Here is a 54,678-nt window from a genome sequence, read left to right on the forward strand (position 1 = left end):
GCAGCAGCGTGATGGCGGACATGCCGGACGTCCAGTCCAGGTTGTTCACCATGGTCGCGGCGTTGGGGCCCTCGAAGGAGAGGAAGGGCTCGATCTGGGCGCGGATCCGCTCGACCCAGGACGCGACGACCGCGCTGTCGTTGAGGGTGCGCTCGGCGGTCGGCTTGGGGTCGCCGATCAGACCGGTGGCGCCGCCGACAAGGGCGAGCGGCCGGTTGCCGGCCTGCTGGATACGGCGGACGGTGAGGATCTGCACCAGGTTGCCGAGGTGGAGACTGGGCGCCGTCGGGTCGAAGCCGCAATAGACCGTGACGGGGCCGTCCGCGAACGCCTTGCGCAGTGCGTCCTCGTCGGTGGAAACGGCGATCAGGCCTCGCCACCGCAGCTCGTCGACGATGTCCGTCACGGGTCTCGTGTCTCCTCGGGTCGCTCATGTTCGGGTGGGTTTGCAGCGTGTCCGAGAGTACGCGGTCGGGTGGCTACTTCGTGCGGCGCCGGGGGGCGTGCGGGCGGTACGGGCTGACCGTCGGGTCGCCGTCGGTCCAGAAGCGCCACGGGTGGGCCGCGCCCTCGCCGCCGACGCCGGTGCGCGGGCCGCTGCGGACGGTGCCCGGGGCGGCGGGGGTACCGGTGAGGATGCGGAGGTGCGCGTCGGCGGGGTCGTCGGGGCAGACGTCGGTGCCGTTGAGGGCGCGGTCGATGGCGAGGGCGGTGGCGAGACGGGCCGGCCCCTGGGCCAGGTCGTGCGGGCGGCGTGAGGTGGGGCGGTTCTTGCGGGCCAGGACGGCGCCGCCGGTGATCTCGCCGGCGCGGAGCAGCACTCCGCTGGGATCGCCCTCGGGGCCGCAGACCAGGTTGAGGCAGTGCCACATGCCGTAGGTGAAGTAGACGTAGGCGTGGCCGGGCGGCCCGAACATCACGGCGTTGCGGTCGGAGCGGCCGCGATAGGCGTGGGATCCGGGGTCGGCGGGGCCGGCGTAGGCCTCGACCTCGGTGAGGCGCAGCGTGATGAGGCCGTCGGCGGTGCTCCGTACCAGGGTGCGCCCCAGGAGATCGGGGGCGACCTCCAGGACCGGGCGGTCGAAGAAGACCCGGGTGAGCGGGGTGCTTTCAGGAGCGGGGATCATGCAGTACGAGAGTAGTGGAACCGTTCGGGACGGGGTCGCGTTCGTTAAGGACCGGGGCAACCGTTCGTAAAGGGAGAGGGACAACGTGGGCTTCAAGAAGCTGCTTGCGAGCTTGGGCGCCGGGGGCGCGTCGGTGGAGACGGTGCTCAACGAGCCGAATGTGGTGCCGGGCGGGATCGTCCAGGGCGAGGTGCGCATCCAGGGCGGTTCGGTGGCGCAGCAGATCGAGGGCCTGTCGGTCGGCCTGCAGGCGCGGGTCGAGGTGGAGAGCGGGGACGAGGAGTACAAGCAGAACATCGAGTTCCACCGGCAGCAGCTGGGCGGGGCGTTCGAGGTGCAGCCGGGCGCGGTGCACACCGTGCCGTTCGGTCTGGAGATCCCGTGGGAGACGCCGATCACGCACTTCATGGGGCGGCATCTGACCGGGATGAACGTCGGGGTGACCACGGAGCTGGCGATCGCCCGCGCGGTGGACTCCGGTGACCTGGACCCGGTCAACGTGCATCCGATCCCGGCGCAGCAGGCGATCCTGGACGCCTTCGGGCAGCTGGGCTTCTCGTTCCGGAACGCGGATCTGGAGCGCGGGCACATCCGGCGGACCCGGCAGCGGCTGCCGTTCTACCAGGAGATCGAGTTCCACGCCCCGCAGCAGTACCGGGGGCTGAACCAGGTGGAGCTGACCTTCGTCGCGGACGGTCACGAGATGGACGTCATCCTGGAGATGGACAAGAAGCCGGGGCTGTTCACCGAGGGGAGTGACACCTTCCGGTCGTTCACGGTGGGTCTGAACAACTTCCAGGCGACCGACTGGGCGGCATATCTCAACCAGTGGCTGGCCGAGGTCGGTGGGAAGCGCAACTGGTTCTAGGCTCGTGGGTCGAGTCAGAGTCAGGACTTCGCGCTCGTAACGATCAGGAGGTGCCGAGTGTCCGAGCTGAAGCGGCGGCCGCTCCCCCACGACTTCCATCCGCCGGTGCCGTCGTTCACGGTGGTGAGCGACGACATCGTCCCGGGCGGGACTCTCGGGGAGGATCAGGTGTACGCGGCGGGGAACACCTCGCCGCACCTGCGGTGGGAGGGTTTCCCGGCGGGGACGAAGAGTTTCGCGGTGACCTGCTACGACCCGGACGCGCCCACGGGCAGCGGGTTCTGGCACTGGGTGCTCTTCGACATCCCGGTGACGGTGACCGAGCTGCCGGCCGGGGCCGGGTCGCGGGCCGGTGGCTTCAAGGGGCTGCCGGAGGGTTCCGTCCAGGTGCGGAACGACTACGGGAGCCGGGAGTTCGGGGGCGCGGCGCCGCCGCCGGGTGACGGGCCGCACCGGTATGTGTTCACCGTCTACGCGGTGGACCAGGAGAAGCTGGGCCCGGACGCGGAGGTCTCGCCGGCGGTGGTGGGTTTCAATCTGCGCTTCCACGCCCTGGGCCGGGGCCAGTTGATCGGCGAGTACGAGACCGCCGACGCCGACACCGACGCCGGCCGGTAGGCGGCGGGCGTTAATTGCGTTGCGCCCCGGCGCTCCGGATCGCACAGTGGTGCCGGTCGGCACCGCGGTAGCGGGGGCGGCGGGGCGTTGCGTTGCGCGGTCTCTCGCCGTGCGGATGTCCCCTGCCCGCCGGAGCCCTGTGGCGTCCGCGTCGACCGCCGCGCTCCGGGCGCCCCAGAGAGTCACGGGGGAGGGCGCCCGGAGTGACCGGCATTATCCTCCGTTTTCTCCTCTGTTCACCCTGACGTGCGGAAATTCCGTTGTCCGCTCGGGTATCGCCCGGTCACAGTGTGGGTAACTCCGCTGTGGGGTGGAGTCGGACCCGAGGGGTGGGCGTGATGCGGGAGACGTTGGTGCTGAACGCGAGCTTCGAGCCGTTGTCGACGGTGTCGTTGCGGCGTGCGGTGGTGCTGGTCATGCGGGACAAGGCCGTGGTCGAGCAGGCCCATCCCGGACTGCGGGTCCGTGCGGCGAGCGTGGACATCCCGGTGCCGCAGGTGATCAGGCTGTGCCGGTACGTACGGGTTCCGTTCCGACAACGGGCCGCGTGGTCGCGGCGCGGTGTGCTGGTTCGTGACCAGCACCGGTGCGCGTACTGCGGCCGCAGGGCGACGACAGTGGACCATGTCGTACCGCGTTCGCACGGTGGCGGGGACACCTGGCTGAACACGGTCGCGTCGTGCGCGGAGGACAACCACCGCAAGGCGGCCCGGACACCGGAGCAGGCGGGGATGCGGTTGCTGACGCAGCCGTTCGAGCCGACGCCGGCGGACACGCTGCTGCTGGCGCTGGGTATGAGGGACGGCGCCGCGGCGTTGCCGGAGTGGCTGGCTCGGCCCGCGTAGGGCCGTTCTTCCGGCGGGAGTTCGGCTGCCGGTCAGTCGATGATGAGCTTGGCGATGGCCAGGACGCCCACGATGACGATCACGGCTCGCAGGGCCGTCGGCGGGAGCCGGCGGCCCACCCGCGCGCCCAGCAGGCCGCCGAGGGTGGAGCCGACGGCGATGAGGGCGACGGCCGTCCAGTCGAAGTCGGCGACGAAGAGGAAGAAGACGGCGGCGATGCCGTTGACCAGGGCCGCCAGGACGTTCTTGATCGCGTTGACGCGTTGCAGGGTCTCCTGGAGCAGCAGGCCCATCAGGGAGAGGTAGAGCACCCCCTGGGCGGCGCCGAAGTAGCCGCCGTAGGCGCTGGCGAGGAACATGCCGACGATCAGGAGCGGGCCGCCGTGGGCGCTGTCCGTGCGGTGGTTCTGCAGGGCCTTGGACAGCCGGGGCTGCAGGACGACGAGGACGAGCGCGAGTCCGATGAGGACGGGGACGATCGTGTCGAAGGCCTCGGAGGGCAGGGCGAGAAGCAGGATCGCGCCGGTCAGGCCGCCGGCGAGGGCGGTGATGCCGAGGCGCTGGATGCGGGAGCGCTGGCCCCGCAGTTCGTGGCGGTAGCCGAAGGCTCCGGTGAGGGAGCCCGGCACCAGGCCCAGGGTGTTGGAGACGTTGGCGGTGACCGGCGGCAGGCCGACCGCCAGCAGGACGGGGAAGGTGATGAGCGTTCCCGATCCGACGATGGTGTTGATGGTGCCGGCGCCGATTCCTGCCGCGAACACCGCCAGTGCTTCCCAGGGGGACATGCGCTTCTCCATGATCTGTGCGGCACCTCCCCGCCGTTGAGGTCGAGGGATGCGCAGCGATCATGTCACAGGGCTGTCGCCGGTCGGCGGGGTGTCTCAGCCCTTGTCGAGACGCGGGGTCTCGCGGCGGGTGCCGCCGTCGCCGTTGCCACCGCCGCCGCCGCCTCCGCCGGTGCCGGGGGCTCCGGGGATGTTGACGAGGCCGCCGAGTCCCTTGAGGGCGTCGTTGAGTTCGCTGGGGATGATCCAGAGCTTGTTGGAGTCGCCCTCTGCGATCTTGGGGAGCATCTGGAGGTACTGGTAGGCCAGGAGCTTCTGGTCCGGGTCGCCGGCGTGGATCGACTCGAAGACCGTGCGGATGGCCTGGGCCTCGCCCTCGGCGCGCAGGGCGGCGGCCTTGGACTCGCCCTCGGCGCGCAGGATGGCGGACTGCTTCTCGCCCTCGGCGGTGAGGATCTGGGACTGGCGGATGCCCTCGGCGGTGAGGATCGCGGCGCGCTTGTCACGGTCGGCGCGCATCTGCTTCTCCATCGAGTCCTGGATGGAGGTGGGCGGCTCGATGGCCTTGAGCTCGACGCGGTTGACGCGGATGCCCCACTTGCCGGTGGCCTCGTCGAGGACGCCGCGCAGGGCCGCGTTGATCTCCTCACGGGAGGTGAGGGTGCGTTCCAGGTCCATGCCGCCGATGATGTTGCGCAGCGTGGTGACGGTCAGCTGCTCGATCGCCTGGATGTAGCTGGCGACTTCGTACGTCGCGGCGCGGGCGTCGGTCACCTGGTAGTAGATGACGGTGTCGATGTTGACGACCAGGTTGTCCTGGGTGATCACGGGCTGGGGCGGGAAGGGCACGACCTGCTCGCGGAGGTCGATGCGGTTGCGGATGGTGTCGATGAACGGCACCACGATGTTGAGGCCCGCGCTCAGCGTCCGGGTGTAACGGCCGAAGCGCTCGACGATGGCGGCGCTGGCCTGGGGGATGACCTGGACCGTCTTGATGAGTGCGATGAAGACGAGCACCACCAGGATGATCAGAACGATGATGATCGGCTGCACGTCCACTCCCAGGCCGCTCGGCTGCTGCTCTGCTGTTATCGGTTCACTTACCCGTACTACGACATGATCAAGTCTGGCAGACCGTCCCCCGGTGGCGCCGGGGTTCGGTGAATCCCCGGGCGGTCAGATGACGACGGCCGTGGCGCCCTCGATCTCCGCCACGTCCACCTTGTCGCCGGGTTCGAAGACCCGGCCCGTGTCGAGGGCACGGGCGGACCAGGTCTCGCCGTTGAGTTTGATCCGGCCACCGTTCTCGTCGACTCTTTCGAGTACGAGGGCCTGGCGGCCCTTGAGGGCGTCGATGCCGCTGCGCAGCTCGGGGCGCTGCCTGGCGTTGCGGTTGACGAGGGGGCGTACGACGGCGATGAGGGCGGTCGAGACGACGGCGAAGACGATGACCTGGGCCGTGAGGCCGCCACCCAGGCCGTTGACGACGGCTGCGGCGACGGCGCCGACCGCGAACATGCCGAACTCGGGCATCGCGGTCACCACGAGCGGAATCCCGAGGGCCACTGCTACGACGATCCACCACAGCCATGAGTCCACGTCCCCATCGTAGGGGCGTGGTGTGATCTGTGACAGGGCGCAAAAGCCCCTGATCGTACGAGGCTGTTGGGCCGGGAGCGGTCCGGGGAGCGGCCGGGGAGCGGGGGTGCGGCCGGAGGTGCCTAGCCGAGCGGCAGGCCGGTCGCGGTCCAGCGGTCGCCGCGGCGCTCGACGACGAGGGGGAGGCCGAAGCAGTGGGAGAGGTTGCGGGAGCTGAGTTCGGTCTCCAGCGGGCCGGCGGCGACGACCTTGCCCTGGCGGATCATCAGGACGTGGGTGAAGCCGGGGGCGATCTCCTCGACATGGTGGGTGACCATGATCATGGAGGGGGCGATCGGGTCGCGGGCGAGCCGGCCGAGGCGGCGTACCAGGTCCTCGCGGCCGCCGAGGTCGAGGCCGGCGGCGGGCTCGTCGAGGAGCAGCAGTTCGGGGTCGGTCATCATGGCGCGGGCGATGAGGGTCCGCTTGCGCTCGCCCTCGGAGAGGGTGCCGAACCTCCGGTCGAGGTAGTCGGTCATGCCGAGACGGTCGAGGAAGGCCTTGGCGCGGTCCTCGTCGATCTTCTCGTAGCTCTCCTGCCAGTGCGCGGTCATGCCGTACGCGGCGGTGAGGACGGTCTCCAGCACGGTCTGGCGGCGGGGCAGCTTCTCGGCCATGGCGATGCCGGCCATGCCGATACGGGGGCGGAGCTCGAAGACGTCGACGCCGCCGAGCTTCTCGCCGAGGATCTGGACGGTGCCGGAGGTCGGGAAGACGTAGCTGGAGGCGACGTTGAGCAGGGTGGTCTTGCCCGCGCCGTTGGGGCCGAGGATCACCCAGCGCTCGCCCTCGGCGACCGACCAGGAGACCTGGTCCACCAGAGCCCGGCCGTCGCGGACCACGGATACGTCCACCAGCTCCAGAACATCGCTCATGAGCGCGTTGTCTCCCATTGCAATCGCAGTCTTGTCGTCGAAGCCCGAAGCGAAGCTCGAAGCCCCGAGGGAAAACCTACGCCACACTGTGTCGCTGCCAGTCCCTAGGCTGGGGGGATGCTCGATGAACCTCGCTCAGGACGGCTGGCGGCGTGGGGAAATGCCCTTATTGCCGGACTTGCCGCACCAGATGACGTCGCCGATGAGGTCACGGCCGACGATACGGTCCACCGCGTCCACGGACTGCCCGGTGAGGCGGCCCCGGTCGGCCTCACCCTGGCTCTGGGCCGGCTGCGCGCCCTGGGGGTGACCGGTCTGCGGATCGCCCTGCCGGTGCCGGGGCATCCGCTCGGCCTCAGCGGGCCGCCGGAGTTCAACGCGCGGGCGCTCGCGGCGGGCGAGGCGGTCGTCGCGGTGGGCGGCCCGCCGCTCGGACTCGTACCGGAGGTGAGGCGGGCCGGGCCGCCCGGGGATGTACATGTGCAGGTGGAGTGGCACTGTCTGGAGGTGCGGACCGGGCCGCCGGCCGACGTGCCCTCGCTGGGTGAGGCGGAGCGCGAGCTGGCGGAGGCGCTGCGGGAGGCCACGACGGCCCTGACGCAGCTGGACGTGGCGGGGTCGGGGCCCGCCGCCCAGGCGGCGCTGGACGCCTACCGGGCGCGGGCGGAGCGCGGACGCGAGGTGCTGGCGCCGGGCTATCCGCCCCGGGCGGCGCGGGTGCTCGCGCTGGCACAGCGGGTGGCCGCGCTGGTGGGGATCGCCACCGGGGAGCACGGGGCGGCGGTCAGCGCCTCGGAGATCGCGGCGCGGGCGGAGCTGCTGCGGCCGGTGGAGCGTACGGCGCGGCGGGCGCAGGTCGCCGCGTACAACGCGTATGTGGAGGAGGCGGAGCAACGGCGGGGCTGAGGGGCCCTCTGCGGCGCAACCGCCCCGCGGGCGTCGTTGCCCACGGGGCGGTTGCGCGGGGCGGCCTGTTGACGCGGACGCAGTGCGGCTTACGGGCGCAGGGCGCCCGGGCGCAGGCCGGGAGAACGGCCCGGCCCCGGAGGTCAGGCCTCCGGGGCCGGTGGTCATGGCTGGACCCTGGGCTCGCGCCGGGTCAGTGGTTGACGCAGGTGTTCCCGAGCGCCGGGTTGAGGACACCGATGACGCTCACGGTGTTGCCGCAGACGTTGACCGGCACGTGCACGGGCACCTGGATCAGGTTGCCGGACAGGACGCCGGGCGAGTGGCTCGCCACACCGCTGGCGTGTGCACCGCCGCCGGTGTGGGCGGAGGCAGCTCCGGCGCCGACAACGGCGAGGCCCCCGGCGATCATGGTGACGGCAGCGGCCTTGTGCAGGTTCTTCACTTCGTTGACCCTTCCTTGCTGTCGTGCCGCGGCGAGGCGCCGCAGCACGCCATGGAGAACGGCCGAGCCGGGTTCAGGTTGCGCCATTCGGGCGACATACACCCGACGGTATGAATCTCAGCCCGCAGGGCCCTACGCGCCGATGCCGTGGCGTACGGCCCACAGGGCGGCCTGGGTGCGGTCGGCGAGGTCGAGTTTCATCAGGATGTTCGAGACATGCGTTTTGACGGTCTTCTCGGACAGCACCAGGGCGCGGGCGATCTCGCGGTTGGACCGGCCGTCGGTGATCAGCGTCAGCACCTCGCGCTCGCGGTCGGTGAGTGTGCCGCCCCGGCCCCCCTGGCCCGCGGACACCTCCTGGGACAGCAGCGCGTCGGCGACCTCGGGCTGGAGCAGCACATGGCCGGCGTGCACCGAGCGGATCGCCCCGGCCAGGGCGTCGGGGTCCACGTCCTTGTAGACGTAGCCGGCCGCGCCGGCCCGCAGGGCGGGGACGACGGTGCGCTGCTCGGTGAAGCTGGTGACCACCAGGACGCGCGATTTGACGCCCTCCTCGCGCAGCCTGCGCAGCGCCGTGATGCCGTCGGTACCCGGCATCTTGACGTCCATCAGGATCACGTCGGGTGCCAGTTCCCGGGCGCGTGCGACGCCCTCGTCGCCGTCGCCGGCCTCGCCGACGACCTCGATGTCGGGCTGTACTTCCAGGAACGTACGCAGGCCGCGCCGGACCACCTGGTGGTCGTCGACCAGCAGGACACGGATGAGGCTGTCAGCCACCGGGCACCTCCATCTCGATCACGGTGCCCTTGCCGGGCTCCGACTCCACGGTCAGCCGGCCGCCGACCCCGCCGGCCCGGTCGCGCATGGAGACCAGGCCGAGGTGGCGTCCGGCACGGCGCACCACCGACGGGTCGAAACCCCGCCCGTCGTCGGTCACGGTGAGCACCGCACCCTTGGCGCGGCCTTCCAGGCGTACGGTGACGGCTGTCGCGGCGGCGTGGCGCAGGGCGTTGTGCAGGGCTTCCTGCGCGACGCGCAGTACCGCCTCCTCCTGGGCCGCGGGCAGGGCCCGCGGCCGGCAGGAGACGAACTCGACGCGCGCCGGGTGGGCGCGGCCGAGCACCTGGACCTCGCTGCGCAGCGCGGCGACGAGGCCGTCCTCCTCCAGTGCGGCCGGGCGCATCTCGATGACCACGGCGCGCAGTTCGTCGGCGGCCTCGGCGGCGAGGGCGGCCACCTGCTTCAACTCGTCCTTGGCGCGCGCCGGATCGCGGTCGACCAGTGCCGCGGCGGCCTGCGCGGTGAGGCGCAGCGAGAACAGCTTCTGCGAGACGGCGTCGTGCAGCTCGTGGGCGATCCGGGCCCGCTCCCCCACCAGCGTCAGTTCGCGGCTGCGTTCGTAGAGGCGGGCGTTGACCAGGGCGATGGCGGCGTGCGCGGCGAGGGTGCGCAGCAGTTCCTCGTCCTCGTCGGTGAAGCCGCAGCCGCCCGCCGGCCTGGGGCAGCGCTTGTTGGCGAGGAAGAGGGCGCCGAGGATCTCGTCCCCGTCGAAGACCGGCATGCCGATGAAGTCGGACATCTCGGGGTGGGCCCTGGGCCAGCCCTCGAAGCGCGGGTCCTGCCGTACGTCGCCGAAGCGCTGCGCGGTGGCGTCGTGCAGCATCGCCGCCAGGATGCCGTGCTGGCGGGGCAGCGGGCCGATCGCCTTCCACTGCTCGTCGCTGACCCCGTCGACCACGAACTGGGCGAAGCCGCCGTGGTCGTCCGGCACGCCGAGGGCGGCGTACTCGGCGTCGAGCAGCTCGCGCGCGGAGCCGACGATGGTCTGCAGGACCTCGCGCACCTCCAGGTGCCTGCTCATGGCGAGGACGGCGGCGCTGACCGCCTCGATGCCGCGTCGGGATGCGGGACTGGACATGCGTTCACCGTACCGGGGGGCGGGGGCGCGGGGATCGGGCCCGGGGCGGGTGGGCGGGGGCCGCTGGACCTAGGCCGAAGGGCCCCCGTGTGCTGCGGCGGGCGGCCGAGGCGCGGGGGCGGTGACCGTTCCTACGGTGAGGGCAGTCGACCGGCGCAGGGCCGGACGAGCGGTACGGAGGGCGGGATCATGCCGGTAGCGATCATCACGGGGGCATCACGGGGTCTGGGCCGGGCACTGGCGGCGGCGCTGGCGGCGCGCGGCTGGGACCTGGTGATCGACGGGCGGTCGGCGGACGCGCTGGGGGCCGCCGAGGTGGAGCTGGCCGAACCGGGGGCGGGCGGCCGGCTGGCGGCGCTCCCCGGCGATGTCACACAGGCCGCGCACCGGGCCGATCTGGTCGCCGCCGCCTGGGAGTTCGGCGGGCTCGACCTGCTGGTGAACAACGCCAGCGCGCTGGGCGCCGAGCCGCTGGTACCGCTGGCGGACCACTCGCTGGAGGGGTTCAGGACCGCGCTGGAGGTCAACGCCGTGGCGCCGCTGGCGCTGATCAAGGAGGCGCTTCCCCTGCTGCGGGCCAGGTCGGGGGCGGTGCTGAATGTCAGCTCGGACGCGGCCGTGGAGGCGTACGGGACCTGGGGCGGCTACGGCGCGAGCAAGGCCGCGCTGGAGCAGCTGTCGGCGGTGCTCGCGGTGGAGGAGCCGGGGCTGCGGGTGTGGTGGGTGGATCCGGGCGACATGCGCACGCAGCTGTACGCGGCGGCGGTGCCGGACGACCCGGACCTCGCGGACCGGGCCGCGCCGGAGTCGGTGGTCCCGGCGCTGCTGGGGCTTCTCGACGAGGGCGCGGACAGCGGCCGCTACTCGGCCGGAGCCCTGCTGGAGGGAGCGCGATGACGGTGATGGAGGGGTTGCGGGTGCCGCCCGAGCTGTCGGCCCGGGTGCCGGTGGAGGAACGGGACGGCGAGCGGGGCGGCGGGCGGGACGCGGTGCGGCTGCTGGTCGGCAGGAGAGCCGCGGGCGCGGTGTCGGAGCACCGGTTCGGCGAGTTGCCGGGACTGCTGCGGGCCGGGGACGTCCTGGTGGTGAACACCTCGCGGACCCTGCCGTCGGCGGTGGACGGGCGGCTCGGCGAGAAGCCGGTGGTCGTGCACTTCTCGACCCGGCAGGACGACGGGCGCTGGGCGGTGGAACTGCGCACCCCGGACGCCGGGGGCACCACGCTGCCACGTGCGGGCGGTCCCGCCGGGGTGGTGGTCGCGTTGCCGGGCGGGGAGCGGCTGACGCTGCTGGGGCCGCTGTCGGCGCGCGGGGAGCGGCTGTGGCTGGCGACCGTGTCGGTGGACGACGTGGCGTGCTTCCTGCGGCGGTACGGGCGGCCGATCCGGTACGCCTACACGGAGCGGGACCAGCCGCTGGCGGCGTACCAGACGGTCTTCTCGGTGCCCTCGCCGGACGGTCTGGGCTCGGCGGAGATGCCGAGCGCGGGGCGGCCCTTCACCAACCGGATGGTGACGGAGCTGGTGAGCCGGGGCGTGCAGATAGCGCCCATCGTGCTGCACACCGGCGTCGCCTCGGCCGAGGCGCACGAGCCGCCGTACGCCGAACGCTTCGCCGTGCCGGCGAGCACGGCCTGGCTGGTGAACGCCGCCAGGGCTGGCGGTGGGCGGGTCGTGGGGATCGGCACCACCGCCGTGCGGGCGCTGGAGTCGGCGGCGGACGGGCAGGGCCGCGTACGGGCCGCCGAGGGCTGGACCGAACTGGTCGTCACCCCCGAGCGCGGGGTGCGGGCCGTCGACGGCCTGCTCACCGGGTTCCACGACCCGGAGGCGTCGCATCTGATGATGCTGGAGGCGGTGGCCGGGCGGCCGCTGCTTGAGCAGGTGTACGGGGCCGCTGTCGCGGGGCGGTACCTGTGGCACGAGTTCGGGGACGTGAACCTGCTGCTGCCGTAGCCGCTCCCGCTCCGGGCCCTGACCCTGGCCCTGACTCCGGCCCTGGCCCCGCCCCGCGCGCCGGGCCGGGGTCAGGGACAGGGACAGGGCCGCGGGAGTGCCGCACACAGCGCGCACAGGCGGTTGCCCTGCGTGATCCGAAGGGGGTCGCCGTGTGAAGCGCCGCATAGGACGCATATCACTTACTAAAGACGTTAGTAGATGCACAACCCCCTCACAGGCGCAGGTGAGAGGCGCACGACGGGGGTGCGCGGGAGGCCGGCCGAGGGGGCGACTACGGCTTTCGGTAGTAATGGCCATCTTTGCCAGGGGATTTTCGCGCCGCTAACAATGTCGGGGTCGCTCCGCGCCGCGTTCGACACGCGGCGCTTCTCCTTGCCTGAGAGGCAGCGCTCAAGGGCAAGGCGGAGCACCGCGAAATGGAAGAGGTAACTCCCCCATGAACGTCCCCACGATCTCGAAGCTCAGCCGTCTGACCAAGGTCCACAAGTACTCCGCCGCCGGCGTCGCCGCGGCAGGGGTGGGCGTCATGGCCATCACCGGTGTCTCCGGGACCGCCGGGACCGCGGTCGCGAGTCAGCGGGTCGCCGACTGGACCCCCGCCACGAACGTGCAGCAGCAGAGCATCGCCGGCCAGGCCGTCAGCGCCGCGAAGCAGGCCGTGGCGGACGCCGCCGTCGCGAAGCAGAAGGCCGCCGCGAAGGCGGCCAAGGCCGCCAAGGCCGCCGCGGCGAAGACCGCCGCCGCCAGGAAGCAGGCCGCCGCGCAGGCCGCCCAGCGCAAGCGGGCAGCGGCCGCGAGCCGCAGCCAGCAGCGCACCGCGATCAAGAAGTCCGTGACGCGCGCCGTGACCAGCGGTACGCCGCAGCAGGTGGCGGCGTCGATGATGAGCGCGTCGTCCTTCCAGTGCTTCTCGAACATCGTCACCCGCGAGAGCGGCTGGAACTACACCGCGACCAACGCCTCCTCGGGTGCGTACGGCCTGGTGCAGGCGCTGCCGGGCTCGAAGATGGCCTCCGCCGGCTCCGACTGGCGCACCAACCCGGCCACCCAGATCAAGTGGGGTCTGAGCTACATGAACGGGCGCTACGGCAGCCCCTGTGGCGCCTGGTCGTTCTGGCAGGCCCACAACTGGTACTGAGCAGACCGGTTCACGGCGAAGGGCGGCGGCTTCCCCCACGGGAAGCCGCCGCCCTTCGCGTTGTCGCGCGACGCGGCGTTCGCCGCCCCCTGTCGCGCTGTCCCGCTACTTGCGCATGACCTCCGGCTCGTGCCGGCGCAGCAGCCGCAGCACCGCCACGCCGCAGACCACGCCGATGACGAGCAGAAGCGCCATGTCGATGCCCCACTGACCGGCCGAGGGATCCCACAGCGGGTCGATGTTGCCGGGGTTCTTGGGGTCCCAGGGCGGCATGACATGGCCGAGGTCGAGCGTGGCACCGGCCGCGGCCACCGCCCAGCGGGACGGCATCAGCCAGGCGAGCTGCTCGACACCGACCGTGCCGTAGATCTGGAAGAGCACGCCGGTGAAGACGACCTGGACGATGGCGAACATCACCAGCAGCGGCATGGTCTTCTCGGAGGTCTTGACCAGCGAGGAGATGACCAGGCCGAACATCATCGAGGTGAAGCCCAGCGCCATGATCGGCAGCGCCAGTTCGACGGCCGGCAGGCTCGTGAGGACGACACCGCTGGGCGGCAGCTCACGGTTGCTGAAGCCGATGGCGCAGATGATCACGCCCTGGAGGGCGGTGATCAGGCCCAGGACGACCACCTTGGACATCAGATACGCCGAGCGGGACAGACCGGTGGCCCGTTCGCGCTCGTAGATGACCCGTTCCTTGATCAGCTCTCGGACCGAGTTGGCGGCACCGGCGAAGCACGCGCCGACCGCGAGGATCAGCATGATGGTGCCGGCGTTGCTGTTGAAGCGCCCCTTCGGCGGCGGTGCCAGCCCGAAGTCGGTGGGGATCACGATGCTGACCACGCCGAGGACGGCGGGCAGGATCACCATCAGGCCGATGAAGCCCCGGTCCGAGGCGATCACCGACAGATAGCGGCGCACCAGGGTGACGAACTGTGAGCCCCAGCTCTGCGGCTTCGGCGGCTTGGTGGCCCGCTGCGGTACGACGGGTGCGGACAGCGGAGCGACAGCGTCCAGGTCGGCGGCGTACATCTGGTAGTGCTGCGAGCCCTTCCAGCGGCCCGCCCAGTCGTAGTCCCGGTAGTTCTCGAAGGCGGAGAAGACATCGGCCCAGGTCTCGTAGCCGAAGAAGTTCAGCGCCTCGTCGGGCGGGCCGAAGTACGCGACCGCGCCGCCCGGGGCCATGACGAGGAGCTTGTCGCACAGCGCCAGTTCGGCCACCGAGTGGGTGACCACCAGCACGGTGCGGCCGTCGTCGGCGAGGCCGCGCAGCAGCTTCATGACGTCGCGGTCCATGCCCGGGTCGAGGCCGGACGTGGGCTCGTCCAGGAAGATCAGCGAGGGCTTGGTGAGCAGCTCCAGGGCGACGGAGACGCGCTTGCGCTGGCCACCGCTGAGAGAGGTGACGCGTTTGTCGGCGTGGATGTCGAGCTTGAGCTCTCGCAGCACCTCGTCGATCCGGGCCCCGCGCTCGGCGGCCTTGGTGTCACCGGGGAAGCGGAGCTTGGCGGCGTAGCGCAGCGCGGTGCGCACCGTCAGTTCCTTGTGCAGGATGTCGTCCTGGGGGACGAGGCCGATGCGCTGGCGGAGCTCCGCGAACTGCTTGTAGAGATCGCGGTTGTCGTACAGCACGTCACCGGCGTCGGCGGGGCGGTAGCCGGTCAGCGCGCGCAGCAGTGTGGACTTGCCCGAGCCGGACGGGCCGATGACCGCGACCAGCGACTTCTCGGGGACACCGAAGGAGACGTCGTTGAGGATCGTCTTCGTGGTCTTGCCCTGCGGCACGCGCACGGTGAGGCGGCGGGCGGAGAAGGACACCTCGCCGGTGTCGACGAACTCCTCCAGCCGGTCGCCGACCAGCCGGAAGGTCGAGTGGCCGACGCCGACGATGTCGTCGTGGTCGAGCAGATGGTGCTGGATCGGCTGGCCGTTGACATAGGTGCCGTTGTGGCTGCCCAGGTCGACGATCTCGTAGCGGCCGTCGGGGTGCGCGCGGAACTCGGCGTGGTGGCGGGAGACCTGGAGGTCGGAGACGACCAGCTCGTTCTCCAGCGCACGGCCGATGCGCATGACGCGCCCCAGGGCCAGGTGGTGGAAGGTGGTCGGGCTGCGGTCGCCGTGGACCGGCGGTGCGCCGGCCGCCGCCCCGGCCGCCGCGCTCTGCTGGGCCGGCACCTGCGGGGGCTGCTGCCCCCAGCCGCCGGACTGCGGCGGCGCTCCCCACGCGGGCCCCTGCGGCGCCTGGGCCGGAGCCTGGGCCTGCGCGGGCGCCTGGGCGGGCCCGCCGGCCGCCGCGTATCCGGCGGGCTGGGCCGCCGGACGGGCGGCGGGCTGCGCACGCTGTGGCTGCGCCATGGACGTCTCGGCGCTGTAGATGTCACCGCCGGCCTGCGGCGCCGGCGCCTGCTGTCGCGCGCCACTGAAATTCAGCCGCGGGCCGTCGGTGGCGTTGCCGAGACTGACCGCGGAACCCGGGCCGATCTCGAACTGCTGCGCGCGCTGCCCCTGTACGTAGGTGCCGTTGGTGCTCCCGAGGTCCTCGAAGAGCCAACCGGCGCCGCCCCAGCGAATGGTGGCATGGCGCCAGGAGACCCTGGCATCGTCGAAGACCAGGTCAGCCTGCGGATCACGACCGAGGCTGTACGACCTGGACGAATCGAGCGTCCGGGTCTGTCCGTTTATTTCCAGTACGAGTTCAGGCACCCCAAGCCCCACAAAGTTGTCCCCCGAGTGATCCCCCATGAGGGGAGTCTAGGGATTGCAAACATCGGGAGGAACTGTTCCCGGCGTCTTCTCGCACCGGACCCGCCCGGAACGAACTGCGCGAAGTGTGTCCGGGAGGGGGCGTTGACGCCACCCAAAGCGCATCGGACAGTGGTAACAGCCTGCTTAACGGTCTGGATCACGACTGATCGGGACAACCGCACCTCGGGGGGCCGGGATGGGCACACCAACCTCCACATCACCTTCACGGGCCGGGCCGGCCTGGGGCGGAGCGCTGTTCTCCGCCGTGGCGGCGGTCAGTTGGGGGTTTCTGGCGATGGCCGGAACCGCCGCGCTCGGCCTGCACCTGCTCGGCGCCGACACCGCCGGGTCCCTGGGTCCGATGACCGCCGCCGTGGTGGTGATGGCGTCGGGCGGCCGGGTCAGCCCGTCCGGGGACGTCTCGGTGCTCGGCCTCGGCGGGGCCGGGGCGCAGGGGGCGATCGGAATCATGCCCCTGGGGGTCGGGCTGGCCGGGGCCCTGGGCGTCGGGTGGGTGTTCGTCCGGTCGCTGCGCGGACGCGGCCCGGCGGTCTCCGGCGGTGAACTCGCCGCACGCGCAGGGGCGGTGGCGGTGTTCTTCGTGGCGCTGCTGGCCGGTCTGGCCTGGGCCGGGCAGGACACCGTCGCCGTGGACGGGGTGTCCCTGGGCGGGGCCGGTACGGGCGGCGGGGGCACCGGCGGCGGGGGCGGCCTGCTCGACCAGCTGCGGGACGGCCTCGGGGATGTGCTCGACCCGAGCACCTCGGTCAGCTTCCATGTCGAGGTGCTGCCCTCGCTGCTCGGCGGGCTGGGCTGGGTGGCCGGGGTGCTGGTGATCGCGCTGCTGGTGTCCCGCCGTACGCCGCTGCCGCGCGGCCTCGCCGCGGCGCACGTGACGGTGCGGCCGGCGGCGTCGGCGCTGTGCACGGTGCTGCTGCTGGCGGTCGCGGCCGGTTTCGCGGCGGCGGGATACGCGGCCCTCACCGACGACGACCCCGGCCGGATCATGGGCGCCGCGCTGCTGGGTGCGCCGAACGGGGTGTGGCTCGCGGTGCCGCTGGGCCTGTTCGTACGGTGGGAGGGCGCCGCCACCGGTGCGCTGGTGAAGGTGCTGCCCGACCCCCTGGACCAGCTGCTGTCGGGAAGGGCCGATGAGCCGGTCACCCCCGGGCGGCTGGCCGCCCTGGACCACCGGTTCTGGCTGCTGACCGTGGCGGCGTCCGTGCTGCTGCTCACGGCCGGGGCGCTGACCGCGGCCCGCACCCCGCTGCCGGGGGCCCGGTGGGGTGCGTACGCCGGGCGGTGCGCGCTGCGGCTCGCACTGGTCACTGCGGCCGCGTTCCCGCTGCTGGTGTGGCTGACCGGGGTGTCGGTCGACGCCGACCTCGCGGTCTTCGGGGTCAACGCCGTCGACGCCGGGCTCGACCTGCACGGCAGCCTGCTGTGGGCGGTTCTCCTCGGTGCCGCCTGGGGCGCCGGGGCGGGCGGGGCCGGGGCCCTGCTGGCGCTCGCCACCGGCGCGGCGGGGCAGCAGGCCTCCCCGTACGCGTCGGGGCGGCCCGGGACGGCGCCGGGGCCAGGCCCGGGGCCGGGCGCGGGGCCGGGCGCGGGGCCGGGGCCGGGTTCCGGCGCCGGGGACTCCGCACGTACGTATCCGGGCATCGCGTACCGGCCCGGGCCCTACATCCCGAGTCCGGTGTACCGGCCGGGCGAGGACGGCCCCAATCCGTACAAGGAACCCCCACGCCCGGGCTGACCGGCCGGCCGGCCGGCCGACCCGGGCCGACCCCGGCCGCCGACGGCCGCCGACGGGTCGGCCCGGTGGCGGGAGCTGTCCGACAAGCGGGACGCTTTGCCGTGCCTTGAGCCGGGCCGGATACGGTGGTCTCACCATGAACGATGCATCGCAGCCCATTCCTCCCGACGTTCCGACACTCCTGGTCAAGATCTTCGGCAAGGACCGGCCCGGTATCACGGCGGGGCTCTTCGAGACCCTGGCCGCGTTCGGTGTGGACGTGGTGGACATCGAGCAGGTCGTCACCCGGGGCCGCATCGTGCTCTGCGCACTGGTGACCAAGCCGACGGTGAACGGTCTGGAGGGCGAGCTCCGGTCCACGGTGCACACCTGGGCCGAGTCGCTGAAGCTCCAGGCGGAGATCATCTCCGGTATCGGCGACAACCGCCCGCGCGGCGAGGGCCGCTCCCATGTGACGGTGCTGGGACACCCGCTGACCGCCGAGTCGACCGCCGCCATAGCGGCCACCATCACCGGCGCCGGCGGCAACATCGACCGTATCTTCCGGCTGGCGAAGTATCCGGTGACGGCTGTCGAGTTCGCGGTCTCGGGTGTCGCGACGGACACCCTGCGGCCCGCGCTGGCCGTCGAGGCACATGCGCGGCGGGTGGATGTCGCGGTCGTGGCGGCTGGGCTGCACCGGCGTGCGCAGCGGCTGGTCGTCATGGACGTCGACTCCACCGTCATCCAGGACGAGGTGATCGAGCTCTTCGCCGCCCACGCCGGTGCGCAGGAGCAGGTCGCCGAGGTCACCGCGGCCGCGATGCGCGGCGAGCTGGACTTCGAGCAGTCGCTGCACGCGCGTGTGGCGCTGCTCGCCGGGCTCGACGAGTCGGTCGTCGACAAGGTCCGGGCCGAGGTCCGGCTCACCGCCGGCGCGCGGACCCTGATCCGTACCCTCAAGCGGCTCGGCTACCAGGTGGGCGTCGTCTCGGGCGGCTTCACGCAGGTGACCGACGATCTCAAGGAGCGGCTGGGGCTGGACTTCGCCGCCGCCAACACCCTGGAGATCATCGACGGCAAGCTGACCGGCAGGGTGACCGGCGAGGTCGTCGACCGGGCGGGCAAGGCCCGGCTGCTGCGGCGTTTCGCGGAACAGGCCGGTGTGCCGATCGGACAGACGGTGGCCATCGGCGACGGGGCGAACGACCTCGACATGCTGAACGCCGCCGGGCTGGGCGTGGCCTTCAACGCCAAGCCGGTGGTGCGGCAGGCGGCGGACACCGCGGTGAACGTGCCGTTCCTGGACACCGTGCTCTACCTGCTGGGCGTCACCCGTGAAGAGGTCGAGACCGCCGACGAGCTGGACGAGAGCGCCTAGCCAGGCCCTGGCCGGGCGATCCGCGGGCGGACGGCTCGCGTCGTCCGGTGCGGTGCGTCGCAGGGCGCTGGAGGCACACCGCCCCCAGCGGTAGCCGGGGGGAGAGGGCCCGCGGACTGGTCTGTCCATGGGCGTTTCGGCGGCACCGCGAGGTGCCGTGCCCGGGGGCACTCCCCCGGCCTTCGGCCGGGGGCCTCCACCCGGCGTCCAGCCGAAGCGTCCCTACGGGCCGCCCCGGCGGAGCCGGATCCGGTGGGCGCCGCGGTCCTACTCGTGCGGGGCCCAGAAGTCCGTGAGCCGGGCGACGCCGTGCTCGACGGACTTCCAGGAGCCCTCGAACGTCAGGACGGCGAGGGCGGCGGTGGGGAAGCCGCCGCGGTCGAGGCGGGTCAGGGTGTCGCCGTCGGACCGGCCGGCGAGGGCGTCGGCGAGGGCGTGCATACCGGGGTTGTGGCCGATGACGAGCAGGTCGTTGACGTCGTCGGGGGTCTCGGCCAGCAGCGCTATGAGGTCGCCGAGGGTGGCGTCGTAGAGCCGGTCCTCGTAGACGGTTCTTGGGCGGTGCGGGAGTTCGTGCGCGGCCAGCTTCCACGTTTCGCGGGTGCGGGCGGAGGAGGAGCATAGGGCCAGTTCGACGGGGATGCCCAGATCCGCGAGCCGGTGGCCGGCGGTCGGGGCGTCCTTGCGGCCCCGCTCGGCGAGGGGGCGCTCATGATCGGGTACTGCGGGCCAGTCGGCCTTTGCGTGCCGGAGCAGGACGATCCGGCGGGACGATGCAGCTGCGCTCATAGCATCAGCTTTCCAGAAAACCAGCCATCAGGCGCGAGGTGTGGACAAGGGCCGTTCCGGCCCGTATGTCACAGCACCTGCTCGACGACCCCGGGGATCGCCTCGGTGATCCGGCCGAGGAGGTGCGCGAGAGGCTCTGCGGCCGACGGATCGGTCTGCCCGGGGACGGCTACGAGCGTCAGCAGCGCGGCGAACGCGAGGGCCGGCAGGACGACGGCCCACCACGGCAGACGCGTCTGGGTCTGCTTGGAGGTCTGCGGGTGCAGGAACTGCGAGGACACGGGGACCGCCTCCGTGAAGGGCCGGGTTGCCGGACTGCTGGTAACCACGACGCTACGCAAACGCGGCGGGCCGTCCCATCCGGTGGTCCACCCACTCGACCCTGACCCTGGCCCCCTAGGTGAGGTGGGGTTGTCCCTACCCCGCCCTCATCCCATCTTCGCGGCGAAGGTCGCGATCACCGCGACGACCGCCGGGACGACCATCATCAGGCCGAAGATGATCAGGAGCTTCTTCTGCGGCTGCGGGGGGTCGGGCTCAAGTACGGGCATGGGGCCCAGTCTCGCACGCGTCGTCCTCGACGAAGCGGGCGCGTCCGGCGATCCAGCCGGCCACGGTCTGCGGCACCAGCAGGACGAGCATGAGCACGATCGGCAGCCCCCAGCCGCCGCTGTGCTGGTAGAGCGCGCCGACCAGGACCGGGCCGGGGATGGTGATGAGGTAGCCGGTGCACTGGGTGAAGGCGGAGAGCCGGACGACGCCGGCGCCGGTGCGCGAGCGCATGCCGATCAGGGTCAGGGCGAGCGGGAAGGTGGAGTTGGCGACGCCGAGGAGCACCGCCCAGAGCCAGGGGGCGGCGGCCGGGGCGAGCCACAGCCCGGTGTAGCCCACCACCCCGAAGGCGCCCAGCGCGACGGCCAGGCCGCCCTGGTGCCGCATCCGTCCGGCGAGGGCGGGCAGCACGAAGGACAGCGGTACGCCCATGCTCATGGTGACGGCGGACAGGACGCCCGCCGTGCCGGCCGGGACCCCGGCGTCCCGGAAGATCTGCGGCAGCCAGCCCATGGCGACGTACGCGCTGATCGCCTGGAGCCCGAAGAAGACGGCCAGCGCCCAGGCGGTACGGCTGGCGGTGATGCGCGGCACCCCGTTCGCGGCACCGACGGCACCGGCGGCGCTGTCGGCACCGGCGGCACCGGCGGCGCTGTCGGCACCGGTGGCACCGGCGGCGCTGTCGGCCTGAGGTGCCGGCGCGGCGGCTTCCCGGTCGCGTACGAGCGCCAGCCAGGGCAGCACGGCGACTGCGGCCACCAGGGCCCAGGCGCCCAGGCCGTGGCGCCAGCTGCCGCCCGCCACGTGGGCCAGCGGGACGGTGACTGCGGAGCCGAGGCCGGCGCCCAGGGTCAGCGCCATGGAGTAGAGCCCGGTCATCGCCCCGACGCGGTCCGGGAAGTACCGCTTGACGACGACCGGCATCAGCACGTTGGTGACGGCGATACCGGCCAGGGCGACGGCGCTGGCGGCCAGGAAGAGCGCGGCCCCGCCGGTGAAAGGGCGCAGGGCCAGGCCGAGGGCGATGGCCGCCATGCCGGCGCAGATGACCGCGGCGGCGCCGAAGCGTCTGGCCAGGCGGGGGGCGGCGACGCCGAACACGGCGAAGCACAGGACGGGGACGGAGGTCAGCAGGCCCGCGACGGTGCCGTTCATGCCGAGGTCGGTGCGTACCTCTTCGAGGACCGCGCCCAGGCTGGTGATGGCGGGTCGCAGGTTGAGGGCCGCCATCACCAGGGCTGCGACGATGATGGCGGTGACGCTGCGCTTGCGCACGCGGGCGGTGGGCGGCGGGAGGACGGCCGTGGCAGGCGCTCGGTCGGTACGCATGCGGCACATCGTAGAATCATGGGATGAATATGGGAAGGGAGTCGCGTCCATGCCACTGACCTCACCCCGGCGCTCCGCGCTGGCCGACCAGGTGATCGCACAGCTGCGCGCCCAGATCACCTCCGGTGAATGGCCGGTCGGCTCGCGCATCCCGACCGAGCCACAGCTCGTCGAACAGCTCGGGGTGGCCAGGAACACCGTCCGCGAGGCGGTCCGCGCCCTCGCCCACAACGGCCTGCTCGACATCCGGCAGGGCTCCGGCACCTATGTGCTGGCCACCAGCGAACTGGCCGGGGTGATGCACCGCCGCTTCGCCGACGCCGACACCCGGCATGTGAGCGAGCTGCGCAGCGCGCTGGAGGCGACGGCGGCACGTCTCGCCGCGCAGCGCCGTACCGAACGCGATCTCGCGCACCTGGACACCGCTCTCGACCGGCGCGAGCGCGCCTGGGAGTCCGGTGACGCGGACGCCTTCGTCGAGGCCGACGCCACCTTGCACCTGACGGTCGTGGCGGCCTCCCACAATCCCGTCGTCGCCGAGCTGTACGCGGACCTGGGCCAGGTCCTGCGGGCCTTCCTGCGCGCCGACGTCGGCGCGCAGCTGCGGCCCGAGCAGTACGTCGACCACGCGCGGCTGGTGGCTGCGATCCGGGCGGGCGACGGCGAGACCGCCGCCACGGAGGCGGCCGGGCACGCCTTCGCCTGGTGTGTCAGCGGCCGCCCCGCGTGATCGTGACCCAGATCCGCTGGATCTCCTTCCAGCAGCGGTCGGCCAGCGTCACGGTCTCGGCGGGCCCGACCGCCACCGGGCCGCCGTCCACGTCCGGATCCCACCAGCGGCGGCACTCGATGTGCAGCCGCACATGGTCCAGGCTCGGGTCCGGGTTGTGGCAGACCGCCACCCCGAGGCTGTCCTGGACCTGGGTGCGGCAGCTGGTGTCGGCGTACGCGGCCGGGGCGGCCGCCATGCCGACGGCCGGCCGGGTCAGGGCGGTCAGTACGGTCAGGACGGCCAGGGCCGCCGGGAAGAAGACTGCCGAGGTGCGGGCCATGGCCCCATCGTGGGCCGCCCGGAACGCGCGACGCCCAGTTCTGGTCGCCCGAACGGGCGAATCCAGAACCGGGCGGAACACGGCGTGCCGGTGGCGGTGCCGGTGGCGGTGTCGGTGCGGGTGTCAGGCGCCGATGGCGTGCAGACCCCCGTCGACGTGGACGATCTCGCCCGTCGTCTTCGGGAACCAGTCGCTGAGCAGCGCCACGACACCGCGCGCGGCGGGCTCGGGGTCGGTGAGGTCCCAGGTGAGCGGGGCGCGGGCGTCCCAGACGCCGGCCAGGTCCTCGAAGCCGGGAATGGACTTGGCGGCCATCGACTTGATCGGACCGGCCGAGATGAGGTTGCAGCGGATGTTCTTCTCGCCGAGGTCGCGGGCCAGGTAGCGCGAGGTCGACTCCAGGGCGGCCTTGGCGACGCCCATCCAGTCGTACTTCGGCCAGGCGACCTGCGCGTCGAAGTCCATGCCGACCACCGAGCCGCCGCGCTGCTCCAGCAGCGGCAGCAGTGCCATGGTCAGGGACTTGAGCGAGAACGCGGAGACCTCGACGGCGGTGGCGACGGACGCCCACTCGGTGTTGAGGAAGTTGCCGCCCAGCGCGTCCTGCGGGGCGAACCCGATGGAGTGCACGACACCGTCGAGGTTGACGCCCTCGCCGATGTGCTCGGAGACCTTGGCGGCCAGACCGTCCAGGTGCTCCTTGTTCTGAACGTCGAGTTCGATCACCGGGGCCGGCTTCGGCAGCCGCTTGGAGATCCGCTCGACGAGGCTGAGCCGGCCGAAGCCGGTGAGGACGACCTCCGCACCCTCCTCCTGGGCGAGCTTCGCGACGTGGAAGGCGATAGAGGAGTCGGTGAGGACCCCGGTGACGAGGATGCGCTTGCCTGCGAGGATTCCACTCATGTTGCTCAGTGACCCATGCCCAATCCGCCGTCAACCGGGATGACGGCTCCAGTGATGTACGACGCGTCGTCGGAGGCGAGGAACCGCACCGTTGCGGCGATCTCCTCGGGCTGTGCGTAACGGCCCAGCGGCACCTGCGACACGATGTTCTGGCGCTGCTCGTCGCTGAGCGCCTTCGTCATATCGGTGTCGACGAAGCCGGGCGCGACGACGTTGAAGGTGATGTTGCGCGAGCCCAGCTCACGGGCGAGCGAGCGCGCGAAGCCGACCAGACCGGCCTTGGAGGCGGCGTAGTTCGCCTGACCCGCCGAGCCCAGCAGCCCGACGACGGACGAGATCAGCACGACGCGGCCCTTGCGGGCCCGCAGCATGCCGCGGTTGGCGCGCTTCACGACCCGGAAGGCGCCGGTGAGGTTGGTGTTCAGGACGGAGCTGAAGTCGTCCTCGGACATCCGCATCAGCAGCTGGTCCTTGGTGACACCCGCGTTGGCGACCAGCACCTCGACCGGCCCGTGCGCGGCCTCGATCTCCTTGTAGGCCTGCTCAACCTGCTCGGTGTCGGTGATGTCGCACCTGACGGCGAGGCACCCCAGCTCGGCGATGGCCTGCGGCGGCTCGCCCGAGCGGTATGTGATGGCCACTTTGTCACCGGCGTCCGCGAAGGCGCGGGCGATGGCGAGGCCGATGCCCCGGTTTCCTCCGGTGACGAGAACCGAGCGGCTCAACGGATCACCCTTTCGGTAGTCGATAGCCGGCTGGCTTATGTACCCGAAGCTATCGGTCTACGGGCCGGTACGGAGAATCGACCCTCGACAGGCGCGGGTGCGACTCACTGTCGAGTCCCTACAGAAATAGTCGGGGCAGAGGGACTGTCAGAGGGGCATGATTCACTTCCAGGAAGTGTCGCGCAGGCCGTCGCGTACGCGGAGGCGAGAAGGGGAGGCCGCCGTGCCCCATGAGATCGATCAGTCATTCCTGGCACTGCCGTTGCGGGCGCTGGCCGACGCGGCGCTCGCACGGGCCAGGGCGTTGGGGGCCGAGCACGCGGACTTCCGCTTCGAGCGGGTGCGCAGCGCCTCGTGGCGGCTGCGGGACGGCAGGCCCTCGGGGTCGTCGGACGACACCGACGCGGGGTACGCGGTGCGGGTCGTGCACGGCGGGGCCTGGGGTTTCGCCTCCGGAGTCGATCTGACGATGGACGCGGCGGCGCGGGTGGCCGGGCAGGCGGTGGCGATGGCCAGACTGTCGGCGAAGATCATCGCGGCGGCCGGCTCGGACGAGCGGGTCGAGCTGGCGCCCGAGCCCGTGCACGCGGACAAGGTATGGGTGTCGGCGTACGACACCGATCCGTTCGATGTACCCGATGCCGACAAGACGGGGCTGCTGGCGGAGTGGAGCGGGCGGCTGCTGGCGGCGCCGGGCGTGTCGCATGTGGACGCGTCCCTGATGACCGTTCATGAGAACAAGTTCTACGCCGACACCGCGGGGACGACCACGACGCAGCAGCGGGTGCGGCTGCATCCACAGCTCACGGCCGTCTCGGTGGACGAGGCCTCGTCCACGTTCGAGTCCATGCGGACCCTGGCGCCGCCGGCCGGCCGCGGCTGGGAGTACCTGACCGGCACCGGATGGGACTGGGACGCGGAACTGGCCGGGATCCCCGAGCTGCTGGCCGAGAAGATGCGGGCCCCGTCGGTGGAGGCCGGCGCGTACGACCTGGTCGTCGATCCGTCCAATCTGTGGCTGACGATCCATGAGTCGATCGGCCACGCCACGGAACTGGACCGCGCGCTGGGCTACGAGGCGGCGTACGCGGGGACGTCGTTCGCGACCTTCGACCAGCTGGGCAGCCTCAAGTACGGCTCCGAGCTGATGAATGTGACCGGTGACCGGACGGCGGAGCACGGCCTGGCGACCATCGGGTACGACGACGAGGGCGTGGCCGGGCAGTCCTGGGACCTGGTGAAGGACGGGACGCTGGTGGGATACCAGCTGGACCGGCGGATCGCCGGGCTCACCGGCTTCGAGCGGTCCAACGGGTGCGCCTACGCCGACTCGCCGTCGCATGTGCCGGTGCAGCGGATGGCCAACGTGTCCCTGCGGCCCGCGCCGGACGGTCCGTCCACGGCGGGGCTGATCGAGGGCGTCGAGCGCGGGATCTACGTCGTCGGCGACCGCTCGTGGTCGATCGACATGCAGCGCTACAACTTCCAGTTCACCGGCCAGCGGTTCTTCCGGATCGAGAACGGCCGGCTCGCGGGGCAGCTGCGCGATGTGGCCTACCAGGCGACCACCACGGACTTCTGGGGCTCGATGGAGGCCGTCGGCGGCCCGCAGACCTATGTCCTCGGCGGCGCCTTCAACTGCGGCAAGGCACAGCCGGGGCAGGTCGCGGCCGTCAGCCACGGCTGCCCCTCCGCGCTGTTCCGCGGCGTCAACATCCTCAACACCACGCAGGAGGCGGGCCGATGAGCCTCACGTCCAAGCCGCACGAGATCGTCGAGCGGGCTCTGGGTCTGTCGCGGGCCGACGGCACCGTTGTCATCGCCGACGAGGAGTCCACCGCCAACCTGCGCTGGGCGGGCAACGCCCTGACGACCAACGGGGTGACCCGGGGCCGCACCCTGACCGTGATCGCCACGGTGAACGGCGCACAGGGCACCTCCTCCGGGGTGGTGTCGCGGGCCGCGGTGACCGACGCGGAGCTGGAGCCCCTGGTGCGTGCCGCCGAGGCGGCGGCGCGCGACGCGGGCCCGGCCGAGGACGCCCAGCCGCTGGTGGAGGGCGTGCCGGCGTCGGCCGACTTCGAGCGGGCGCCCGCCGAGACCTCCTCGGAGGTCTTCGCCGCCTTCGCCCCGGCGCTGGGCGAGGCCTTCGCGACCGCGCGGGCGGGCGGCCGCCGGCTCTACGGCTTCGCCTACCACTCGGTGACGTCCAGCTACCTGGGCACGTCGACCGGGCTGCGGCTGCGGCACGACCAGCCGAGCGGCACCCTGGAGCTCAACGCCAAGTCCGACGACCTGTCCCGTTCCGCCTGGGCGGGCGCCGGGACCCGGGACTTCACCGATGTCGACCCCCGCGCGCTCGACGCCGACCTGGCCCGGCGGCTGCAGTGGGCGAACCGCCGGGTCGAGCTGCCCGCCGGCCGGTACGAGACGCTGCTGCCGCCGTCGGCCGTGGCCGACCTGGTGATCTACCAGCAGTGGTCGGCCGCGGCCCGGGACGCGCACGAGGGCCGTACGGTCTTCAGCAAGCCGGGCGGCGGCACCCGGGTCGGCGACCGGCTGTCCGAGCTGCCGCTGACGCTGCGCAGCGACCCGTCCGAGCCGGGCCTGGAGTCGGCACCGTTCGTGATCGCGCACTCCTCCGGGGACTCCTCGTCGGTCTTCGACAACGGGCTGCCCGTCGGACCCGTGGAGTGGATGCGCGACGGTGTGCTGGAGCGGCTCCTCACCACCCGGCACAGCGCCGGCCTCACAGGCCTGCCGGTCGCCCCCGGCGCGGGCAACCTGGTGCTCGACGGCGGCGGCAAGCGGTCGCTGGAGGAGCTGGTGGCCGACACCGAGCGCGGGCTGCTGCTCACCTGCCTGTGGTACATCCGCGAGGTGGACCCGGCCACGCTGCTGCTCACCGGGCTGACCCGCGACGGCGTCTACCTGGTGGAGAACGGCGAGGTCACGGGCGCCGTCAACAACTTCCGGTTCAACGAGTCGCCGGTGGACCTGCTGGGGCGCGTCGCCGAGGTGGGGCGTACCGAACGGACGCTGCCGCGCGAGTGGAGCGACTGGTTCACCCGGGCCGCCTTCCCGGCGATGCGCGTGCCCGACTTCAACATGAGCTCGGTCAGCCAGGGGGTCTGACCAGGCGATGGGGATGGACGAGAAGCGGACGGTCCGGACGTCGAAGTTCCTTTCGCGCGTGCTGCGGCACGACCCGGGAGCGATCGGCATCGTCCTCGACGAGGGCGGCTGGGTGGATGTGGACGAGCTGATCGCCGCGTCCGCCCGGGCCGGCCGGCGCTTCTCACGGGCCGAGCTGGACCATGTCGTGGCCAACAACAACAAGAAGCGCTTCGCCTACTCCGACGACGGCCGCCGGATACGGGCCAGCCAGGGGCACTCGGTCGACGTGGAGCTCGGTCTCGCGTCGGCCGAGCCGCCCGAGGTGCTCTACCACGGCACCGCGAGCACCACGCTGCCGGTCGTGCTCCGTGAGGGGCTCAAGCCGATGTCCCGGCGGGACGTCCGCGGCGGGACGTCCATCTGTCCGCGGACGTCGAGACGGCCGTACGGGTGGGTTCCCGGCACGGCCGTCCGGTGGTGCTGGTGGTGGACGCGGCGGCGCTGGCCGCCGACGGCCACATCTTCAGGGTGAGCGCCAACGGGGTGTGGCTCACCGACCGGGTTCCCGCGAGCCATCTGCGCCCGCATCCGCACTGAGCCGGCTCAGGTCGTGCGCCGCTGGCCGCGGATCCTGGCCCACAGCGGCGTGCCCAGGGCCACGATCAGCACCGCCCCCGCGAGCTGGAGCACATGGCGGCCCCAGTCGATGCCCTTGGTCTCGTTGATCCCGATCCAGGTGGCGACGGCATTGCCCAGGAGACTGCCCAGGATGCCGTAGATCGTGGTCAGCCACAGGGGGATGTCCTGCTTCCCCGGCAGGATCAACTTCGCAATCAAGCCCAGGACCAGGCCGACGACGATCGCCCACAACCAGCTCATCCCATTCGCCTCCTCGCGTGCGGACGACGCGATCGCCTCGCCCGTAGCGTCAGTCTGAGCCGGGCCGGCGTACGCCGCATGCCGGGGACGCGCGTACGGCGTACGGCGGGGGGATGCGGTCAGGGGTGGCGCTTCCCCGGTCTCGAATGCGGCGGACGCGGGGCGTAACGTTGGAATGTCCCGAAGGGGCGGCATCCGAGGTGTCGAGCAGGTGGTGGAACGTGATGCGGAAGCACAGCCAGGGCGAGGTGTTCCGGATCACCGGGGCCCGGGCGGGGCTCACGGACGACGTCCGGGGCCGGCAGCGGCGGTATGTGATCTCGATGTCGGTGCGCACGGTGTCGTTCGTGCTGTTCTTCGTCCTGTGGAACGTGTCGCGGCCGCTGGGCTGGATCGCGCTGGTCCTGGGGCTGCTGCTGCCGTACGTCGCGGTGGTGGTCGCCAACGCGGGCCGGGAGAACGCGCCGGGCCTTCCGTCGACCTTTGTGCATACCCCGCTGCCGCCGATGCTGGGGCCGGGCCGGGAGCACGGTGCGAACGTTCCGGCGGAGTCCGGCGCGGAGGAACAACCGGGGGAACAACCGGGGGGACATGTGGGGGAACAGCCCCCGCCGCGCACCGGGCAGAGCTGATCCGATACAGGTCCGGACCAAGCCGAAAGCTCAAGAAAAGCTCAGATCAATCATGGGGATCCACTGCACCGCGGGGGTGTCCGCGTGACATACTTCGTACGCGCTCCGCATCCCCCGTCGGAGCGACGGACCGACGCCGGGCGGCTCCCCCCGTGGCTGCCCGGCGTCGCCATGTTTACTGGTCCTTGTGACTGACGAATCGCCGATCTGCTCGGCCAAGGACTGCCGGGCCCCCGCGGTGTGGGTGCTGGCCTGGAACAACCCCAAGATCCATACGCCGGAGCGGCGGAAGACCTGGCTGGCGTGCGACGAGCACCGCGAGCATCTGTCGAACTTCCTGGGCCTGCGGGGTTTCCTCAAGGACGTGGTCGCCCTCGACGTGTGGGAGGCGTCAGCCGCCGATCGCTGACATCGGGCGGTCGGGCTGGAGGAAGGCGGGGTCGTCCAGGCCGGAGCCGGCCTTCTTGCCCCACATGGCCTTCTCCCACAGGCGGGCGATGTCCTCGTCGCCGGCGCCGGAGCGCAGCGCGCCGCGCAGGTCGGACTCCTCCCGGGCGAACAGGCAGTCGCGGATCTGGCCGTCGGCGGTGAGCCGGGTCCGGTCGCAGGCGCGGCAGAAGGGGCGGGTGACGGAGGCGATCACACCGACCCGGGCGGGGCCGCCGTCGACCAGCCAGCGCTCGGCGGGGGCGTGGCCGCGGGCCTCGTCGGGCTCGGGGGTGAGCGTGAAGCGGGTGCGCAGGCCGGTGAGGATCTCCTCGGCGGTGATCATGTCGCCACGCTGCCAGCCGTGCTGGGCGTCGAGCGGCATCTGCTCGATGAAACGCAGTTCGTAGCCGTGGTCGAGGGCCCAGCTCAGCATGTCGGGGGCCTCGTCGTCGTTGACGCCGCGCATCAGCACCGTGTTGACCTTGACGGGGGTGAGGCCCGCGGCGCCGGCCGCCTCCAGGCCGCGTATGACGTCGTGGTGGCGCTTGCGGCGGGTGAGGGTCTGGAAGACATCGGGGCGCAGGGTGTCGAGTGAGACGTTGACCCGGTTCAGGCCGGCGTCGCGCAGCGCCGCGGCTGTCCGCTCCAGGCCGATGCCGTTGGTCGTCAGCGACATCATGGGGCGGGGTTCCAGGGCGGCGCAGCGCTCGACGATGCCGACGACACCGGGGCGCAGCAGCGGCTCACCGCCGGTGAAGCGCACGTCCTTGACGCCGAGCAGGGTGACGGCGATCCGTACCATCCGCACGATCTCGTCGTCGGTGAGCAGCTCGGGCTTGGCGAGCCACTGGAGGCCCTCCTCGGGCATGCAGTACGTGCAGCGCAGATTGCAGCGGTCGGTGAGCGAGACACGCAGGTCCGTGGCGACTCGCCCATAGGTGTCGAGCAGCATGTGTCGCCTCCTGCGGAGATGGGACCCGGGGTGCGGTCGGACCCGCCCCGTAGTTCTGAAGCCTACGTGACGGGTCCGACATTCAACGGTCTGCCGACTGCTGACGGGGCACCCCCGGCGCCCGCCCTCAGTGGGCGCCGGCGCCGGTGAGGGCGCGTACCTCCAGCTCCTTGTACTTCTCCGCGTCCGGTTCCTCGCCGGACAGGACCGTGCCCAGCCAGCCGAGGACGAAGCCCAGCGGGATGGAGACGATGCCGGGGTTGGTCAGCGGGAACCAGTGGAAGTCGCTGCCGGAGAAGAGGGAGTCGGGCGCTCCGGACACCACCGGGGAGAAGACCACGAGCGCCACGGAGGAGATCAGGCCGCCGTAGATGGACCAGGTGGCGCCCTGGGTCTTGAAGCCCTTCCAGTAGAGGCTGTAGAGGATCGTCGGGAGGTTGGCGGAGGCCGCCACCGCGAAGGCGAGGGCGACCAGGGCCGCCGCGTTGAGTTTGGTGGCGTACATGCCGAGCACGATCGCCACCGCGCCGATCACCCCGGCCGCGATCTTGGCGACGACGACCTCGTTCTGCTCGCTCGTCTCGCCCCTGCGGATGACGTTGACCCACAGGTCGTGCGCGAAGGAGGCGGACGAGGCCAGGGTGAGCCCGGCGACCACCGCGAGGATGGTGGCGAAGGCGACCGCGGAGATCACCGCCAGCAGGATCGCGCCCCAGGTCGAGCCCGCGCCGCCGCCGACGGCCTCGGCGAGCTGCGGGGCGGCGGTGTTGCCCGACTTGTCGACGGCGGTGATGTTCGCCGCCCCGACCAGGGCGGCCGCGCCGAAGCCGAGCGCGATGGTCATCAGGTAGAAGGACCCGATGATGCCGATCGCCCAGTTCACCGACTTACGGGCGGCCTTGGCGGTGGGGACGGTGTAGAAGCGCACCAGGATGTGCGGCAGGCCGGCCGTACCGAGGACCAGTGCGAGACCGAGCGAGATGAAATTGATCTTGCTGGTGCCGTCGATGCCGTACTTCAGTCCCGGCTCCAGGAACTTCGAGCCCTGGCCGCTCTTGTCGGCGGCGGCGCCGAGCAGCGAGGAGATGTTCCAGTGGAACTTGTTGAGCACCAGGATGGTGATCAGCAGCGTGCCGAGGATCAGCATCACGGCCTTGATCATCTGCACCCAGGTGGTGCCCTTCATGCCGCCGATGGTGACGTAGAGCACCATCACCACGCCGACGAGCGCGACGATCAGCCGCTTCGGCCCGTCGCCGGTGACGCCGAGCAGGAGTGAGACCAGTGCGCCCGCGCCGACCATCTGGGCGAGCAGGTAGAAGATCGACACGACGATGGTGGAGGTGCCGGCCGCCGTACGGACCGGGCGCTGCTTCAGCCGGAAGGCCAGGACGTCGGCCATGGTGAACCGGCCCGAGTTGCGCAGCGGTTCGGCGACCAGCAGCAGGGCCACCAGCCAGGCGACGAGGAAGCCGATCGAGTAGAGGAAGCCGTCGTAGCCGACCAGGGCGATGGCGCCGGCGATGCCGAGGAACGAGGCGGCGGACATGTAGTCGCCGGAGATCGCCAGGCCGTTCTGGAAGCCGGTGAAGGAGCGGCCACCGGCGTAGAAGTCGGTGGCGTCCTTGGTCTGACGGCCGGCCCAGACGGTGATGGCCAGAGTGGCGGCGACGAAGACGGCGAAGAGGGAGACGATCAGGGTGCGGTGTTCGCTCGCGGCGGCCGCGGCGAGCAGGACGGTGTGCGACTCCATGCTCAGACGCCTTCTTCCTCGGTGGTTCGCGCGGCCTCGGACGGTCGTGCGGCCCCGGACGGTCGCGCGGTGTTCTCCAGCCGCTCCTTGAGCGCCTGTGCGCCCGGGTCGAGCCTGGCGTTGGCGTAGCGCGAGTACAGCCACGCGATGAGGAAGGTGGTGGCGAACTGCGCGAGGCCGAGGACGAAGGCGATGTTGAGGTGGCCGAGAACCTTGGTGGCCATGAAGGAGTCGGCGTAGCTCGACAGCACCACGTAGAGCAGGTACCAGGCGATGAAGGCCACGGTGACCGGGAAGGCGAAGGACCGGTAGGAGCGGCGGAGTTGGGTGAACTCCGCGCTCGCCTCGACCTCGGAGTACGAGGACGGGGCCGGGGCCGGTGGCCCCGAAGCGGCCGAAGGTCGTGCGGAATCCACGGTTCCTCCTGAGGGGCGGCGGAGAGCGGGATGGTGCGGGCACGAGCGGGCGGCGTGAGATGCGTCACCCCAAAGATCGGACTCGCGCATGGTAAAGGCATGTCCATGACCTTCGACAGGGGGCGGGGGCCGAAAACTGATGCCTTTCACCGGCGCCGCACTTTGGGCGAACACCCCCACTTCCGAACCGGAATTCGAGCTTTCCGGCGGGATCCATTGAAGAGGCCCTCCGGACGGCGCTAGTTTCCATGGTCATGTACCTGACCCGTTTCACAGGTAACCCTGCCGCTCGGTCGGGTCGTTGGACGATTGGAGAACCCATGGCTCCGCTGCCAGGACGGCACCGCGCACTCGCGATACCTCTCGGCCTCGCGCTGGCGGGCGCACTCGCCTTCCTGCCCGGCTCCGCCTCGGCCGCCAGCACCGGTACCGCCGTCACCGCGGCCACCACCACGGCCACCGCCGACGGCCCGCTGCTCTCGTACGTCGTCAACACCCGGCCGGACCGCACCACCATCAAGTCCGTGGAACGGGCGATCACCAGGGCCGGCGGTGAGGCCGTGATCACCTACGCGAAGATCGGCGTCATCGTCGTCCACTCGGCCAACCCCGGCTTCGCGGCCACGATCCGCACGGTGCGCGGCGTGCAGACCGCGGGCGCCACCCGCACCGCCGCGCTGTCCACCGCGTCGACGACCGACGAGGGCGCGCCCCAGGTGCTCAGCGCCAAGGAGGCCGCCGCCGCGCAGGCGGCGGCCACCGACGGGCAGGAGCCGCTCGAAGCCAACCAGTGGGACCTGCGGGCCATCGGCGCCGACAAGGCCGCGAAGATCAACGACGGCAGCCGCAAGGTCACCGTCGCCGTCATCGACACCGGCGTCGACGACACCCACCCCGACCTGGCCGCCAACTTCTCGGCCTCGCAGTCCGCGAACTGCGTCGGCGGCGTGGCCGACACCAGCGAGGGCGCCTGGCGCCCGTACGCCCCCACCGCCTACCACGGCACGCATGTGGCCGGCGAGATCGCCGCCGCGCGCAACGGCGTCGGCGTCGCGGGCGTGGCGCCCGGCGTCAAGGTCGCCTCCATCAAGGTGGCCGACCCCGACACACAGCTCTTCTACCCCGAGAGCGTGGTCTGCGCCTTCGTCTTCGCCGCCGACCACGGCATCGAGGTCACCAACAACAGCTACTACATCGACCCGTGGCTCTACAACTGCCTCGACGACCCCGACCAGCGGGCCATCGTCGACGCCGTCAACCGGGCCTCGCTCTACTCACAGGGCAAGGGCGTCCTCAACGTCGCCTCGGCCGGCAACTCCAACGACGACCTCGACTCCGACGCGCTCACCGACGACTCCAGCCCGGACGACTCGACCGCCGTCGCCCGCACCGTCGATCCGCACACGTGCTTCGACATCCCGACCCAGCTGCCGGGTGTCGCCACCGTGTCCGCGACGGGCGTGCAGAACCTGAAGTCGTACTACTCCAGCTACGGACTCGGCGTCATCGACGTCGCGGCCCCCGGCGGTGACAAGTACCAGATCCCGGACACCCCGGACGCCAACGGCCGGATCCTGTCCACCCTGCCGGGCAACACTTACGGCTACCTGCAGGGCACCTCGATGGCGAGCCCGCACGTGGCCGCCGTCGCCGCCCTGGTCAAGAGCACGCACCCGCACGCCACCCCGGCGCAGGTGCTGCGGATCCTCAAGGCCGAGGCCGACAACCCCGGCTGCCCGACCGGGACGTACGACCCCGACGGCAACGGCGTCGAGGACTCCACCTGCACCTCGGGCCACGGCGTCAACAGCTTCTACGGCTCCGGCATCGTCGACGCGCTGGACGCGGTGACCAAGCGGTGACCAAGCGGTGACCCTGCGATGACCAGGCCGGTGACCAGGCCGGTGACCAGGAGATGATCCCGCCGCACCGCCCTCGGGCCGCTCAGAACCTGACGAGCGCCTTGAGGGCGGTGCGGTCGTCCATCGCCGCGTAGCCCGCCGGGACGCCGTCCAGGTCCACGGTGAGGTCGAAGACCGGGGACGGGTCGATGGTGCCGTCCAGCACGTCGGACAGCAGCTCGGGGATGTACGTCCGGACCGGGGCGACCCCGCCGCGCAGCGCGATGTTGCGGTTGAACATGATGCCCAGGTCCAGCCCCGTGCCGCTGCCGTGGGGGACGCCGACATAGCCGATCGCGCCGCCGTCTCGGGCCACACCGACCGCGGTGCGCATGGACTGCTCGGTGCCCACGGCCTCGATGACCGCGTGCGCGCCCTGGCCGCCGGTGAGCTCGCGGACCGCCTCGACGGCGGCGTCGCCCCGCTCGGCCACGACGTCCGTGGCGCCGAAGGTGCGGGCGATGTCGGTACGTACGGTGTGCCGCCCCAGCGCGATGATCCGCTCGGCGCCCAGCCGGCGCGCGGCCAGCACACCGCAGAGGCCGACCGCGCCGTCGCCGACCACGGCGACCGTGCTGCCGGGCCGGACACCGGCGCCCACGGCGGCGTGGTGGCCGGTGCCCATGACGTCGGAGAGCGAGAGCAGGGCGGTGAGCAGCCGTTCGTCGGAGGCCGCCTCGACGGGCAGCCTGACCAGGGTGGCGTCGGCGTAGGGAACGCGTACGGCCTCGCCCTGGCCGCCGTCGGAGCCCACCTCGCCCCAGAAGCCGCCGGCCGGGCAGGAGGTCGTCAGGCCCTCCGCGCAGTGGTCGCACGTGCCGTCCGACCACACGAACGGGGCCACCACGAGATCGCCCGCCGCCAGCCCCGTCACCTCGGAGCCGGTCTCCTCCACCACGCCCAGGAACTCGTGGCCGATCCGCTGCCCCGGCTGCCGCGCGGACTCCCCCCGGTACGCCCACAGGTCGCTGCCGCAGATGCAGGCGAGCACCACCCGGACCACGGCGTCGCGGGGCGCCTGGACGGTGGCGTCCGGCACCTCCTCGACACGGATGTCGCGGGGGGCGTGGATGACGGTGGCGCGCATGAGGGGTTTCCTTTACCGCTGGGAATTCGCTGAGCAGCTGTTGTTCAGCCGTCGTTCAGCTGGTGCGACGTTGGTATGACCGGGGTCCTTTCACCGTACCCGACCAGCCACGATGCCAGCGGAAGCAGTGCTTCCGCTGGGGCTGTCACACCCGTCACGCCCCGGCCGCGCCCAGCAGCGAGCCCGCCGCGTAGGTGACCGCCATGGCCAGCGCGCCGCCGGCCATGTTGCGCAGGACCGCCTGGCGCGCCGGGGCCGCCCCGAGGCGGGCGCTGCCCCAGCCGGTGAGCGCCAGGACCACGAGAACCGAGCCGACGGTGACCGGCAGGCGCAGCGCGGCCGGCGGCAGCACGATGGCCAGCAGCGGCAGCACCGCCCCGACGGTGAACGCCAGGAAACTCGCGCCGGCGGCGTGCCAGGGGTTGGTGAGCTCGTCGGGGTCGATGCCCAGCTCGATACGGGCGTGCGCGCGCAGCGCGTCCCGTTCGGTGTACTGCTGTGCCACTTCCAGAGCCAGCTCGTGGGTCAGGCCCCGGTCCTCCAGCAGCTCGGCCAGTTCGGCGAGTTCGGCGGCCGGCTCGGTCTCCAGTTCCCGCTCCTCCAGCGCGAGGGCGGCCTTCTCCGAGTCACGCTGGGTGCTCACGGACACGTACTCGCCGGCCGCCATCGACAGCGAACCGGCCAGCAGTCCGGCCAGGCCCGCCGTCAGCAGGGCGCTGCGCGCGTCGGTCGCCCCGGCGACGCCGACGACCAGGCCGGCCGTGGAGACCACGCCGTCATTGGCGCCGAGTACGCCGGCGCGCAGCCAGTTGAGGCGGGCGCCGAGGTCACCGTTGTGGGCCTCGTGATGTTCGCTCACCCGGCGAGGGTACGGCCTGTGGCGGTGAATCCCCTCGATCGGGACGGACTTCGGCCCCTGTCGGTGGCGGCCCGTATTGTGTTCCACCATGCACGCGTCCCCGATTCCGCAGCAGCCGCAGCCACCGGCTCAGTCACAGCCGTGGCCCGAGGGCTACCCCGACGGATACGCCGTCGTGGACGTCGAGACCACCGGCCTCGGCCGCGACGACCGGATAGTGTCGGCCGCCGTCTACCGGCTGGACGCGCGCGGCGAGGTGCAGGATCACTGGTACTCCCCCGTCAACCCGCAGCGCGATCCCGGGCCGGTGTGGATCCACGGGCTCACCAGCGCGATGCTCGCCGACGCCCCGCTCTTCCCGGAGATCGCCGCCGAGCTGGCCGAGAAGCTCGACGGCCGGGTCCTGGTCGCGCACAACGCGGTCTTCGACTGGTCGATGCTGGCCCGTGAGTACGCCCGCGCCAACTCGGCCGCGCCCGTGGACCAGCGGCTGTGCACCATCGTGCTCTCCAAGGAGCTGCGGCTGCCGCTGGCCAACCACAAGCTCGCGTCGCTGGCCGCGCACTACGGCGTCGTCCAGCAGCGCGCCCACCACGCGCTGGACGACGCGCGCGTGCTGGCCGAGTCCTTCCGGCCCAGCCTGCACCTGGCGGCCGAGGCCGGGCTGCGGCTGCCGCTGCACACCTGCCGGCCGCTGACCGAATGGGTCGACGGCAGCCTGCCGGGCCGCTCCAGTGCCTCCGGCGGCTACCGCTCGGCCTACCGGCCCACGAGCTGGCGGCCCTCGCGCAAGCGGCCGTCCTGCCCGTACCCCAACCCGGGGCGGATGGCACCCGGGGGGCCGCTCACCCAGGGCATGCGGGTCGCCTTCTCGGGTGACACGGCCATAGACCGCGAGCTGCTGGAGGACCGGGCCACGGACGCCGGACTGCATGTGGCGTCCTCGGTGAGCCGGCTGACCAGTCTGCTGGTCACCAACGACCCGGACTCGCCCAGCAGCAAGGTCGCCAAGGCCGGGCAGTTCGGCACCCCGGTGGTCGACGAACACCGCTTCGTGGAGTTGCTGGGGGACGTGACCCCGGCCCCCGGCGTACACGGCTGATCGGGTGGTGCCGCCGCGACGCACCCCGGCTCCGGTTGCCGGACCCCGGGGCTGACTCCAGTGTGGGCCCCATGGCCCGATGTGAAGTCTGCGGAAACGACTACGTCATGAGCTTCGAGGTGCACGCCCAGGGGGCGGTGCACGTCTTCGACAGCTTCGAGTGCGCCATCCACCGGATGGCCCCCATCTGCGAGCACTGCATGGTGCGGATCGTCGGCCACGGCGTCGAGGTCGACGGCCGCTGGTACTGCGGCGGCCACTGCGCCAAGGCCGAGGGCGCGTCCGGCATCGTCGACCGGGTGGGCTCGCTGCCGAGGCACTAGCGCCGGATCGCCGGGCCGGCCCGTTGGCCGGCCGGCGGCCGGGGGCGCTGGCCGGGTGCCGTCGGGGCAGGGGTAACGTCGATGCCGTGTACCGCTTCCTGTTGACCCGGCAGTGGGTGATCCTCACGCTGGTCGCCCTGCTCGTGATGCCCACCATGGTCCGGCTGGGCTACTGGCAGCTGCACCGGCACGAGCGCAGGGTGGCGAACAACCACCTGATCGCGGCCAACCTGTCGGCGAAGCCCGTACAGGTCGAGAAGCTGACGCGGCCGGGCGACCGGGTGCCGGGCCGGCAGGTCTACCGGATGGTCACCGCGACCGGCCGGTACGACACGGCGCACGAGGTGGTGGCCCGGCAGCGCACCGCCGACGACGGTGACAGCATCGGCTACCACGTGATCACCCCGCTGGTGATGGCCGACGGCACGGCGGTCCTGGTCAACCGGGGCTGGATCGCGCCCGGCGACGACCTCACCAGCTTCCCGAAGATCCCGGCCGCCCCCACCGGCGAGGTGACCGTGACCGGTCGGCTCAGGCCGGACGAGACGACCTCGGAGACCGGGATCCGGAACCGGGCCGGTCTCCCGGACCGCCAGATCATGCTGATCAACAGCGGGCTGCTGACACCGGACGTCCCGGAGAAGCTGGTCGGCGGCTATCTGGAACTGGCCACGACCTCGCCGAAGCCGTCCGGCCACCAGCCCGAACTGATCTCCGAGCCGGACCACAGCAGCATCGGCATGCACATGGGCTACGCGATCCAGTGGTGGCTGTTCACCGCCATGGTCCCGGTCGGCTGGGTGGTCCTGGTGCGCCGCGAGCGCGGCGAGCGCCTCGCGGCTCGTGCGAAGGCCTCGGCCGCAGCGGAGGCGGAGGCTGCGGAGGAGAACCGCGCTGCGGTCGCGGCCGGGTAGGGCGCCGGGGCACTCTACAGAGGACGGGGCCTCGGAAGCGCAGCCCCAGAGAGGCGGGCACCGTGCCAGGACTCATCGAGGACTACGCGATCATCGGCGATCTGCAGACCGCCGCGCTGGTCGCCAGAAACGGCTCCATCGACTGGCTGTGCCTGCCACGCTTCGACTCCGCCGCCTGCTTCGCCGCGCTCCTGGGCGACGAGGACAACGGCCAGTGGCGGATCTCCCCGGTCAACGGTCCGCGCGACTGCACCCGGCGTTCGTACGTGGACGAGACGCTGGTGCTGGAGTCGGTCTGGGAGACCGGCACCGGCACCGTCAAGATCACCGACTTCATGCCGCAGCGCGATCAGGCCCCCGACGTCATCCGGATCGTCGAGGGTGTCTCCGGCCGGGTGGAGATGAAGAGCGAACTGCGGCTGCGCTTCGACTACGGCAGCATCGTCCCCTGGATGCGGCGCTCCGACGGACACCGGGTCGCCATAGCGGGGCCGGACTCCGCCTGGCTGCGCAGCGAGCCCGAGGTCCCGATGTACGGCAAGAACTTCTGCACCTATGCCGACTTCGCGGTCTCCCAGGGCGAACGGATCGCCTTCGTGCTCACCTGGCACCCCTCGCACGAGAAGCGGCCGGGGCTGGTCGAGCCGTACGAGGCCCTGGAGCAGAGCCTGCAGGACTGGCGGAAATGGGCCTCGCAGTGCTGCTACGACGGTCCCTGGCGGGACGCCGTGCTGCGCTCGCTGATCACCCTCAAGGCGCTGACGTACGCGCCCAGCGGGGGCATCGTGGCCGCCGCGACCACCTCCCTGCCCGAGGAGATCCGGGGCGTCCGCAACTGGGACTACCGCTACTGCTGGCTGCGCGACTCGACCCTGACCCTCAACGCCCTGGTGACCAGCGGCTTCCTGACGGAGGCCGCCGAATGGCGCGACTGGCTGCTGCGCGCGGTCGCCGGTGACCCCGCCGAACTGCAGATCATGTACGGCATAGCCGGAGAGCGACGGCTGCCGGAGAGCGAGATCCCCTGGCTCGACGGCTACGAGGCGTCCCTGCCGGTCCGGATCGGCAACGCGGCCGTCAAGCAGCTCCAGCTCGACGTGTACGGCGAGGTGATGGACTCGCTCTACCTCAGCCGCTCCGCCGGGCTCCGCTCGGAGAAGCACGCCTGGGCCGTCCAGCGCGCCCTGATGGACTTCCTGGAGGGCAACTGGCGCGGGCCCGACGAGGGGCTGTGGGAGGTGCGCGGCGGCCGGCAGCACTTCGTGCACTCCAAGGTCATGGCCTGGGTGGCCGCGGACCGCGCGGCGCGCACGCTGGAAGCCCGGCCGCAGCTCAAGGGTGACCCCGGCCGCTGGCGGACGATGCGCGAGGAGATCCACCGGGAGGTGCTGCGCAAGGGGTTCGACCCGGTGCGGAACACGTTCACGCAGTTCTACGGCTCGCGCGAGCTGGACGCCGCGACCCTGCTCATTCCCCAGGTCGGTTTCCTGCCCGCCACCGACCGGCGGGTGATCGGCACGGTGGACGCGGTCAAGCGGGAGCTGGACCACGGAGGCTTCGTACGCCGCTACACCCTGGAGGAGAGCAGCATCGACGGCCTCCCCGGCGGCGAGGGCGCCTTCCTCGCCTGCTCCTTCTGGATGGCCGACGCGCTGCACCGCACGGGGCGCGAGAACGAGGCCCGCACCCTGTTCGAGCGGTTGCTCTCGCTGCGCAACGACGTGGGACTGCTCGCGGAGGAGTGGGACCCGGTGGAGGCCCGGCAACTCGGCAACTTCCCGCAGGCGTTCAGCCATATCGCCCTCGTCAACAGCGCCCTGACACTGTCCGGGTTCGAAACGGCGCGGCAGGGGAAACGCTCGGAGAGGCGCTCGGGGAAACGGGTCAGCTGACCCGCTCCGCGCGGTGGTGGACGGCGCGCAGCCGCGCCTCGGCGGGGAGCGCCGGGAGGTTGGCGCTGCTCCGGGCGCGGGTGAGGACAGTGGTGTCGAGAGCCGCGAGGACGGCCCCGGGGTCGGCGTGCGGGGCGAGGGCGAGGAGCAGCCGGGCGGTGGGGGCGCGGCCGGGTGCGGCGAGGGCGGCGTGCGCGCGGGCGACCCCGGGGAGGCGTTCCGACTCGGCGGCCACGATCTCCTCCAGGGCCCGGCCGCGCAGCACCACGCCCTCCTCGATGACGATCCGGCGGACCCTGCGGTCACGGGCTTGCGCGAGCAGCCACCACAGGGCGACCAGCACCACGACGCCGAGCACCGTGACGACCGTGGGCCACCACCAGCTCTCGGCCCGGTAGCGGCGCCGCAGGGCCGCGCCGAGCAGGACGGTGTCCGGCTCCGCCCCGCCCCTGTCCAGCACGGCCAGCACGGCCAGAACGGCCAGCCCGGCCCCCAGGAGCGCGAGCCCGGTCAGCCCGAGCAGCAGCCGGTTGACGGTGGTGCGCATCGCCCTCAGCCTCCTTCCGTACGCCGGACCGACAGCGCGAGCCGTGGCGGCCGCGCCAGGCACAACTGGGCCATGCCCCCGGCGAGGGCGGCGTCCAGGTCCTCGCGTACGGCCTCGGTGTCCCCGAAGCTCACCTGCGCGCTCACCCTGGCCCTGCGCCGGCCGACCGACACCCGGGCCGATCGGACGCCGGCGACCTCCATCGCCCGGTCCCGCAGGGCGAGTTCGGCGGCGTGCCGGTCGAGGCCGGCCCGGATGCCCGTGGTGTCGCGGCGCATGGGCAGCACCGCCCGCAGCCCCGGCGTGACGGCCAGTACGACCAGCCACAGGCCCAGGACCACGGCGACGACGGCCCCGGTGACGACCCAGACGTCGTCCAGCGGGCGGGTGGCCAGTTCCCGGGCCAGCGACCGGCGCCAGCTCATCCCGGGGCGGTGGGCACGGACCGCCGCGATGTCGTAGAGCAACATCCCGGCCGCGCCGAGGATCACCACGGCGGTCAGCGCGGCCGGCACGCGCCGGGCGGACCAGAAACGCCCCGCGCGGCGCGGCGCTTCCGTCGGGCCGGTCATCTGACCCTCCCCCGGTCCTCGCGCTGGGTGGCCGGGGAGTGCAGCCGTTCCACCTCGACGGTCACCTGCGGGACGGGGATGCCGGTCAACGTCTCGACGCGGTCGGTGACATGGCGCCGCAGGGCGCCGGCCACCGCCGCGATGTCGTTGGGGTAGCCGAGTTCGACCGACAGCCGTACGTGCGCCCCGCCGCGGCGCACCGCGACGGACGCGACGGGTTCCCCTCCCCGGGGCACGTGCACGGCCCGGGGCGCGTCGGCGAGGGCGTCCCGCGCGGCGCGGGAGGCGATCTTGGCGACGACGCGGTCCGCGATGCGCAGCGAGCCTCGGTCGGCGGGGGCGAGGGTCATCCGGTCACGCCCATGCTCACGCCCTCGCTCACCGGCGCCGGTCGCGGCCGCGGAAGAAGTCGCCGAGCTCCACGTCGCCGTCGAGCAGCCGGCCGGCGACGAAGCCCACGGCGCCCAGCGCGGCGACGAGCAGGAAGGCGGCGAACCCGCCGAAGTACCCGGCGAAGCCGAGTGCCATTCCCGCGATCAGGCCCACCACCGCGTTGCTCATCACTGGACCCTCTGTTCGGACTCGTCGTCATCGTCGTCGTCGGGCAGCTTCACGTCACCCACGGCGATGTTCACCTCGACGACCTCCAGACCGGTCATCCGCTCGACCGCCGCGATCACGTTCTCCCGCACGGCACGCGCCACCTCCACGATGGACACGCCGTAGTCCACGACGATGTCGAGGTCGAGGGCGGTCTGCACCTCACCGACCTCCGCCCGGACGCCGCGCGTCAGGGCCTTGCCGCCGGGGACGCGGTCGCGCACCGCGCCGAAGGTGCGGGACAGACCGGTACCCAGGGCGTGCACCCCCAGCACGTCCCGGGCGGCCAGGCCGGCGATCTTCTCCACGACACCGTCGGCGATGGTGGTACGGCCCCGGGTCGACGGGTCGCCGAGCGGGGCGCGCCCCCCGGCCGCCCCCGGCGCCACGCCTGGGCCGGCACCCTGTTCCAGGGTCTTGCCGTTGCCGGACATGGCCTGTTGGGCTTCGTGTGACCCGTCGCTCATGACGCGTCGTCCCCTTCCGGTACGGGCTGGTCCATGGCCCACACTAGGTGTCGGAGGAGGAAGCCGCGATGACGTCGGACCGTTTGGCCGAAGCAGTACGGGAGCAGGTGGCGCTCGGCCGTGTACTGCCGCTCGGCGGGGGCGCCGACTCGGCCTGGATCACCGAGCAGGCGGCCGTTGCCGTCCTGCGCGGGGCGGCCGCCCGGGTGCCCGGCGTACGGCTCGGCGCGGTGCGCGTCGCGCCGGAGCCGCCGGCGGTGCGGGCCGGCTTCGAGACGACCGCCGACCGGCCGCTCCCGGTCAGCGCGGGCCTGCTGCGCGACGCACTGTGGGAAGCGGCCCATGACCGTCTGGGCCTGCGGGTCGCCGCCGTCGACCTCACCGTCACCGGGCTGCTGGAGGGCGCCCCGGCGGCGCCCGGGGCCGTGCCGGCGGCGCCCCCTGTCCCGCCACCCGGGAGGCCCGCGGGGCCCGGGGCGGCGCGGGCCGTGGCGGAGGCCGTGTCGGAGGTCCCCGGTGTCGCCCGGGTGACCTCACGGATGGGCGGGACCGGCCAGGACGCATACGTCCAGATCGCCGTGGCGGCCGGTCACCCGGTCCTGGAGGTCGCCCGGGCGGTGCGGGACGTGGTGGCGCCGCTGGGAGTGCTCGTCACCGACGTGGAGTGACGCCTGGCTACTCCCCCACGCCCGCGAGATCCCGCAGCCGGCGGCCCTGGGCGGCACGCTCGGCGGCGCGCTGCTGGTCGTAGCCGCGGCCGGAGGCCTCGCGCAGCAGGGCCTTGGTCTCGATCACCGCGTCGCGCGGCGCGGCGAGCAGCGGGGCGGCGAGGTCCTTGACAGCGGCCTCCAGCTCGGCGGCGGGGACGACGAGGTTGGCCAGGCCGATGCGCTCGGACTCCGCCGCTCCGACGAAGCGGCCGGTGGCGCAGATCTCCAGGGCGCGGCCGTAGCCGACGAGGTCGAGCAGCGGCTTGGTGCCGGTGAGGTCGGGGACGAGCCCGAGGCTGGTCTCGCGCATGGCGAACTGCACGTCGTCGGCGACAACGCGCAGGTCGCAGGCGAGGGCGAGCTGGAAGCCGGCCCCGATGGCATGCCCCTGGACGGCCGCGACGGAGATGACGTCGTTGCGGCGCCACCAGGTGAAGGCCTCCTGGTAGGAGGCGATGGTGGCGTCGAGTTCTTCCTCGGAAGCGCGTGCGAGGTCGATGAACGACGGTTCACCGTCGAAGCCTTCGGGGGTGAACGCCTGCCGGTCGAGCCCGGCGGAGAAGGACACGCCTTCCGCGCGCAGCACGACCACCCGGACACTGCCCGGCAGCAGCCGGCCGGCCTCGGCCAACGCCCGCCACAGAGCGGGCGACTGGGCGTTCCGCTTGCCCGGGTTGCTGAGTGTGACAGTCGCGAGGGCGTCTTCGGCCGTAAGCCGTACGCCGTCACGGTCGAGCAGCACAGTGGGGTCGGACATCGGGCACCTCCGAGCGAACCGCGGAATCGATTACCGAAGAGTAACCACCCGGTCGGTCAATGAGGCGACCGGGTGGCACCGAACGGTGACCGCACACCACGCGCAGGCAGCGAAGGCGCACCGAAGCCCGTCAGGACGCGGGGACCTTCTTGCCCCGTGTCGCTCCGCCGCGACCACGCAGGGTCACGCCGGACTCGCTGAGCATCCGGTGTACGAAGCCGTAGGAACGGCCGGTCTCCTCGGCGAGCGCCCGGATGCTGGCACCGCCGTCGTACTTCTTCTTCAGGTCTGCCGCGAGCTTTTCGCGCGCGGAGCCGGTCACCCGGCTGCCCTTCTTCAGAGTCTCGGCCACCCGTGCCTCCTCCAGGGAAGTGCGCTTCGGACTCTCATGATCACCCCTAGGGCGCTTCCTGGCCACCCATTCGGCAAGGTCCGTGCGACAACATTTCCGCCGTGAAAGGCGCACACGGGCCCCTGCCGGGCGACCCCGCGCGCAGGTGACGAAGAAAGGGCAGGTCATCACGGGCGGGTGAGGACTTCCCGGAACGGCGCGGCGGACCGGCACGGAGAGTCGCCGTGCGCGGGGGCCGCGCCGGGGGATGAGCCGAACTCACTCAGATGAAGGATCACGCGTCGGCCGAATGATCCATACCGCTGATCCGAACGAGTACATCACGCCGTCAGGCCAGGGAGACCAGGTCCGCGTAGTCCTCGCCCCACAGGTCCTCGACCCCGTCGGGCAGCAGGATGATCCGCTCGGGCTGCAGCGCGTGCACCGCGCCCTCGTCGTGGGTGACGAGCACGACGGCGCCGGTGAAGGTGTGCAACGCGCCGAGGATCTCCTCGCGACTGGCCGGGTCCAGGTTGTTGGTGGGCTCGTCGAGGAGCAGCACGTTGGCGCTGGAGACCACCAGTGTGGCCAGCGCCAGCCGGGTCTTCTCGCCGCCGGAGAGCACCCCGGCCGGCTTGTCGACGTCGTCGCCGGAGAAGAGGAACGAGCCCAGGGTCTTGCGGATCGCGACCAGGTCCATGTCGGGCGCGGCGGAGCGCATGTTCTCCAGGACGGTGCGGTCCGGGTCCAGGGTCTCGTGCTCCTGGGCGTAGTAGCCGAGTTTGAGGCCGTGGCCCGGCTCGACCTTCCCGGTGTCGGGCGTCTCCACCCCGGCCAGCAGCCGCAGCAGCGTGGTCTTGCCGGCGCCGTTGAGGCCGAGGATGACGACCCGCGAGCCCCTGTCGATCGCCAGGTCGACGTCGGTGAAGATCTCCAGCGACCCGTACGACTTGGACAGCCCCGAGGCCATCAGCGGCGTCTTGCCGCAGGGCGCCGGGTCGGGGAAGCGCAGCTTGGCGACCTTGTCGGACTGCCGCACCTCGTCCAGGCCGGCGAGCAGCTTCTCGGCGCGGCGGGCCATGTTCTGCGCGGCGACGGTCTTGGTGGCCTTGGCGCGCATCTTGTCGGCCTGCGAGTTGAGGGTGGCGGCCTTCTTCTCGGCGTTCTGCCGCTCGCGCTTGCGGCGCTTCTCGTCGTCCTCGCGCTGCTGGAGGTACTTCTTCCAGGTCATGTTGTAGACGTCGATGTGGGAGCGGTTGGCGTCCAGGTAGAACACCTTGTTGACGACCGTCTCGACCAGGTTGATGTCGTGGGAGATCACGACGAATCCGCCGCGATAGGTCTTGAGGAAGTCCCGCAGCCAGGTGATCGAGTCGGCGTCGAGGTGGTTGGTCGGCTCGTCGAGCAGCAGGGTGTCGGCGTCGGAGAACAGGATCCGGGCCAGTTCCACGCGGCGGCGCTGACCGCCGGAGAGCGTGTGCAGCGGCTGGCCGAGCACCCGGTCCGGCAGCCCGAGGGCCGCGGAGATGGTGGCCGCCTCGGCCTCGGCGGCGTAACCGCCCTTGGTGAGGAACTCGGTCTCCAGACGCGAGTACTTCTTCATGGCGTTGTCGCGGGTCGCGCCCTTGCCGGTGGCCATCCGCTCCTCGTTCTCGCGCATCTTGCGCAGAACGGAGTCGAGGCCGCGGGCGGACAGGATGCGGTCGCGCGCGAGCACGTCCAGATCGCCGGTGCGCGGGTCCTGCGGGAGGTATCCGACCTCGCCGCTGCGCGTGACGGTGCCGGCGGCGGGGATGCCCTCGCCGGCCAGCACCTTGGTGAGGGTGGTCTTGCCGGCGCCGTTGCGGCCGACAAGGCCGATGCGGTCGCCGCGGGCGATACGGAAGGAGGCGGACTCGATGAGGACGCGGGCTCCGGCGCGCAGCTCAAGGCCGGTGGCAGTGATCACGGGAAAAGCTCCAAGGCGTGGCGGACGGCAGTCGGGACGGGGGAGGTCGTGTGACGCCGTCTAATGCGCGAGGAGAACTGCCATGCGACCAGTCTACCGGGCCCGGCCCACCGAATGGGCAAGCGCATATCCGGTCACACCCGCCCACCGGGCCCGCGAGGGGCGGTTGTCGTACCCCCCTGCCAGACTGAGGTGATTCAGCTCACACCAGGGGAGAGTGACCGTCATGACAGGCAACGGGGCCGTCACACCCGGCGACGCGGCCGGCAGCACCCCCAGCATCTGCCCGGCCCTGCGGTACCGGGACGCGAAGGCGGCCATCGCCTTCCTCCAGGATGCCTTCGGCTTCGCCGTGGCCGCCGCGTACGAGGGCGGGGACGGGGTGGTCCACCATGCCGAACTGGTCTACGGCAATGGCATGGTGATGCTCGGCAGCGCGCAGAACGGCAGCGCGTTCGGGCGGGTGGCCGAGGATCTGGGCCCGGTGTCGGTGTACGTGGCGGTGGAGGACGCCGACGCCCACCACGCGCGGGCCGTCGCGGCGGGCGCGGAGGTCGTACTGCCGCTCCACGACCAGGAGTACGGGTCGCGGGACTACACCGCCCGCGACCCCGAGGGCAATCTGTGGAGCTTCGGCACCTACCGGCCCGGGATACCCGGGTAGCTCACTCCGTTCCGGTGTGGACCTGGAAGGCGGCGCGGCGCATCGCCTTGGCCAGGACCGGGTCGGGGTGGGCGGCTGCGAGCGCGACCAGCACCTGGACGGTACGGGGGTGCCCGATGGCGCCGAGTTCCGCCAGCAGGCCCGGCACCGAGCCCTGCAGGGCGGCGTCGAGATGACTGACCAGCAGATGGCTCTCGCCGTGCTCGGCCACGGCGGCGGCGGTGTCGACCCAGAGCCAGGTGGCCTCCTCACGGGTGAGCAGGTCCGCCGCGGTGTCCGGGTCACCACCCTCGTGCTCCGCGAGCCACATCAGGGCGTACGGGCGCAGCGACGCCTCACCGGTGACGGCCCGGACGGCGGGCTCGGCGGGGGCGCCGACGGCCCGCAGCACCTCGAAGGCGAGGCCGCGCAGCAGGGCGTCGTCACCGCGGGCGACGTCGAGCAGTTCGGTGACCGCCCGGTCGACCGGACGGGCCGCGAGCCAGGCCTGGTGCTCGGCGCGGGCCGGGCGGGGCGACAGGCCCACGCAGGCCCTGAGCATCTCCTCGGCGGACTTCTCGATGTTGCCGGCCGGGCCCTGGGCGGCCACGCAGATCTGTTCCAGCTTGACCCAGACCGCCCAGCTGCCGATGGCGGTGATCGTCACCTCGTCCTGGCGCCCGGGGTCACGGGGGTGCAGGGCACCGACGCGGGCCAGGGCGTCCAGGGTCCAGTCCAGGAGCAGGGGCAGTTCGTCGCGGCTGCCGCTGCTGCCGTCGGCGGGGGGCTCGTGCCGCTCCTCGCGCAGCTCGGCCACCCGCTGGCGCAGCAGATCGAGAAGGGCGGCGACCGCCACCGGACCGGAGGACAGATGCAGGAGGGAGAGCAGCTGGGGGGCGGCTTCGACGACCTCGGCGACCAGTGAGGGGTCGGCGCCCTCGCAGGCCGCCTCCCGGGCGGCGGGGTGCGCGAGGGACCAGGCGTCGAAGAGGGCGACCCAGCCGCGCAGCACGGCGGTGTCGTCCCGGTCCCAGGCGCGCAGGCGCCAGCCCGGGCGGGCGGAGCCCTTGTGCAGCTCGATGAGTCCGGCCAGCCGCGCCCGGTCCCAGGCGGCGCGCACCTGCCGGTCCGTCAACCGCAGCGCGGAGGCGGCCCGCTGGATGTCGGCGTCCCGCAGTATCCCGCCGGCTCCGGGCCGGGCGGTGCCGTTCGCCCTGCCGTCGGCGGCGTCCGCCCAGCGGGCGATGCGCACGGCGTCGGCGAGTTCGTTACGTGCCCGGCGGGCGAGTTCGGAGAGCGGCGGGGTCCCCTCGGGGGGTCTGGGCGGACGTGAGCGGCGCGCCGCGGCGGCGCGCGGCGCGGCGGCCAGCGGCCTGCGGGGGACGAGGCGGAGCGGAGTGTCTCGCGGGATACGGGACGTCACGGGGAGCAGTCTTGCGGGTGAGGAGCCGGAAACCCAAACGAGCGGTGTCGCGGTGCGCTCGACCGGGGGCGGTTTGCCGGTGCGGACCCGATTTGTCAGACCAGTGGGGTGAGAAAGCGGCGCAGGGCCTCCTCGTAGTTCTCCGGGTCGCGGTTCCACATGGCGGCGTGCGCGGCGTCGGGGACGGTCTGCAGGGTGACCAGGTCCGGGCGGGCGGCGGCGAGCCGGCGGGAGGGACCCCACGGGGCGACGGTGTCGTCGGGTCCGTGGAAGACCAGGGCGGGCACGCTCAGCCGGTCCGGGTCGGCGGAGTCGGTGATCCGGGCGGCGTGCAGGCCGGTGCGGCCCTCGGCGGCGCGGACGCCGAGCGGCAGCAGCGGGGCGGGCACCCCGTGGCCCGCCGCGCAGGCACGGACCGTGGCCTGCCAGTCCAGGACGGGCGAGTCCAGGACGAGGCCGCTGATCCGGTTGCGCAGCGGGGAGTGGTGGGCGGCGCGCAGCGCCATCGTGGCGCCGGTGGACCAGCCGTACAGCACGAGCCGGCGGGCGCCCCGGCGGACGGCGTAGCGCATGGCCGCGTCCAGGTCGCGCCACTCGGTGTCGCCGAGGTGCGCGATGCCGTCCGGGGAGCGGGGGGCGCCGTCGTCGTTGCGGTAGGTGATGTCCAGGACGGGCATCCGGCCGCGGTGCAGGGCGGAGGTGACGACGAGGGGGTGTTCGCGGGTGGTGCCCAGGCCGTGCACGGCGATCACCCAGACGTCCCGGGCGCCGGGGACGTACCACGCGGGCAGCGAACCGAGCTCACCCGGGACGAGGACGTCCTCGAAGTCCAGGCCGAGGGCCTCGCGCGGGTCGCCCACGTAGGCCTGCGGGGTGAGCCGGACGGCCGCGCCGGGGGTGAGCGCGCCGCGCTGCACATGCCGCACGAGGCGGGTGACGGAGCCGGGGGCGGTGGCGGTGACCTCGCCCACCACGGCGTGCACCCCGTCGCCGGTGAGCCCGTAGATGCCGGGGCGGACGGAGGCCAGGGTGCGGGTGAGGGTGAGTTGCCGGCCGTCGGTGGTGTGCACGGTCAGCGCGGCCTCGGGTCCGGTGCCGTTCCCGGACGGTTTCAGCGCGAAGCCCGAGGCGTACCGGCCGGCCGCCACGGCGGCCCCGGCACCCAGCACAGTGGTGGCGGTCACGGCCGCCGCGATTCGTAGGCGCATCGGTTCCAGTGTCCGACGCCCCGCTGATCGGGGCCAGCGGGGAGACGCGGTCGGCGGAACGCCGGCCCGTGACCCGCCTGTCCGGCACGGCCCGCTGCGGCCCGCTGCGGCCCGCTGCGGCCCGCTCAGGGAGTGGGGCCGGGCCGTCCGTAGTCGCGGAGCTTCTCGGCGACCCGGGCGAGTTCGCGCTTGGACAGCAGGGAGGGCGAGAAGCCGTCGACGGAGCGGGCCGCGAGCCAGACCTGGCACATCCATTCGAGCTGGGCGGTGCGCTCGTAGGCCTGGTCGAGGTTGTCGCCGTAGACGATGGTGCCGTGGTTGCGGATCAGACACCCGGTGCGTTCCCGCAGGGCGTGCATGACGTTGTTGGCGAGCGCCTCGGAGCCGTAGGTGGCGTAGTCGGCGACGCGGATCTTCCCGCCGAGGGCGGCGGCCATGTAGTGGATGGCCGGCAGCTCGTACAGCAGGGTGGAGACGGCGGTGGCGTGGACCGCGTGGGTGTGGACGACGGCGCGGGCGTCGGTGTGGCGGTAGATCGCCAGGTGCATGGGCAGTTCGCTGCTGGGGCGCAGCTCGCCGAGCTGCTGGGTGCCGTCGAGGTCGACGGCGACGATGTCCTGGAGGCCGATGCGGTCGTACGGGACGCCGCTGGGGGTGACCAGGATCAGGTGGCCGACCCGGACAGAGGCGTTTCCGGAGGTGCCGACGACCAGTCCGTCGTCGACCATGCGGCGAGCCGTGGCCACCAGTTCAGTCCAGGGCTGTTCCAGTCCGTCCGACATTCGACCCACCTCCGAGCCCTGATCCTGACAGGTTGTTCGTTGCCGCGCGCTCCCGGGGCGCAGTAACGTCCCGGCCCATGCGAACGACCACGGTCAACGGCGGTATCTCCTTCTGGTACGCACAGGAGGGCGTTCCGGCTCCGCGCGAGCCGATGCCCGGCGACATGACCGCCGATGTGTGTGTGGTCGGCGGCGGCTACACCGGTCTGTGGACCGCGTACTACCTCAAGAAGGCCGTGCCGTTCCTGCGGATCGTGGTGCTGGAGCAGAAGTTCTGCGGCTACGGGGCCTCCGGCCGCAACGGCGGCTGGCTCTACAACGGCATCGCGGGCCGCGACCGCTATGCGAAGCTGCACGGTCACGAGGCCGCGGTCGCCCTCCAGCGGGCGATGAACGACACGGTGCACGAGGTGGTCCGGGTCGCGGCCGAGGAGGGCATCGACGCGGACATCCATCGCGGGGGCGTGCTGGAGGTGGCGCACTCCCCCGCGCAGCTGGCCCGGCTGAAGGCCTTCCACGAGGCCGAGGTCGCCTTCGGGGAGAAGGACCGGCTGCTGCTGGGCGCCGCGGAGTCGGCCGAGCGGATCCGGGTCACCGGGACATCGGGCGGCACCTGGACGCCGCACGGGGCGCGTATTCACCCGGTGAAGCTGCTGCAGGGTCTGGCCCGGGCGGCGGAGGCGCTGGGTGTGGTGATCCACGAGTCGACGCCGGTGACCGAGATCCGGCCGAAGCACGCGGTCACCGCGTACGGCACCGTGCGGGCCCCGTACGTCCTGCGCTGCACCGAGGGGTTCACCGCCTCGGTCAAGGGCCAGAAGCGCACCTGGCTGCCGATGAACTCCTCGATGATCGCGACCGAGCCGCTGCCGGAGAGCGTCTGGCGGACCATCGGCTGGGAGGGCCGCGAGACCCTCGGCGACATGGCGCACGCCTACATGTACGCGCAGCGCACCGCCGACGGCCGGATCGCGCTGGGCGGCCGCGGGGTGCCGTATCGTTTCGGCTCCCGCACCGACAATGACGGCCGTACGCAGGCCGCGACCGTCGAGGCACTGCGCGAGATCCTGGTCCGCTTCTTCCCGGCGACCGCCGGGGTGGCGATCGACCACGCCTGGTCGGGTGTGCTGGGCGTGCCGCGCGACTGGTGCGCCACGGTCGAACTGGACCGTTCCACGGGGCTCGGCTGGGCCGGCGGCTACGTCGGCAGCGGGGTCGCCACGGCCAACCTGGCGGCGCGGACCCTGCGGGATCTCGTACAGCTCGACTCGGGGCAGGGGCACGGCACTTCGCTGACCGCGCTGCCGTGGGTGGGGCACCGGGTGCGCAAGTGGGAACCGGAGCCGCTGCGCTGGATCGGGGTGCACGGGATGTACGCGGCCTACCGGGGCGCGGACCGCCGGGAACTGGCCGGGCGCAGCAGCGAGACGGACCGGGTCGCGCAATTCGCCGACCGGGTCTCGGGACGGCACTGAGCGCACCGCGCGGGCCCCTCCGGGACGGCCTCCCCGGAGGAGCCCGGGGAGGCCGTCCCGGAGGGGCCCGGGGAGGGACCCGGGGGCGGGTGGTGGGCGGGTGTTCCGGGCCTGCCGAAAAGGCGGGCAATCCGGACGATTCCCCAGGTGGACAGGGGCCTTTCAGGAGCCCTTACCACCCCTCGCCGGAGCCGGCACCGCTCGGCCGTCCGGCGTTCACCTTCCGTTCACCCAGGGTCCGTACGGTCGCCACGCCACTGTCGGATCAAACGATTGCCTGGGTACATGGAACACATCACGCTCCTGATCGGAATCGTGATCGTCACCGCTCTCGTGTTTGACTTCACGAACGGTTTCCACGACACCGCCAATGCGATGGCCACCACCATCTCCACTGGCGCACTCAAGCCCAAGACGGCGGTGGCCATGTCCGCCGTACTGAATCTTGTCGGTGCCTTCATCTCCGTCGAGGTCGCCCTGACCATCTCCAAGGGCATCATCGACGAAAGCGCGGGCGTCCAGCCCGAAGTGATCTTCGCCGGCCTGGTCGGCGCGATCCTGTGGAACCTGCTGACCTGGTACGCCGGACTCCCCTCCAGTTCCTCCCACGCCCTGATGGGCGGCCTCATCGGCGCCACCGTCGCCTCCGTCGGCCTCGCCGGGGTCAACGGCGGGGCGGTCGCCGAGAAGGTGCTCATACCGGCCATCGCGGCCCCGATCGTGGCCGGCCTCGCCTCACTGCTGGCGACCCGCCTCACCTACCGGATCGGCCGCGACACCGACCCGAAGGCCACCGCCAAGGGCTACCGGGCCGGGCAGGTCGCCTCGGCCGGCCTGGTCTCGCTGGCGCACGGCACCAACGACGCGCAGAAGACCATGGGCGTCATCACCCTCGCCCTCGTCACCGGCAAGGTCATCGCCCCGGACGCCAACCCGCCGCTGTGGGTCATCATCTCCTCCGGCATGGCCATCGCCATGGGTACCTTCATCGGCGGCTGGCGCATCATCCGCACGATGGGCAAGGGCATCACCGACATCCAGCCGCCGCAGGGCTTCGCCGCCCAGACCGGCGCCGCGGCCGTGATCCTGGCCTCCTCGCACATCGGCTTCTCGCTCTCCACCACCCACGTCGTCTCCGGCTCCGTCATGGGCGCCGGCCTCGGCCGCAAGGGCGGCGTCGTGCGCTGGGGCACCGCGGGCCGGATGCTCGTCGCCTGGGCGCTGACCCTGCCGGCCGCCGGCCTGGTCGCCGCCGGCGCGGCGCTGCTGGCCGGCCGGGGCGACTGGGGCATCGCGGTGGTCGCGGTACTCGCGGCCGCCGCCTGCGCGACGATCTGGGTGGCCGCGCGGCGCAAGCCGGTGGACCACACCAACGTCAACGCCGCCGACGCCGAGGAGCCGCCCGGCATCGTCACCACGGCGATCGCCGTCGTCACCCCGCCGCCGGCCGGCCCCGGCGCGACCGCCGCCGGTGCGGCCGACGGTCTGACGGCCACCATCCCGGCACCGGCCCCGGTCGCGCCCGCCGTCCAGCCCACCATCTGAGGAACGGAGCATCATGCACATCGACTGGGCAGCCCTCGGCTCCGTCTTCGGCGTCAGCCTCGCCGTCACCGTCGGACTCGTCGGCCTCTTCACCCTCGGCATCGTCGGACTCACCAAGGAGGGTGCGGCAGTCGCCCGCACCGGCGCGTACGCCGCCTTCGCGCTGTGCGCGGGCGCGGTCGGGTACGGCATCTTCCTGATCGTCGCCTGACCCTTCGCCACGTACGCCGAGCGGGGCACGGACCTGGTCCGTGCCCCGCTCGTTCATGCCTCCATGTGTGCATTCACACATCTCCCTTCGCAGGTCAAGGGGTGAGTTGACGGCATTCGCGGCACGTGGTGGAGTTGCGGTGCCAAACGGCGGCAGGAGAGGAAGTCCGGTGAGAATCCGGCGCGGTCCCGCCACTGTCACCGGGGAGTGCGCCTCCGCACGTGGTCACGGCTCGTACGACGAGCTGGAAGGCCGGGGGTGCGCCGATCCGGGAGCCAGGAGACTCTCACCGCCGGTCACGTCGAACCAGGGCGCGGACCCTGAGTGAGGACATCAGCAGATGCCGCGTGCCCACACGTACGGCGCTGTGCTCGGCTTCGCCGCCGACCGCGCGTTCGGCGACCCCCGGCGCGGTCATCCCGTCGCCGCCTTCGGACGACTCGCGGGCTCCCTGGAACGCCGGCTGTGGCGTGACCACCGGGGCCGCGGCGCACTTCACACGGCTCTGTGCGTAGGCGGCGCGGTGGCCGCCGCCGCGGTGACCGCCCGGGCCGTACGGTCCTCCGCGACCGCCTCCGCCGGGCTGACGGCCGCCGCCACCTGGGCCGTGCTCGGCGGGACGTCGCTGGGCCGGGAGGCACGGGCGGTGGGCGCGGCGCTGGAGGCCGGTGATCTGGCCGCCGCCCGGGAGCGGTTGCCCCATCTGTGCGGGCGCGACCCGCAGTCCCTGGACGAACAGCAGATCGCGCGGGCGGTCGTGGAGTCCGTCGCCGAGAACACCTCCGACTCCGTCGTCGGCGCCCTGGTCTGGGGCGCCCTCGGCGGCGTCCCCGGGCTGGTGGGCTTCCGGGCCGTCAACACCCTGGAC

The 54,678-nt window shown here is 72.2% G+C and carries 59 protein-coding genes, 1 pseudogene and 1 riboswitch (2 of these 61 running past the window's edge); of the genes and pseudogenes, 26 read left to right on the forward strand and 34 right to left on the reverse strand.

What is annotated here, in order from left to right; all coding sequences use genetic code 11:
• Together tyrS and RWE79_RS09470 are read right to left on the reverse strand one after the other, a co-directional pair.
• On the reverse strand, positions 1-406 hold the 5' portion of the coding sequence (gene tyrS / locus RWE79_RS09465; protein WP_475939572.1) for a tyrosine--tRNA ligase. Its footprint begins 854 nt before the window's first position; only the first 406 of its 1,260 coding nucleotides appear in the window; its start codon is at positions 404-406; its stop codon lies off the left edge, out of view.
• Positions 407-479: 73 nt separating this feature from the next.
• On the reverse strand, positions 480-1,127 hold the full coding sequence (locus RWE79_RS09470) for a DNA-3-methyladenine glycosylase (RefSeq protein ID WP_475939573.1): 648 nt from the start codon (positions 1,125-1,127) through the stop codon (positions 480-482).
• Positions 1,128-1,212: 85 nt separating this feature from the next.
• On the opposite strand from RWE79_RS09470, the gene RWE79_RS09475 reads away from it, so the two are divergent.
• From RWE79_RS09475 to RWE79_RS09485, 3 genes are all read left to right on the forward strand, one after another.
• Positions 1,213-1,995 carry a sporulation protein gene (locus RWE79_RS09475; RefSeq protein WP_475939574.1) on the forward strand — a complete coding sequence of 261 codons (783 nt, stop codon included), beginning with the start codon at positions 1,213-1,215 and terminating at the stop codon, positions 1,993-1,995.
• A 57-nt stretch (positions 1,996-2,052) separates the two neighbouring features.
• Positions 2,053-2,613: a YbhB/YbcL family Raf kinase inhibitor-like protein gene (locus RWE79_RS09480; RefSeq protein WP_475939575.1), complete on the forward strand. Its 561-nt coding sequence runs from the start codon at positions 2,053-2,055 to the stop codon at positions 2,611-2,613.
• A 338-nt stretch (positions 2,614-2,951) separates the two neighbouring features.
• Positions 2,952-3,458 carry an HNH endonuclease gene (locus tag RWE79_RS09485; RefSeq protein WP_475939576.1) on the forward strand — a complete coding sequence of 169 codons (507 nt, stop codon included), beginning with the start codon at positions 2,952-2,954 and terminating at the stop codon, positions 3,456-3,458.
• Positions 3,459-3,490: 32 nt separating this feature from the next.
• Here RWE79_RS09485 and RWE79_RS09490 read toward each other — a convergent pair whose 3' ends face one another.
• From RWE79_RS09490 to RWE79_RS09505, 4 genes are all read right to left on the reverse strand, one after another.
• Complete coding sequence (locus tag RWE79_RS09490; protein ID WP_475945714.1) at positions 3,491-4,243, reverse strand: sulfite exporter TauE/SafE family protein; 753 nt, start codon at positions 4,241-4,243, stop codon at positions 3,491-3,493.
• A 96-nt stretch (positions 4,244-4,339) separates the two neighbouring features.
• The gene (locus RWE79_RS09495) at positions 4,340-5,296 is read right to left on the reverse strand and encodes an SPFH domain-containing protein (RefSeq protein WP_475939577.1); all 957 of its coding nucleotides are present in this window, start codon (positions 5,294-5,296) and stop codon (positions 4,340-4,342) included.
• 123 nt (positions 5,297-5,419) lie between these two features.
• On the reverse strand, positions 5,420-5,842 hold the full coding sequence (locus RWE79_RS09500; RefSeq protein ID WP_475939578.1) for an NfeD family protein: 423 nt from the start codon (positions 5,840-5,842) through the stop codon (positions 5,420-5,422).
• Positions 5,843-5,964: 122 nt separating this feature from the next.
• The gene (locus RWE79_RS09505; protein WP_475939579.1) at positions 5,965-6,756 is read right to left on the reverse strand and encodes an ABC transporter ATP-binding protein; all 792 of its coding nucleotides are present in this window, start codon (positions 6,754-6,756) and stop codon (positions 5,965-5,967) included.
• Positions 6,757-6,873: 117 nt separating this feature from the next.
• Between RWE79_RS09505 and RWE79_RS09510 the strand changes: the two genes are divergently transcribed.
• Positions 6,874-7,662, forward strand: a complete 789-nt coding sequence (locus RWE79_RS09510; protein ID WP_475939580.1) for a hypothetical protein — start codon at positions 6,874-6,876, stop codon at positions 7,660-7,662.
• Between the two features lie 193 nt (positions 7,663-7,855).
• Here the strand turns inward: RWE79_RS09510 and RWE79_RS09515 are convergent, their stop codons facing one another.
• From RWE79_RS09515 to RWE79_RS09525, 3 genes are all read right to left on the reverse strand, one after another.
• Positions 7,856-8,107, reverse strand: coding sequence for a chaplin (locus tag RWE79_RS09515; RefSeq protein WP_475939581.1), 252 nt, complete (start codon positions 8,105-8,107; stop codon positions 7,856-7,858).
• Between the two features lie 132 nt (positions 8,108-8,239).
• Complete coding sequence (locus RWE79_RS09520) at positions 8,240-8,884, reverse strand: response regulator (protein ID WP_475939582.1); 645 nt, start codon at positions 8,882-8,884, stop codon at positions 8,240-8,242.
• Positions 8,877-10,025: a GAF domain-containing sensor histidine kinase gene (locus RWE79_RS09525; protein WP_475939583.1), complete on the reverse strand. Its 1,149-nt coding sequence runs from the start codon at positions 10,023-10,025 to the stop codon at positions 8,877-8,879. Before RWE79_RS09525 ends, RWE79_RS09520 begins: the two co-directional genes overlap by 8 nt.
• Before the next feature lie 189 nt (positions 10,026-10,214).
• Between RWE79_RS09525 and RWE79_RS09530 the strand changes: the two genes are divergently transcribed.
• The 3 genes from RWE79_RS09530 to RWE79_RS09540 all read left to right on the forward strand — a co-directional run bounded on the left by RWE79_RS09530 (position 10,215) and on the right by RWE79_RS09540 (position 13,121).
• On the forward strand, positions 10,215-10,922 hold the full coding sequence (locus tag RWE79_RS09530; protein WP_475939584.1) for an SDR family NAD(P)-dependent oxidoreductase: 708 nt from the start codon (positions 10,215-10,217) through the stop codon (positions 10,920-10,922).
• A complete protein-coding gene (locus RWE79_RS09535; protein ID WP_475939585.1) occupies positions 10,919-11,980 on the forward strand; it encodes an S-adenosylmethionine:tRNA ribosyltransferase-isomerase in 1,062 nt (353 codons plus the stop codon). The genes RWE79_RS09530 and RWE79_RS09535 overlap by 4 nt, the downstream gene beginning before the upstream one ends.
• A 439-nt stretch (positions 11,981-12,419) precedes the next feature.
• Complete coding sequence (locus tag RWE79_RS09540) at positions 12,420-13,121, forward strand: aggregation-promoting factor C-terminal-like domain-containing protein (RefSeq protein WP_475939586.1); 702 nt, start codon at positions 12,420-12,422, stop codon at positions 13,119-13,121.
• A 105-nt stretch (positions 13,122-13,226) separates the two neighbouring features.
• Here the strand turns inward: RWE79_RS09540 and RWE79_RS09545 are convergent, their stop codons facing one another.
• A complete protein-coding gene (locus RWE79_RS09545) occupies positions 13,227-15,827 on the reverse strand; it encodes an FHA domain-containing protein (protein WP_475939587.1) in 2,601 nt (866 codons plus the stop codon).
• 238 nt (positions 15,828-16,065) lie between these two features.
• Between RWE79_RS09545 and RWE79_RS09550 the strand changes: the two genes are divergently transcribed.
• Positions 16,066-17,625 carry a streptophobe family protein gene (locus tag RWE79_RS09550; RefSeq protein WP_475939588.1) on the forward strand — a complete coding sequence of 520 codons (1,560 nt, stop codon included), beginning with the start codon at positions 16,066-16,068 and terminating at the stop codon, positions 17,623-17,625.
• A 136-nt stretch (positions 17,626-17,761) separates the two neighbouring features.
• The gene (gene serB, locus RWE79_RS09555) at positions 17,762-18,985 is read left to right on the forward strand and encodes a phosphoserine phosphatase SerB (protein ID WP_475939589.1); all 1,224 of its coding nucleotides are present in this window, start codon (positions 17,762-17,764) and stop codon (positions 18,983-18,985) included.
• Between the two features lie 267 nt (positions 18,986-19,252).
• On the opposite strand, the gene RWE79_RS09560 is transcribed toward serB, so the two are convergent.
• From RWE79_RS09560 to RWE79_RS09575, 4 genes are all read right to left on the reverse strand, one after another.
• Complete coding sequence (locus tag RWE79_RS09560; RefSeq protein WP_475939590.1) at positions 19,253-19,774, reverse strand: SixA phosphatase family protein; 522 nt, start codon at positions 19,772-19,774, stop codon at positions 19,253-19,255.
• 68 nt (positions 19,775-19,842) lie between these two features.
• Positions 19,843-20,055 (reverse strand): hypothetical protein, encoded by a 213-nt coding sequence (locus tag RWE79_RS09565; protein ID WP_475939591.1) that lies wholly within the window; start codon positions 20,053-20,055, stop codon positions 19,843-19,845.
• 147 nt (positions 20,056-20,202) lie between these two features.
• Positions 20,203-20,325, reverse strand: a complete 123-nt coding sequence (locus RWE79_RS09570) for an SGM_5486 family transporter-associated protein (protein WP_475939592.1) — start codon at positions 20,323-20,325, stop codon at positions 20,203-20,205.
• Entirely contained in the window at positions 20,312-21,655 is a 1,344-nt protein-coding gene (locus tag RWE79_RS09575; protein WP_475939593.1) for a CynX/NimT family MFS transporter, read from the reverse strand. The genes RWE79_RS09570 and RWE79_RS09575 overlap by 14 nt, the downstream gene beginning before the upstream one ends.
• Positions 21,656-21,704: 49 nt before the next feature.
• On the opposite strand from RWE79_RS09575, the gene RWE79_RS09580 reads away from it, so the two are divergent.
• Positions 21,705-22,385 carry a FadR/GntR family transcriptional regulator gene (locus tag RWE79_RS09580; protein ID WP_475939594.1) on the forward strand — a complete coding sequence of 227 codons (681 nt, stop codon included), beginning with the start codon at positions 21,705-21,707 and terminating at the stop codon, positions 22,383-22,385.
• On the opposite strand, the gene RWE79_RS09585 is transcribed toward RWE79_RS09580, so the two are convergent.
• From RWE79_RS09585 to fabG, 3 genes are all read right to left on the reverse strand, one after another.
• Complete coding sequence (locus RWE79_RS09585; protein WP_475939595.1) at positions 22,366-22,707, reverse strand: hypothetical protein; 342 nt, start codon at positions 22,705-22,707, stop codon at positions 22,366-22,368. The genes RWE79_RS09580 and RWE79_RS09585 overlap by 20 nt on opposite strands.
• Positions 22,708-22,830: 123 nt before the next feature.
• Positions 22,831-23,610, reverse strand: a complete 780-nt coding sequence (gene fabI / locus RWE79_RS09590) for an enoyl-ACP reductase FabI (RefSeq protein WP_475939596.1) — start codon at positions 23,608-23,610, stop codon at positions 22,831-22,833.
• A gap of 5 nt (positions 23,611-23,615) precedes the next feature.
• Positions 23,616-24,335 carry a 3-oxoacyl-[acyl-carrier-protein] reductase gene (gene fabG / locus RWE79_RS09595; protein WP_475939597.1) on the reverse strand — a complete coding sequence of 240 codons (720 nt, stop codon included), beginning with the start codon at positions 24,333-24,335 and terminating at the stop codon, positions 23,616-23,618.
• A gap of 223 nt (positions 24,336-24,558) precedes the next feature.
• On the opposite strand from fabG, the gene RWE79_RS09600 reads away from it, so the two are divergent.
• The 3 genes and pseudogenes from RWE79_RS09600 to RWE79_RS09610 all read left to right on the forward strand — a co-directional run bounded on the left by RWE79_RS09600 (position 24,559) and on the right by RWE79_RS09610 (position 28,049).
• Positions 24,559-26,082 (forward strand): TldD/PmbA family protein, encoded by a 1,524-nt coding sequence (locus RWE79_RS09600; protein ID WP_475939598.1) that lies wholly within the window; start codon positions 24,559-24,561, stop codon positions 26,080-26,082.
• Positions 26,079-27,470 carry a metallopeptidase TldD-related protein gene (locus tag RWE79_RS09605; RefSeq protein WP_475939599.1) on the forward strand — a complete coding sequence of 464 codons (1,392 nt, stop codon included), beginning with the start codon at positions 26,079-26,081 and terminating at the stop codon, positions 27,468-27,470. The genes RWE79_RS09600 and RWE79_RS09605 overlap by 4 nt, the downstream gene beginning before the upstream one ends.
• Positions 27,471-27,483: 13 nt before the next feature.
• Positions 27,484-28,049, forward strand: a pseudogene (locus RWE79_RS09610) (RNA 2'-phosphotransferase).
• A 6-nt stretch (positions 28,050-28,055) separates the two neighbouring features.
• Here RWE79_RS09610 and RWE79_RS09615 read toward each other — a convergent pair.
• Positions 28,056-28,331 carry a GlsB/YeaQ/YmgE family stress response membrane protein gene (locus RWE79_RS09615; RefSeq protein WP_475939600.1) on the reverse strand — a complete coding sequence of 92 codons (276 nt, stop codon included), beginning with the start codon at positions 28,329-28,331 and terminating at the stop codon, positions 28,056-28,058.
• 224 nt (positions 28,332-28,555) lie between these two features.
• On the opposite strand from RWE79_RS09615, the gene RWE79_RS09620 reads away from it, so the two are divergent.
• Both RWE79_RS09620 and RWE79_RS09625 read left to right on the forward strand, forming a co-directional pair.
• A complete protein-coding gene (locus RWE79_RS09620; protein WP_475939601.1) occupies positions 28,556-28,963 on the forward strand; it encodes a DUF3099 domain-containing protein in 408 nt (135 codons plus the stop codon).
• 187 nt (positions 28,964-29,150) lie between these two features.
• Positions 29,151-29,372, forward strand: coding sequence for a hypothetical protein (locus tag RWE79_RS09625; RefSeq protein WP_475939602.1), 222 nt, complete (start codon positions 29,151-29,153; stop codon positions 29,370-29,372).
• Here RWE79_RS09625 and moaA read toward each other — a convergent pair.
• The 3 genes from moaA to RWE79_RS09640 form a co-directional block, all read right to left on the reverse strand.
• Complete coding sequence (gene moaA / locus RWE79_RS09630) at positions 29,355-30,344, reverse strand: GTP 3',8-cyclase MoaA (protein ID WP_475939603.1); 990 nt, start codon at positions 30,342-30,344, stop codon at positions 29,355-29,357. The two genes, RWE79_RS09625 and moaA, sit on opposite strands and share 18 nt — an antisense overlap.
• A gap of 127 nt (positions 30,345-30,471) precedes the next feature.
• Complete coding sequence (locus RWE79_RS09635) at positions 30,472-32,097, reverse strand: solute symporter family protein (RefSeq protein WP_475939604.1); 1,626 nt, start codon at positions 32,095-32,097, stop codon at positions 30,472-30,474.
• A 2-nt stretch (positions 32,098-32,099) separates the two neighbouring features.
• Positions 32,100-32,513, reverse strand: a complete 414-nt coding sequence (locus tag RWE79_RS09640; protein ID WP_475939605.1) for a DUF485 domain-containing protein — start codon at positions 32,511-32,513, stop codon at positions 32,100-32,102.
• A 320-nt stretch (positions 32,514-32,833) separates the two neighbouring features.
• Here RWE79_RS09640 and RWE79_RS09645 point away from each other — a divergent pair, with 320 nt between their 5' ends.
• Positions 32,834-34,375, forward strand: a complete 1,542-nt coding sequence (locus RWE79_RS09645) for a S8 family peptidase (RefSeq protein ID WP_475939606.1) — start codon at positions 32,834-32,836, stop codon at positions 34,373-34,375.
• Between the two features lie 82 nt (positions 34,376-34,457).
• Here the strand turns inward: RWE79_RS09645 and RWE79_RS09650 are convergent, their stop codons facing one another.
• The gene (locus RWE79_RS09650; protein WP_475939607.1) at positions 34,458-35,501 is read right to left on the reverse strand and encodes a zinc-dependent alcohol dehydrogenase family protein; all 1,044 of its coding nucleotides are present in this window, start codon (positions 35,499-35,501) and stop codon (positions 34,458-34,460) included.
• A 154-nt stretch (positions 35,502-35,655) separates the two neighbouring features.
• Complete coding sequence (locus tag RWE79_RS09655; protein WP_475939608.1) at positions 35,656-36,450, reverse strand: VIT1/CCC1 transporter family protein; 795 nt, start codon at positions 36,448-36,450, stop codon at positions 35,656-35,658.
• Between RWE79_RS09655 and RWE79_RS09660 the strand changes: the two genes are divergently transcribed.
• The 4 genes from RWE79_RS09660 to RWE79_RS09675 all read left to right on the forward strand — a co-directional run bounded on the left by RWE79_RS09660 (position 36,449) and on the right by RWE79_RS09675 (position 40,591).
• On the forward strand, positions 36,449-37,462 hold the full coding sequence (locus RWE79_RS09660; protein ID WP_475939609.1) for a DEDDh family exonuclease: 1,014 nt from the start codon (positions 36,449-36,451) through the stop codon (positions 37,460-37,462). The two genes, RWE79_RS09655 and RWE79_RS09660, sit on opposite strands and share 2 nt — an antisense overlap.
• A gap of 71 nt (positions 37,463-37,533) precedes the next feature.
• On the forward strand, positions 37,534-37,785 hold the full coding sequence (locus RWE79_RS09665; RefSeq protein WP_475939610.1) for a hypothetical protein: 252 nt from the start codon (positions 37,534-37,536) through the stop codon (positions 37,783-37,785).
• Between the two features lie 86 nt (positions 37,786-37,871).
• On the forward strand, positions 37,872-38,699 hold the full coding sequence (locus RWE79_RS09670) for an SURF1 family cytochrome oxidase biogenesis protein (protein WP_475939611.1): 828 nt from the start codon (positions 37,872-37,874) through the stop codon (positions 38,697-38,699).
• A 62-nt stretch (positions 38,700-38,761) separates the two neighbouring features.
• Positions 38,762-40,591: a glycoside hydrolase family 15 protein gene (locus RWE79_RS09675; protein WP_475939612.1), complete on the forward strand. Its 1,830-nt coding sequence runs from the start codon at positions 38,762-38,764 to the stop codon at positions 40,589-40,591.
• On the opposite strand, the gene RWE79_RS09680 is transcribed toward RWE79_RS09675, so the two are convergent.
• From RWE79_RS09680 to RWE79_RS09700, 5 genes are read right to left on the reverse strand one after another with little or no spacing between them, the layout of a single operon-like run.
• Entirely contained in the window at positions 40,584-41,138 is a 555-nt protein-coding gene (locus RWE79_RS09680) for an alkaline shock response membrane anchor protein AmaP (RefSeq protein WP_475939613.1), read from the reverse strand. The two genes, RWE79_RS09675 and RWE79_RS09680, sit on opposite strands and share 8 nt — an antisense overlap.
• A gap of 5 nt (positions 41,139-41,143) precedes the next feature.
• Positions 41,144-41,710 carry a DUF6286 domain-containing protein gene (locus tag RWE79_RS09685; RefSeq protein ID WP_475939614.1) on the reverse strand — a complete coding sequence of 189 codons (567 nt, stop codon included), beginning with the start codon at positions 41,708-41,710 and terminating at the stop codon, positions 41,144-41,146.
• On the reverse strand, positions 41,707-42,060 hold the full coding sequence (locus RWE79_RS09690) for an Asp23/Gls24 family envelope stress response protein (RefSeq protein ID WP_475939615.1): 354 nt from the start codon (positions 42,058-42,060) through the stop codon (positions 41,707-41,709). Before RWE79_RS09690 ends, RWE79_RS09685 begins: the two co-directional genes overlap by 4 nt.
• A gap of 28 nt (positions 42,061-42,088) precedes the next feature.
• On the reverse strand, positions 42,089-42,271 hold the full coding sequence (locus RWE79_RS09695) for a hypothetical protein (RefSeq protein ID WP_475939616.1): 183 nt from the start codon (positions 42,269-42,271) through the stop codon (positions 42,089-42,091).
• Positions 42,271-42,777: an Asp23/Gls24 family envelope stress response protein gene (locus RWE79_RS09700; protein WP_475939617.1), complete on the reverse strand. Its 507-nt coding sequence runs from the start codon at positions 42,775-42,777 to the stop codon at positions 42,271-42,273. Before RWE79_RS09700 ends, RWE79_RS09695 begins: the two co-directional genes overlap by 1 nt.
• Before the next feature lie 68 nt (positions 42,778-42,845).
• On the opposite strand from RWE79_RS09700, the gene RWE79_RS09705 reads away from it, so the two are divergent.
• Positions 42,846-43,445 (forward strand): hypothetical protein, encoded by a 600-nt coding sequence (locus RWE79_RS09705; protein WP_475939618.1) that lies wholly within the window; start codon positions 42,846-42,848, stop codon positions 43,443-43,445.
• Positions 43,446-43,452: 7 nt separating this feature from the next.
• Here the strand turns inward: RWE79_RS09705 and RWE79_RS09710 are convergent, their stop codons facing one another.
• The 3 genes from RWE79_RS09710 to RWE79_RS09720 form a co-directional block, all read right to left on the reverse strand.
• Positions 43,453-44,244: an enoyl-CoA hydratase/isomerase family protein gene (locus tag RWE79_RS09710; RefSeq protein WP_475939619.1), complete on the reverse strand. Its 792-nt coding sequence runs from the start codon at positions 44,242-44,244 to the stop codon at positions 43,453-43,455.
• Positions 44,245-44,374: 130 nt separating this feature from the next.
• On the reverse strand, positions 44,375-44,596 hold the full coding sequence (locus RWE79_RS09715; RefSeq protein WP_475939620.1) for a helix-turn-helix domain-containing protein: 222 nt from the start codon (positions 44,594-44,596) through the stop codon (positions 44,375-44,377).
• A gap of 328 nt (positions 44,597-44,924) precedes the next feature.
• Complete coding sequence (locus RWE79_RS09720) at positions 44,925-46,523, reverse strand: ABC-F family ATP-binding cassette domain-containing protein (RefSeq protein ID WP_475939621.1); 1,599 nt, start codon at positions 46,521-46,523, stop codon at positions 44,925-44,927.
• Between the two features lie 226 nt (positions 46,524-46,749).
• Between RWE79_RS09720 and RWE79_RS09725 the strand changes: the two genes are divergently transcribed.
• Positions 46,750-47,187 (forward strand): VOC family protein, encoded by a 438-nt coding sequence (locus RWE79_RS09725; protein ID WP_475939622.1) that lies wholly within the window; start codon positions 46,750-46,752, stop codon positions 47,185-47,187.
• Position 47,188: 1 nt separating this feature from the next.
• On the opposite strand, the gene RWE79_RS09730 is transcribed toward RWE79_RS09725, so the two are convergent.
• From RWE79_RS09730 to RWE79_RS09740, 3 genes are all read right to left on the reverse strand, one after another.
• Positions 47,189-48,589: a hypothetical protein gene (locus RWE79_RS09730; protein WP_475939623.1), complete on the reverse strand. Its 1,401-nt coding sequence runs from the start codon at positions 48,587-48,589 to the stop codon at positions 47,189-47,191.
• 95 nt (positions 48,590-48,684) lie between these two features.
• Positions 48,685-49,797 (reverse strand): alpha/beta hydrolase, encoded by a 1,113-nt coding sequence (locus RWE79_RS09735; RefSeq protein ID WP_475939624.1) that lies wholly within the window; start codon positions 49,795-49,797, stop codon positions 48,685-48,687.
• A gap of 125 nt (positions 49,798-49,922) precedes the next feature.
• A complete protein-coding gene (locus RWE79_RS09740; protein WP_475939625.1) occupies positions 49,923-50,579 on the reverse strand; it encodes a class II aldolase/adducin family protein in 657 nt (218 codons plus the stop codon).
• A gap of 77 nt (positions 50,580-50,656) precedes the next feature.
• Here RWE79_RS09740 and RWE79_RS09745 point away from each other — a divergent pair, with 77 nt between their 5' ends.
• From RWE79_RS09745 to RWE79_RS09760, 4 genes are all read left to right on the forward strand, one after another.
• Positions 50,657-52,054, forward strand: coding sequence for an NAD(P)/FAD-dependent oxidoreductase (locus tag RWE79_RS09745; RefSeq protein WP_475939626.1), 1,398 nt, complete (start codon positions 50,657-50,659; stop codon positions 52,052-52,054).
• A 285-nt stretch (positions 52,055-52,339) separates the two neighbouring features.
• Complete coding sequence (locus RWE79_RS09750) at positions 52,340-53,599, forward strand: inorganic phosphate transporter (protein ID WP_475939627.1); 1,260 nt, start codon at positions 52,340-52,342, stop codon at positions 53,597-53,599.
• A gap of 13 nt (positions 53,600-53,612) precedes the next feature.
• Entirely contained in the window at positions 53,613-53,810 is a 198-nt protein-coding gene (locus RWE79_RS09755; RefSeq protein ID WP_475939628.1) for a hypothetical protein, read from the forward strand.
• Between the two features lie 158 nt (positions 53,811-53,968).
• A riboswitch (cobalamin riboswitch) is annotated at positions 53,969-54,096 on the forward strand.
• Positions 54,097-54,150: 54 nt separating this feature from the next.
• Positions 54,151-54,678: the 5' portion of a cobalamin biosynthesis protein gene (locus RWE79_RS09760; protein ID WP_475939629.1), read on the forward strand. Its footprint extends 465 nt past the window's final position; 528 of the gene's 993 nt are visible here — the first part of the coding sequence; its start codon is at positions 54,151-54,153; its stop codon lies off the right edge, out of view.

Source organism: Streptomyces sp. RLA131 (assembly GCF_056270125.1).

Coding starts and splice junctions, on each gene's coding strand:
- serB (WP_475939589.1), top strand. CDS start 17,762: ATGAACGATGCATCGCAGCCCATTCCTCCCGACGTTCCGACACTCCTG.
- RWE79_RS09530 (WP_475939584.1), top strand. CDS start 10,215: ATGCCGGTAGCGATCATCACGGGGGCATCACGGGGTCTGGGCCGGGCA.
- RWE79_RS09575 (WP_475939593.1), bottom strand. CDS start 21,655: ATGCGTACCGACCGAGCGCCTGCCACGGCCGTCCTCCCGCCGCCCACC.
- RWE79_RS09685 (WP_475939614.1), bottom strand. CDS start 41,710: ATGACCGGCCCGACGGAAGCGCCGCGCCGCGCGGGGCGTTTCTGGTCC.
- RWE79_RS09505 (WP_475939579.1), bottom strand. CDS start 6,756: ATGAGCGATGTTCTGGAGCTGGTGGACGTATCCGTGGTCCGCGACGGC.
- RWE79_RS09605 (WP_475939599.1), top strand. CDS start 26,079: ATGAGCCTCACGTCCAAGCCGCACGAGATCGTCGAGCGGGCTCTGGGT.
- RWE79_RS09660 (WP_475939609.1), top strand. CDS start 36,449: ATGCACGCGTCCCCGATTCCGCAGCAGCCGCAGCCACCGGCTCAGTCA.
- RWE79_RS09755 (WP_475939628.1), top strand. CDS start 53,613: ATGCACATCGACTGGGCAGCCCTCGGCTCCGTCTTCGGCGTCAGCCTC.
- RWE79_RS09695 (WP_475939616.1), bottom strand. CDS start 42,271: ATGAGCAACGCGGTGGTGGGCCTGATCGCGGGAATGGCACTCGGCTTC.
- RWE79_RS09570 (WP_475939592.1), bottom strand. CDS start 20,325: ATGCCCGTACTTGAGCCCGACCCCCCGCAGCCGCAGAAGAAGCTCCTG.
- RWE79_RS09510 (WP_475939580.1), top strand. CDS start 6,874: ATGCTCGATGAACCTCGCTCAGGACGGCTGGCGGCGTGGGGAAATGCC.
- RWE79_RS09620 (WP_475939601.1), top strand. CDS start 28,556: ATGCGGAAGCACAGCCAGGGCGAGGTGTTCCGGATCACCGGGGCCCGG.
- fabI (WP_475939596.1), bottom strand. CDS start 23,610: ATGAGTGGAATCCTCGCAGGCAAGCGCATCCTCGTCACCGGGGTCCTC.
- RWE79_RS09540 (WP_475939586.1), top strand. CDS start 12,420: ATGAACGTCCCCACGATCTCGAAGCTCAGCCGTCTGACCAAGGTCCAC.
- RWE79_RS09615 (WP_475939600.1), bottom strand. CDS start 28,331: ATGAGCTGGTTGTGGGCGATCGTCGTCGGCCTGGTCCTGGGCTTGATT.
- RWE79_RS09710 (WP_475939619.1), bottom strand. CDS start 44,244: ATGTCCGACCCCACTGTGCTGCTCGACCGTGACGGCGTACGGCTTACG.
- RWE79_RS09550 (WP_475939588.1), top strand. CDS start 16,066: ATGGGCACACCAACCTCCACATCACCTTCACGGGCCGGGCCGGCCTGG.
- RWE79_RS09525 (WP_475939583.1), bottom strand. CDS start 10,025: ATGTCCAGTCCCGCATCCCGACGCGGCATCGAGGCGGTCAGCGCCGCC.
- RWE79_RS09585 (WP_475939595.1), bottom strand. CDS start 22,707: ATGGCCCGCACCTCGGCAGTCTTCTTCCCGGCGGCCCTGGCCGTCCTG.
- RWE79_RS09690 (WP_475939615.1), bottom strand. CDS start 42,060: ATGACCCTCGCCCCCGCCGACCGAGGCTCGCTGCGCATCGCGGACCGC.
- RWE79_RS09635 (WP_475939604.1), bottom strand. CDS start 32,097: ATGGAGTCGCACACCGTCCTGCTCGCCGCGGCCGCCGCGAGCGAACAC.
- RWE79_RS09470 (WP_475939573.1), bottom strand. CDS start 1,127: ATGATCCCCGCTCCTGAAAGCACCCCGCTCACCCGGGTCTTCTTCGAC.
- RWE79_RS09680 (WP_475939613.1), bottom strand. CDS start 41,138: ATGCGCACCACCGTCAACCGGCTGCTGCTCGGGCTGACCGGGCTCGCG.
- RWE79_RS09665 (WP_475939610.1), top strand. CDS start 37,534: ATGGCCCGATGTGAAGTCTGCGGAAACGACTACGTCATGAGCTTCGAG.
- RWE79_RS09740 (WP_475939625.1), bottom strand. CDS start 50,579: ATGTCGGACGGACTGGAACAGCCCTGGACTGAACTGGTGGCCACGGCT.
- RWE79_RS09535 (WP_475939585.1), top strand. CDS start 10,919: ATGACGGTGATGGAGGGGTTGCGGGTGCCGCCCGAGCTGTCGGCCCGG.
- RWE79_RS09580 (WP_475939594.1), top strand. CDS start 21,705: ATGCCACTGACCTCACCCCGGCGCTCCGCGCTGGCCGACCAGGTGATC.
- RWE79_RS09705 (WP_475939618.1), top strand. CDS start 42,846: ATGACGTCGGACCGTTTGGCCGAAGCAGTACGGGAGCAGGTGGCGCTC.
- RWE79_RS09485 (WP_475939576.1), top strand. CDS start 2,952: ATGCGGGAGACGTTGGTGCTGAACGCGAGCTTCGAGCCGTTGTCGACG.
- moaA (WP_475939603.1), bottom strand. CDS start 30,344: ATGCTGCTCGACACCTATGGGCGAGTCGCCACGGACCTGCGTGTCTCG.
- RWE79_RS09745 (WP_475939626.1), top strand. CDS start 50,657: ATGCGAACGACCACGGTCAACGGCGGTATCTCCTTCTGGTACGCACAG.
- RWE79_RS09750 (WP_475939627.1), top strand. CDS start 52,340: ATGGAACACATCACGCTCCTGATCGGAATCGTGATCGTCACCGCTCTC.
- RWE79_RS09735 (WP_475939624.1), bottom strand. CDS start 49,797: ATGCGCCTACGAATCGCGGCGGCCGTGACCGCCACCACTGTGCTGGGT.
- RWE79_RS09655 (WP_475939608.1), bottom strand. CDS start 36,450: ATGGTGGAACACAATACGGGCCGCCACCGACAGGGGCCGAAGTCCGTC.
- RWE79_RS09490 (WP_475945714.1), bottom strand. CDS start 4,243: ATGTCCCCCTGGGAAGCACTGGCGGTGTTCGCGGCAGGAATCGGCGCC.
- RWE79_RS09725 (WP_475939622.1), top strand. CDS start 46,750: ATGACAGGCAACGGGGCCGTCACACCCGGCGACGCGGCCGGCAGCACC.
- RWE79_RS09700 (WP_475939617.1), bottom strand. CDS start 42,777: ATGAGCGACGGGTCACACGAAGCCCAACAGGCCATGTCCGGCAACGGC.
- RWE79_RS09650 (WP_475939607.1), bottom strand. CDS start 35,501: ATGCGCGCCACCGTCATCCACGCCCCCCGCGACATCCGTGTCGAGGAG.
- RWE79_RS09560 (WP_475939590.1), bottom strand. CDS start 19,774: ATGAGCGCAGCTGCATCGTCCCGCCGGATCGTCCTGCTCCGGCACGCA.
- RWE79_RS09645 (WP_475939606.1), top strand. CDS start 32,834: ATGGCTCCGCTGCCAGGACGGCACCGCGCACTCGCGATACCTCTCGGC.